This window comes from Haemophilus sp. HMSC068C11, assembly GCF_001815355.1.
Taxonomy (GTDB): Bacteria; Pseudomonadota; Gammaproteobacteria; order Enterobacterales; family Pasteurellaceae; genus Haemophilus_D.
In genome coordinates this window covers 57,672-100,277 of the sequence record NZ_KV820373.1, presented here as the reverse complement: position 1 = coordinate 100,277, position 42,606 = coordinate 57,672, and the positions used below count along the sequence as shown (strand labels likewise).

Sequence of the window (42,606 nt, the reverse complement as noted above, 5' to 3'; positions counted from 1 at the left end):
TCTTTTTGTAAAAAAATGTAAATTTTTTATTGATTGAAGATCTTTTCGCCTATTCGCACAAAAAATAGATCATTTTTGTTACTTAATTAATCGTTTTGCTATTCTTGGCAAATCTGCAATGGAATCCAAAACATAATCAGCGAGATTCTCACCCTCTTCTGTAATAGGTTTGCCTGTTCGCACTAAAATATTCGTTTTCACTTTTGCGCCAATGCCTGCTTTAAGATCTTCAATCTTATCGCCAACCATAATAGATTGTGCCGGATCGATTTTCAGCGCTTTAATTGCCTCTAGTAACATACCTGATTTTGGTTTTCTACATTCACACTCTTCTTTATATTCGCCCTTCCCTTCTGGGTGATGAGGGCAATAATAAATACCATCTAAATCCACACCACGATCAGCTAACGACCAATCCATCCATTCTGTAAGTTGTAAAAACTGATCTTCTGAAAAATATCCACGTGCAATGCCTGATTGATTAGTCACTAAAACTAAAAGATATCCCATTTCCTTTAATGCTTTTAATGCATCAATACTGCCTTCAATAAATTGGAAATCATCAATTTTATGAACATAACCATGGTCGATATTTAAAGTGCCATCACGATCTAAAAAAACAGCTTTCTTCATATATTTTCTCATTTATCTTTTTCTTAAGACAAAATTATCCCTTTTATCCTTAATATAAGCAATAATAAGTCATAACCGATCCGTCTAAAAAAGATCCCCTAAGATATTGACACAGCATTCTAGACGTCTAGAATACAAATGAAATTCAAATATTAACTGAGAACAAGGGCTTATATGATTAAGCTAAATAACATTACGAAGATTTTTACACTTCCAGATAAAAAACTGACCGCACTTGATAATGTTTCATTACATGTGCCTAAGGGACAGATTTGCGGTGTCATTGGCGCCTCTGGTGCTGGTAAAAGTACACTTATCCGTTGTGTAAACTTATTAGAAAGACCGACTCACGGTGCTGTGCTCATCGATGATGTGGATCTGACTCAACTTTCTGACGCTGAATTAGTGAAAACACGCCGCCAAATCGGTATGATTTTCCAACATTTTAATTTGTTAACCTCTCGAACCGTTTTTGAAAACGTGGCATTGCCACTTGAATTAGAAAATAAATCAAAAGCAGAAATTCAAGAAAAAACGACCGCACTTTTAGCGCTTGTTGGATTAAGTGATAAACATAATGTGTATCCTGCTAATCTCTCTGGTGGTCAAAAACAACGTGTAGCTATTGCGCGTGCACTTGCAAGTGATCCAAAAGTCTTACTTTGTGATGAGGCAACTAGCGCATTAGATCCGGCCACAACCCAATCTATTCTAAAATTATTAAAAGAAATCAACCGCACTTTAGGTATCACCATTCTTCTTATCACTCATGAAATGGAAGTGGTTAAACGTATCTGCGATCAAGTTGCCGTAATTGATAAAGGCCGTCTGATTGAACAAGGCACAGTTAGTGAAATTTTCTCTAATCCGAAAACAGAATTGGCCCAAGAATTTATTAGTTCGACTTTCCACATTACTTTGCCGGAAGAATATTTAGAAAATTTATCTGATACACCAAAACATGCCAAATCGTATCCGATCATCAAATTTGAATTTACTGGTCGTTCCGTCGATGCGCCATTACTTTCTCAAGCATCGAAAAAATTTGGCGTGGAACTCAGTATCTTAACATCACAAATTGATTATGCCGGAGGGGTAAAATTTGGCTTTACCATTGCGGAGGTTGAAGGTGATGAAGATGCGATTACGCAAGCCAAAGTTTATTTAATGGAAAATAACGTTCGAGTAGAGGTGCTAGGCTATGTTCAATGATTTATGGGCAACATTTAGCCAACAATTCCCCGATAATTTTGCGAGTTTATTAACGGTATCGACCGTTGAAACAATTTATATGTCAGTATTATCGACATTAATTGCCGCTTTATTAGGCTTACCACTGGGTTTTTTAACCTTTTTAACCAATAAAGGGGCGATTTTAGAAAACAAAAAGCTCAATGCGTTTTTAAACGTCATTATTAATATCGGACGTTCAATCCCTTACATTATTTTGTTACTTGCTTTAATTCCGCTAACGAGCTGGTTGCTTCCTGGCGGCAGTATTGGTTCTAATGCAGCGATTGTCTCATTAAGTGCAGCTGCAACGCCATTTTTTGCACGTCTTACGAGCAATGCACTTTTTGAGATACCAACCGGTTTGACTGAAACAGCAAAAGCCATGGGCGCAACCAATTGGCAAATTATTCGTAAATTCTATTTGCCTGAATCCCTACCTACGCTCATTAATGCTATTACGCTCACTTTCGTGACATTAATTGGCTATACCGCAATGGCGGGAACGCAAGGCGGTGGCGGCTTAGGAAGCCTCGCCATTAACTATGGCGTCTATCGTAATATGCCATCGGTAACTTGGGCTGCAACTATTGTTATCGTGATTATCGTGATGCTCAGTCAAAATTTGGGCGACACGCTCGCAAAACAAGTGGATCACCGTTAATTATTTTCTATACCATTTTATTCACAACAAGGAAAAAACATGAAATTAAAAAACTTATTTGCTATCACCGCTATCGCGTCAGCATTAGTATTAACAGGTTGTAAAGAAGAGAAAAAAGCAGATGCAGCATCAACTGCACCTGCAGCAACATCAATCAAAGTTGGTGTAATGGCGGGTCCTGAACACCAAGTAGCCGAAACCGCAGCAAAAGTAGCAAAAGACAAATACAACTTAAATGTTGAATTTGTTTTATTCAATGACTACGCATTACCAAATACTGCTGTATCTAAAGGCGATTTAGATGCTAACGCAATGCAACACAAACCTTACTTAGATGAAGATGTAAAAGCGAAGAACTTGAACAACTTAGTGATCGTTGGTAACACCTTTGTTTACCCGCTTGCTGGCTATTCTAAAACCATCAAAAATGTAAATGAATTAAAAGATGGCGCGAAAATTGTGGTGCCAAATGACCCATCAAACCGTGGTCGTGCATTAATCCTTCTTGAGAAACAAGGTTTAATCAAACTTAAAAATTCTAACGATCTTCTTTCAACTGTCGCAGATATCGTTGAAAATCCGAAAAACTTAAAAATTTCTGAAGTAGATACCTCTGTTGCAGCTCGTGCATTAGATGATGTTGATCTTGCTGTTGTAAATAACACTTATGCGGGTCAAGTTGGCTTAAATGCACAAGATAACGGCGTATTCGTAGAAGACAAAGATTCTCCATACGTAAACATCATCGTTGCACGTACTGATAACAAAGACAGCAAAGCGATCCAAGATTTCGTGAAAGCATACCAAACTGAAGAAGTTTACCAAGAAGCGAAAAAACACTTTAAAGATGGTGTTGTAAAAGGCTGGTAATCTTAGCTTAAGCACAATATTTCAAAGCCACCGATAAGGTGGTTTTTTATTGATGAAAAGAAAGTGCGGTCATTTTTACGATACTTTTCCAAACGAAAAACGCATCAAAAACTGACCGCTCTTTCTGTATTAAGATAATAAAAAACCCGAGCCTAAACTCGGGTTTTCTTTTTTAGCAATTAGCGATTACTCTGCATCATCTGCCATATTAAGCATTTCTGCTAAGTTAGTTGTTGCATCATCTGCTGTCATCACGAATTCATCAGCAATTGCTGCTTCATCGTCTTCAGACAATTTAATTACAACATCGTCTACAATACGTTTTTTGTGACGACCTTGGTGATACGCAAAACCAGTACCAGCAGGGATTAAACGACCTACGATTACGTTCTCTTTCAAGCCACGTAATTCATCACGTTTACCCGCCACTGCCGCTTCAGTAAGCACACGAGTGGTTTCTTGGAACGATGCCGCAGAAATGAAGGATTCTGTCGCCAATGATGCTTTGGTAATACCTAGTAATTCACGTTCGAATTCAACTGGTGGTTTACCTTCCGCTTCACGTTTACGGTTCACAATTTTCACGCGAGCTACTTCAACTTGTTCTCCTTCGAGGAATTCGCTGTCATAAGCTTTCGTGATAACTGCTTTACGTAACATTTGACGTACGATAACTTCGATGTGCTTATCGTTAATTTTTACCCCTTGTAAGCGGTAAACTTCTTGCACTTCGTTTACGATATATTCAGTTACAGCACGAACACCGCGTAAACGTAAGATATCGTGTGGAGTCTCTGCGCCATCAGAAATCACGTCACCACGTTCTACCATCTCACCTTCAAATACGTTGAGCTGACGCCATTTTGGAATCATTTCTTCGTAGATTTCACCTTCAGTTGGGGTGATTAGCAAGCGACGTTTACCTTTGGTTTCTTTACCGAAGGACACGATACCTGAAATTTCTGCCAAGATAGCAGGCTCTTTCGGTTTACGAGCTTCGAATAGATCAGCAACGCGTGGAAGACCACCGGTAATATCTTTAGTACCTACAGATTCTTGTGGAATACGTGCAAGTGGTTCACCCACTTTCACTTCCGCACCGTCATCTAAACTTACGATTGCTTTACCTGGTAAGAAGTATTGTGCAATAACGTCAGTTTCAGGTAAGAAGATATCGTTACCTTTTGCATCAACTAATTTGATGGTTGGACGTAAATCTTTACCTGCAGTTGCACGTTCACCCACGTCTTGTACCACGATAGAAGAAAGACCAGTTAATTCATCCGTTTGACGAGTTACAGTTAAACCGTCCACGATATCGATGAATTTCACAAAACCTGATACTTCAGATACAACTGGCATGGTATGTGGATCCCAGTTTGCCACTGTTTCACCCGCTGATACTTCTTGACCGTCTGCTTTATTCAATACTGTACCGTAAGGCACTTTATAGTGTTCTTTCGTACGACCAAATTCATCAGTCACCGTTAATTCAGTATTACGAGAAGTTAAAACTAATTTACCTTCGTCATTAACAACGAATTTCGCGTTAGCAAGGTGTAAAGTACCGTTGTTTTTGATTTGTACGCTAGATTCTTTCGCTGCTGCAGAAGCTGCACCACCGATGTGGAACGTACGCATGGTTAACTGTGTACCTGGCTCACCGATAGATTGAGCAGCGATAACACCAACTGCTTCACCTTGGTTGATGAGGTGACCACGCGCTAAGTCACGACCGTAACATTTCGCACATACACCAAAGTCAGTATCACAAGTTACAACAGAACGTACTTTTACGCTGTCCACTGAGTTTGCATCTAACACATCACAAAGTTTTTCATCTAATAAAGTGTTACGTGCAATTAAGACTTCTTCTGTACCTGGTTTATACACATCTTCAGCTACAACACGACCTAACACTAATTCGCGAAGTGGAACTTTCTCATCGCCACCTTCGATTAATGGAGTCATGACTAAGCCTTCGTGTGTACCACAGTCATCTTCAACGATCACTAAGTCTTGTGCCACGTCAACTAAACGACGAGTTAAGTAACCAGAGTTTGCTGTTTTTAATGCGGTATCCGCCAAACCTTTACGCGCACCGTGGGTTGAAATAAAGTACTGAAGTACGTTTAAACCTTCACGGAAGTTCGCTGTAATTGGGGTTTCAATAATTGAACCATCTGGACGCGCCATCAAACCACGCATACCAGCTAACTGACGAATCTGAGCTGCAGAACCACGCGCACCAGAATCAGCCATCATAAAGATACTGTTGAAAGAAGCTTGTTTCTCAGGGTTACCTTCACGGTTGATTACTTCTTCCTGAGATAAGTTTTCCATCATCGCTTTCGCTACGCGCTCATTCGCCGCAGCCCAAATATCGATTACCTTGTTATAACGTTCGCCAGCTGTTACAAGACCAGATTGGAACTGTTCTTGAATTTCTGCCACTTCTTCTTCCGCTGCAGAAATAATTTCGTATTTTTTCTCTGGGATAACCATATCGTCGATACCCACAGAAGAACCAGAACGTGCAGCATAAGCAAAACCGGTATACATAATATGGTCAGCAAACATTACCGCTTCTTTCAAACCTAAACGACGATACGCTTCGTTGATGAGTTTAGAAATTGCTTTTTTACCTAATGTTTGGTTGAACAATGAATAAGGCATGCCTTTCGGCGCGATCATCCATAAGATTGCACGACCGATAGTAGTATCGGTTAATGTGGTTTTCTCTTCTAATTCGCCAGCTTCATTTTTCACATATTCAGTAATACGTACTTTAACGCGAGAATGTAACTCTGCTTCACCTGTGCGATATGCTTTTTCAGCTTCGCGCGGATCTTGCAATAACATGCCTTCGCCTTTACCGTTTACTTTTTCACGGGTCATATAGTAAAGACCCAACACCACGTCTTGTGATGGAACGATAATCGGATCACCGTTTGCTGGTGAAAGTACGTTGTTGGTTGACATCATTAACGCACGAGCTTCTAACTGAGCTTCAAGTGTTAATGGGACGTGAACCGCCATTTGGTCACCATCGAAGTCCGCGTTGAACGCTGCACAAACAAGTGGGTGTAACTGGATTGCTTTACCTTCGATTAGAAGTGGTTCAAACGCTTGGATACCTAAACGGTGAAGTGTTGGCGCACGGTTCAATAGGATTGGGTGCTCACGAATAACTTCTGCCAAGATATCCCAAACGATCGCATCTTCACGCTCAACCATTTTCTTAGCCGCTTTAATTGTGGTTGCATAACCACGGCTTTCTAATTTTGCATAGATAAACGGACGGAATAATTCCAATGCCATTTTCTTCGGTAAACCACATTGGTGTAAGTGCAAGTATGGACCTACGGTGATTACAGAACGGCCTGAATAGTCAACACGTTTACCTAATAAGTTTTGACGGAAACGACCTTGTTTACCTTTGATCATATCCGCAAGTGATTTTAATGGACGACGGTTAGAACCCGTAATCGCACGACCACGACGACCATTATCTAATAACGCATCAACAGATTCTTGTAACATACGTTTTTCGTTGCGCACGATAATATCTGGTGCGATTAAATCCAATAAACGTTTTAAACGGTTGTTACGGTTGATCACGCGACGATATAGATCGTTTAAGTCAGAAGTTGCAAAACGACCACCATCTAATGGTACTAACGGACGTAAATCTGGTGGAAGTACTGGTAATACAGTCATCACCATCCATTCTGGTTTGTTACCAGATTGTTGGAAAGCTTCTAATAATTTTAAGCGTTTAGTGATTTTCTTACGTTTTGTTTCAGAGTTAGTTTCTTGTAACTCTTCACGTAATTTTTCACATTCCACTTCAAGATCAATACCTTTAAGTAAATCTTGAATTGCTTCAGCACCCATTTTGGCTTCGAATTCATCTTGCCAGCGGTCTTCTGCATCAAGGAATTGTTCTTCAGTTAATAACTGTCCACGTTCCAAATCGGTCATACCCGGTTCGGTTACGATGTACATTTCAAAGTAAAGCACACGCTCAATATCACGTAACGGCATATCAAGTAATAAACCGATACGGGACGGAAGTGATTTTAAGAACCAAATGTGTGCAACTGGACAAGCCAATTCAATGTGGCCCATACGTTCACGACGCACTTTAGTTTGTGTTACTTCAACACCACATTTTTCACAAATCACACCACGGTGTTTTAAGCGTTTATATTTTCCGCATAAACATTCGTAATCTTTTACTGGCCCGAAAATACGTGCACAGAAAAGACCGTCACGCTCAGGTTTGAACGTACGATAGTTGATTGTTTCAGGTTTTTTAACTTCACCAAATGACCAAGAACGGATCATGTCTGGAGAAGCTAACCCAATTTTAATCACATCAAAATCTTCACTGGTTTTTGATTGTGCTTTTAAAAACTTAACTAAGTCTTTCACAAATAGTCTCCTGTCGGAGTTAAGGGTTTCAAAGTGCGGTCAAAAATATTTTGTTTTTTAACCGCACTTCGGCGATTTCTTCCTTTTGCTTCCCCTGCCGAACAGGGGAAGACCGGTTTGTCGATTACTCTTCGTCTAGCTCGATATTCAAACCAAGTGAACGGATTTCTTTCATAATTACGTTGAAAGATTCCGGTGTACCCGGATCCATTTGTTGGTTGCCGCTGACGATGTTTTTATACATCTTCGTACGACCGTTCACGTCATCGGATTTCACAGTTAACATTTCTTGTAAGGTGTAAGCCGCACCGTATGCTTCAAGTGCCCATACCTCCATCTCACCGAAACGTTGACCACCGAATTGTGCTTTACCACCAAGTGGTTGTTGAGTAACAAGACTATAAGAACCTGTTGAACGAGCATGCATTTTGTCATCAACTAAGTGGTTCAATTTGAGCATGTACATATAACCTACGGTTACTGGACGCTCGAATTTCTCACCAGTACGGCCATCGTATAACGTGATCTGACCTGAAGTTGGTAAGCCACCAAGTTTCAACATTTCTTTGATTTCTTGCTCATCAGCACCATCAAACACTGGTGTTGCTACCGGTAAACCTTTACGTAGGTTTTCTGCTAAACGCATGATTTCGTCATCACTAAAGGTGCTTAAATCCACTTTTTGTGCGCCATGACCTAAATCGTATGCTTTTTGCATATAGCCACGAAGCTTCTCAACATCTTGTTTTTGTTTGATCATCGCATTGATTTGATCACCGATACCTTTAGCAGCTAAGCCTAAGTGGGTCTCTAAGATCTGACCGATGTTCATACGAGATGGTACACCCAGTGGGTTCAATACGATTTCAACCGGTTGACCGTTTTCATCGTATGGCATATCTTCCACAGGGTTGATTTTTGAGATAACACCTTTGTTACCGTGACGCCCCGCCATTTTATCACCCGGTTGGATGTGACGTTTCACCGCTAGGTAAACTTTAACCACTTTTAACACGCCTGGTGCGAGGTCATCACCTTTAATGATTTTCTTACGTTTTACTTCAAGTTTGTGTTCAAACTCTTTACGTAATTCTTCATATTGCTCAGCAAGCTGTTCTAATTGGTTTTGTTTTTCTTCATCTGAAATGGTTTGTTCTAACCATTTTGTGCGATCCATTTTATCTAATTGAGCCGCATCAATACCGCCAGCGATAAGTAGATTACGCACACGAGCAAACAAGCCAGCTTCTAAGATTTCTAATTCATCAGAAAGGTCTTTCTTAGCTTGTTTTAACTGCATTTCTTCAATTTCTAATGCACGTTTGTCTTTTTCTACGCCATCACGGGTGAAGACTTGAACGTCAATTACAGTACCGCTTACGCTATTTGGTACACGTAATGACGAGTCTTTCACATCAGATGCTTTTTCACCGAAGATTGCACGTAACAATTTTTCTTCTGGTGTTAATTGCGTTTCGCCTTTAGGGGTAACTTTACCAACTAAGATGTCGCCACCTTTCACTTCAGCACCCACATAAACGATACCTGATTCATCCAATTTGCTTAATGCAGATTCACCCACGTTTGGAATATCCGCAGTGATTTCTTCAGAACCTAATTTAGTATCACGCGCCACACAAGATAATTCTTGAATGTGAATTGTCGTGAAGCGATCTTGTTGTACAACACGCTCAGAAACTAACATTGAGTCTTCGAAGTTATAACCATTCCAAGGCATGAAGGCCACACGGATATTTTGACCTAATGCTAATTCACCTAAGTCTGTTGAAGGACCATCTGCTAACACTTCACCACGGTTAATTGGATCACCTAAATTCACACAAGGAATTTGGTTGATACACGTATTTTGGTTAGAACGGGTGTATTTAATTAAGTTATAAATATCGATACCCGCTTCGCCTGCTACGGTTTCGTCTTCATTTACTTTGATAACGATACGAGAAGCATCAACATATTGAACTGTACCACCACGTTTCGCGACAACCGCCACACCTGAGTCAAGTGCGATTGGTTTTTCCATACCTGTACCCACTAACGGCTTATCAGCACGTAAAGTAGGAACCGCTTGACGTTGCATGTTCGCACCCATTAAGGCACGGTTCGCATCATCATGCTCTAAGAATGGAATTAACGCAGCTGCCACAGATACCACTTGTTGGGTTGAAACGTCCATATAATGAATTTCTTCTGGTTTATAAAGACCAGATTCACCACGTTCACCACGCGCAGTAACGAATGCATCTGTAAAACGGTTGTTCTCATCAAGGTTTGAGTTCGCCTGTGCAATGATGTAGTTTGCTTCATCAATTGCAGATAAATATTCGATTTCTTCAGTTACTTGACCATCAACCACTTTACGATATGGGGTTTCTAAGAAACCGTAATCGTTCGTACGAGCAAACGCAGAAAGTGAGTTGATCAAACCGATGTTTGGACCTTCAGGGGTTTCAATTGGACATAGACGACCATAGTGAGTGTTATGTACGTCACGCACCTCAAAGCCAGCACGCTCACGTGTTAAACCGCCTGGACCTAATGCAGAAATACGACGTTTGTGTGTTACTTCTGATAATGGGTTGTTTTGATCCATAAATTGCGAAAGTTGTGAAGAACCAAAGAATTCTTTCACTGCCGCAGAAATTGGTTTTGGATTAATTAAGTCTTGTGGTGTGATCGCATCTAAATCGCCTAAAGATAAACGCTCTTTAACTGCTCTTTCTACACGAACTAAACCAATACGGAATTGGTTTTCTGCCATTTCACCCACAGAACGAATACGACGGTTACCCAAGTGGTCGATATCATCCACTTCACCACGACCATTACGGATATCGATGAGTTTTTTCATCACACGAATAATATCGTCGTTACTTAAAATACCTGTGCCCTCGCCTTCAGGAATACCTAATGAGCGATTAAACTTCATACGACCTACTGCAGATAAATCATAACGTTCTGCAGAGAAGAATAAATTATGGAATAACGCTTCTGAAGATTCTGGTGTAGGTGGTTCACCTGGACGCATCATACGATAGATTTCATATAATGCACTTACACGATCGTAAGTTGGATCAACACGTAATGTTTCAGAAATATACGGACCGTAATCTAAGTCATTAGTGAATAATGTTTCGATCACTTTATAGCCTGCTTGCGATAATTTCGCTAACAATTCTAAAGAAATCTCGCCATTTGCTGGGCAAATAATTTCACCTGATTCAAGATCAACGTAATCTTTCGCTGCCACTTTGCCTGCGATATATTCAGTTGGCACTTCAACTTGTGTCACATTATCTTTTTCTAATGCTTTGATGTGACGAGCAGTGATACGACGACCGCGTTCTACATAGACTTTACCATTTACTTCGATATCAAACGTCGCCGTTTCACCACGTAAACGTTCTGGCACTAATGTCATGAGCAATTTATTGCCAGCGATCTCGAAAGTTACTTTGTCGAAGAATAAGTTTAAGATTTCTTCAACGGTGTAACCTAACGCACGTAAAATAATGGTTGCCGGTAATTTACGACGACGGTCAATACGCGCATATAAGTTATCTTTTGGATCAAATTCGAAATCTAACCAAGAACCACGGTAAGGAATAATACGTGCGTTATAAAGCACTTTACCTGAAGAGTGTGTTTTACCTTTGTCAGAATCAAAGAATACGCCCGGGCTACGGTGTAATTGTGAAACGATAACACGCTCAGTACCATTGATAACAAAAGTACCGTTGTCAGTCATTAATGGGATTTCACCCATATATACTTCGCTTTCTTTAATGTCTTTGACTGCGCGTGATGAAGATTCTTTATCGTAGCTAACTAAACGTAATTTTACGCGTAAGCCTGCTGCATAAGTTGAACCACGAATTTGACATTCACGTACATCAAATTCTGGTTCTTCTAAACGGTAATCAACATATTGTAATTCTGTATAACCGTTATTGCTTACGATAGGGAAAACAGAACGGAATGCAGCTTCTAAGCCTTGTTGACCTTCAGGATCTTTTTGAATGAATTTATCAAAAGAATCTAATTGGATAGTTAATAAATAAGGTACATTTAAAACTTGCGGACGTTTGCCGAAGTCTTTACGAATTCGTTTTTTCTCAGTATAGGAGTAACCCATTATTGGTTTTCCTCTGTAAATTTTAGTGAGACCGAGTTGATATAAAAAAAGTGCGGTCAAATTAATTGACGTTTTTATTTATATCGGAGATTGACGCCGTTTCGGATACCGCACTCTGAACCTTACTTCTGTAGTGGGCTACTTAAATTAAAACGTCTGATTAATTTAAGTGGAAACAGATACCATTAAACGGAAAATGCCTATCTGTTTTTTGTGCTGTTTTTGATAGCACAAAATGGCTGATGGTAAACCACCAGCCATTAAGCCTGAGAAACAGGACATAAGTGAATCAAAAATTATTTGATTTCTACTTTTGCACCAGCTTCTTCTAATTCTTTCTTAAGTGCTTCAGCTTCTTCTTTAGAAACGCCTTCTTTTAAGTTAGCTGGAGCAGATTCAACTAAGTCTTTAGCTTCTTTTAAGCCTAAACCAGTTGCACCACGTACTGCTTTGATAACTGCTACTTTGTTAGCACCAGCTTCAGCAAGAACTACGTCGAATTCAGTTTTTTCTTCTGCCGCTGCTGCTGCGCCGCCAGCTGCTGGAGCTGCTGCTACTGCTGCTGCAGAAACGCCGAATTTTTCTTCCATCGCTGCGATTAATTCAACGATTTCAGTTACAGATTTAGAAGCGATCGCTTCAATGATTTGTTCGTTAGTTAATGACATAACAATCAATTCCTAAAATTAATAAAGTTAAATGAAGTAAGAAACGCTTAATGATTAAGCTGCTTCTTGTAATTTGTCGCGTAATGCCGCAAAAGTGCGAACAAGTTTGCCTGCCGCAGCTTCTTTCATTGTGCCCATTAAACGTGCAATTGCTTCTTCGTAAGTTGGTAATGTTGCTAAGAATTCAACATCTTGGATCTTACCTTCAAAGGCTGCACCTTTAATTTCAAACTTATCGTTGGCTTTAGCAAAATCTTTGAACAAACGTGCTGCTGCACCTGGGTGTTCATTAGAGAATGCGATAAGTGTTGGACCTACAAACGTATCTTGTAAGCATTCGAAATCAGTGCCTTCAACCGCACGACGTAATAAAGTATTACGAACAACGCGCATTGTTACACCAGCTTCACGAGCTGCTTTACGTAATTCAGTCATTTTATCAACAGTTACACCACGAGAGTCCGCGATTACTGCTGAAAGTGCACCTTTGGCTGCTTCATTTACTTCGGCAACAATTGCTTGTTTGTCTTGAAGATTTAATGCCATTGGCTTTTAGCTCCTGAATACACTCCGATTTCTCGGAATTAATTTACCTCATCGAAAGAGTTATCTTTCAGACTAGGACGACTTCGGTGCCCAGAAGCAAGAAATATTCTTATTCTGTTCACCATCTACGTAGGATTATTAAGACGATTATTGCTAACCATTCCCTACGGTCTTGGACGGGGCTTGAATAGGTCAAGCACCAACCAGAAATTTTACGCTAAGCGTAATTTAGGAGCGAGATTATAGTGATTAATCTCGCTCTTGTAAAGTCTATTGTAGAAAAAATCTGCAGATTTTAACCGCACTTTTCGATTATTTTCTTACAGCAATTGCTTCGATTTCCACACCTACATCTTTTGGTAATCGAGCTACTTCTACACAAGAACGCGCAGGGAAATTCGGATGATTATTTTCTTTGAAGAATTTCTCGTACTCTGCATTTACTGCTGCAAAATCATTAAGATCTTTCACAAACACCGTGGTTTTCACAATATCACCCACGGTCAAACCCGCTTGTTCAATAATCGCTTTCACATTCTCTAAAGATTGACGCGCTTGAGCCACAATATCTTTCGGCACTTCACCATTCGCCGGATTAACGGGAATTTGTCCAGATGTTAAAACTAAATTACCTAAATCTACCGCTTGAACATAAGGGCCGATTGCGGCAGGGGCTTTTTCTGTATGAATGATTTTAGTCATGATATTCTCCTTTAATCTTGACGTATAAACACGCTTACTATCCTAACATATAAGCGTCTTAATCACTTATATGAGTATTCTTAATCAATCTCTTTTAATACATCATCAGAGAGCTCTTTCTGTGAACCTTCTTTCACTTTACCATCATTTACTTTAAATTCTAAATTCTGATAATAAGCTTCGCGGAAGGTGACATAAGGATCTTGTGCTTGATTTAGCAACTCGGTTTGGTACAATGTTTTCGAGCGTTTATCTACCGCTTGCACACCGTATTTCACAAGTGACCACGGGCCACCTACCCAATTCCAGAACGGATAGGTATAAGCTGCATCAACTACTGCCCCCGTTAATTGACGAGGTGTCGTCGCATTATAGATAGGCAATACAATATAGGCTCCCGCATCTACACCGTAGGTGCCCAATGTTTCACCAAAGCTACGTTGATCATAAACCTGTAATTCTTTACTTGCACTTGCAAAGTCAAATAAGCCACCAATACCAAAGGTTGAGTTAATCCAAAAACGGTTGAAGTGAACAAAGGCTTTTTTCGGCTCACCTTCTAATAAACGGTTTACAAAGCTCACTGGCTCATCCAAGTTGTTTGCTACATTGGATAAACCTTTTGTGACCGGTGTCGGCACGTAATCACGCCAGCCTTTTGCTGCAGGTTCCAACACATAACGATCCATGACTTTATAGTTAAAATCAAACATCGTACGGTTAAAACCTTCTAATTTATCATTGCGTTCACCATCAGCTTTAGTTGCACAACCTGTTAAAACAGCCGTTGCCATTAAGCCTACCGCAAGTAAAGGTGCTTTTTTCATTCCACTTTCCTATTACAAAAAATTGTCTTTATTCTAACCAACTTGAAAGATAACTACAAAAAATTTATTAAAACCTAGAGATAACTTTTCTGTTAGCTATTTTTAATCATAGTGCTTTTTAGTTTTCCAAAAATGACTTTTGTTCCCGACATAAACAAAAATGCCACCTTTCGGTGGCATTCTTTGCAATATAGATTAATTATTCAGTTGCATTTTTTAATGGAATTTCTGCATCTGGCTCGCGAGTAATACGGTTACGTAAATCACGACGAATAATCTCAATTGTCCAGAACCAGAAAATGTGTCCCACTAATTCAGAAATATGTTCATATAACGGCCATTCTGCAACAGGTGGTGTTAAACCTAATGCTGGAAAAGTGATGTAGTGAACACAAATATCTGCGATTAAACCTGCACCAATACCTTGCCAGAATTTGATTTTAGGGAAACGTTCTGCCACTAAACAGTAAGCAATAGCAAATACTAATGAGAAAGTAATGTGAGTCACGCCAATCCAGTCAAAACCATGATCTGCAAAAGTGAATGCTGCTTGAGTTGGGTCAATACCTAAATAATCACGTAAGAATACGTGTGGTGGGTTTAAAAACGCACGTGAACAGACTTGAAGAATTTGATCTTGACTTAAACCTGTGATGTCTACTTTACATGCTGCTGCGAAGAAATCGATTGGACTACGCGGTGGGAATGGATGCTCAGCACCCCATTTTACGAATGCAGAAATTAAACCTGCAATAATACCAACAAAAATCGCTACGCCATAACGACGACGATTAGCAGGAGTTTGTTCAAAAATACCTGACATATATTTGCTCCGAAAAAAGAAAAAATGACCGCACTTTGTATCAAAAGTCGCGGTTCCCATTTTGCTTTAGCAAAACTTGTCTTGAATTCTCAATGACTTTGGTGAGTTAGTCAAGAACTAATTATTAAGAGTTAGAACATTTTATGGTAAGAATAAAAAATGCGGTTATTTCTAACCGCACTTTCATGTTTTTTTAAATTAAAGTTTTGCTGAAAGCATTGCTTCTAATTTCTCTTGGTCAACTGCAAATTTGCGAATCCCCTCTGCTAATTTCTCAACAGCCATCGCATCGCTGTTATGTTGCCAGTAGAATTCTGCTTCAGTTAATGGTTGATGTTTCGCTTTTACTTCACCTTTGTAATCTAGTTTACGTACAAGTGCGGTTGAATTTTCTTGTAATTCTTTAAGTAAAGCGGGAGCGATAGTTAAACGATCACAACCTGCTAATTCAATAATTTCACCGACATTACGGAAACTTGCACCCATTACCACGGTTTTATAACCGTATTCTTTGTAATAGTTATAAATTTTGGTTACAGAAATGACACCTGGGTCTTCTGCTGGTGCATATTCTTTTTTATCAGTATTTGCTTTGTACCAGTCTAAGATACGACCGACGAATGGCGAAATTAAGTAAACACCAGCTTCAGCACACGCACGTGCTTGGGCTTCGGAGAATAATAAGGTTAAGTTACAGTTAATACCTTCTTTTTCAAGAATTTCTGCTGCACGAATACCTTGCCATGTTGACGCAATTTTGATCAATATACGATCATTTGAAATGCCTGCCGCATTATAAAGTGCGATAAGTTTACGTGCTTTTTCAACGGTTGCTTGAGTATCGTAAGAAAGGCGAGCATCTACTTCTGTTGAAATACGTCCTGGAACAATTTTTAAAATTTCTAAACCGATGTTTACCGCTAATTTATCTTCAGCATCAATTAATTGTTGCGCTTTATCTGCACTTTGCGCTTTGGCATAAGCAATCGCTTCATCAATTAATGGTGCATATTGTGGTAATGCTGAAGCACTTAAAATTAAAGATGGGTTTGTTGTTGCATCTTGCGGTTGGTATTTTTTAATAGCATCAATATCGCCCGTATCAGCCACGACGACGGTCATACTACGAAGTGAATCTAACTGAGTTGTCATTATATTCTCCTTGAATGGATTTGTTTGAATTCGACTGTCTTACGATAGCATAATTAGCTTTAAAAAGGTAATTCGTCCAGGAAAATATTTACGATAGGGAAAACCAATGCATTCTAAATTTATCCTCTCATACCATCACTTTTAGCAATTTTTTCGCGATTTATTAGATACAAATCACAAAACGTTATTTTTCTTTAAATAATTACCTTACAAATCTTTACAAACATGAATTTTTGAGCTAATAAGAGAAGGACTCTTTATAAAAATATCGCCTAATGACAAGGAGGCTCAAATGCAACACAAACTACTTTTCTCTGCAATTGCTCTTACTCTTTCCTATTCTGCTCAAGCCGTTATAGTACCTGAGGGAACGCAATTAGATGAAAAACAACATATCGTGATCAATAACGGGGCTGAACCACAAAGTTTTGACCCACAAAAAACTGAAGGTGTACCTGAATCTAACGTTGCTTATCAATTACTTGAAGGTCTCGTCACCTCAGACTCTGAAGGTAAACTTCAACCGGGTGTAGCTGAAAGCTGGGAAAACACGCCGGACTTCAAAACGTGGACATTCCATTTACGTAAAGATGCCAAATGGTCAAATGGTGATCCTGTTACCGCGCACGATTTCGTGTTTGCTTGGCGTCGTTTAGTGGATCCTGCAACTGCAGCGCCTTATGCAAGTTACTTAAGTTATTTACAAGTAGAAAATGCACAAGACATCATTGACGGTAAGAAAAAACCGGCTGAATTAGGTGTTGAAGCAAAAGATGATTACACCTTTGTGGTTCATGCAACCAATCCTGTGCCTTATGCAGTCAGTTTAACAACTCACCAATCCTTATTGCCATTACCACAAAAAGTGGTCGAAAAATTGGGTGACGCATGGGTGAAAAAAGAAAACTACGTGGGTAATGGTGCCTATAAACTGGCTAACCACATTATTAATGAAAAAATCGAATTTGAACGTAACCCACTCTATTGGAACGATAAAGAGACTGTCATTAACAGTGCAACATTCCTTGCGATTGAAAACCCAAGTACTGATGTAGCGCGTTATCGAGCAGGTGATTTAGATATGACAAGCTACGCCTTACCACCAGAACAATTTGCGAAATTACAAAAAGAATTGCCTGGTGAAGTATTCACGACACGTACGCTTGCGACCTATTCTTACGAGTTAAACAATAAGAAAGCGCCTTTTGATAACGTGAATGTTCGTAAAGCCTTGAACTTATCCCTTGACCGTAATGTGATCACCGATAAAGTTTTAGGTCAAGGTCAAACACCAACCTATGTATTTACGCCGACTTACATCGAAGAAGGTCAGCTCATTCAACAACCTGCTTATTCAAAAGAACCAATGGCGCAGCGTAATGAAGAAGCCATTAAACTCTTAGAAGAAGCTGGCTACAGCAAAGCAAATCCGTTGAAATTCAGCATTCTTTACAACACCAATGAAAACCACAAAAAGGTGGCCATTGCCGCAGCATCTATGTGGAAAGCCAACACCAAAGGTTTAATTGATGTGAAATTAGAAAACCAAGAGTGGAAAACCTACATTGATAGCCGTCGTGCAGGCCGTTACGATGCAGCACGTGCAGGATGGAATGCGGATTACAACCAAGCCACAACATTCGGCAACTATTTCTTATCTAATTCGAGTAACAACACCGCAAAATATGCGAACCCAGAATATGATAAAGCCATTGCTGAATCTTATGTCGCAACGGATGCGGAAGGTCGTGCAAAAGCCTACGCGAAAGCCGAAGAAATTCTTGCAAAAGATTTCGGTATCGTGCCAATCTTTAACTATGTGAATCCACGCTTAGTGAAACCTTATGTAAAAGGCTATTCAGGCAAAGATCCACAAGATCACATTTACTTACGCAACCTTTATATTATTAAACATTAATTCGTTGCTCGTATTTAAGTGCGGTTAAAAATTATCGTGTTTTTTGACCGCACTTTTCGCCCATTTTGGTTGGAGTTATTATGCTCAAATTTATTTTTAAACGGCTGTTGGAAGCCTTACCAACGCTGTTTATTTTGATTACTTTTTCCTTCTTTCTGATGCGTCTCGCCCCTGGTAGCCCGTTCACATCAGAACGTGCTTATCCACCAGAAGTCATGGCAAATATCGAAGCGAAGTATCATTTAAATGAACCATTACATAAACAATACTTTCTTTATTTGGAAAATCTTTCCAAAGGCGATTTTGGTCCCTCTTTTAAATATAAAGATCAATCGGTCAATGATTTAATCGCATCAGCCTTCCCTGTTTCCTTAAAATTAGGGATGGTCGCTTTCGCCTTTGCAGTGGTATTAGGTGTCACAGCGGGTACGCTTGCCGCGCTCAATCAAAATAGCCGTTGGGATTATATTTTGATGAGTTTCTCAATGCTTGGCGTCATTATGCCAAGCTTCGTCTTCGCACCAGTCTTAGTGCTGATTTTCGCCATTTATTTAGGTTGGTTACCTGCTGGCGGTTGGAATGGCGGTTCAGCAATGTACATTATTTTACCCGTTGCCTCATTAACTATCGCTTATGTTGCAGGGATTGCACGTATCATGCGCGGATCCATGATTGAAGTACTGCATTCCAACTTTATTCGTACCGCTAAAGCAAAAGGACTTTCAACCTCAAGAATCATTTTAAAACATGCTTTACGTCCTGCTCTTTTACCCGTGATTACCTATTTAGGCCCGGCTTTCGTAGGGATTATTACTGGCTCAATGGTTATCGAAAGTGTATTTGGTTTGCCTGGCATGGGCTTATTATTTGTAAACGGTGCATTAAACCGCGATTATTCTTTAGTTTTAAGTCTTACTATTTTAGTGGGCACATTAACCATTTTATTTAATGCGATTGTGGATATTTTATACGCCATCATCGATCCAAAAATTCGTTATTAAGGATAAATTATGACAGATTATCGTACTCAGCCGATTAATCAGAAAAATGCGGATTTTGTGGAACAAGTAGCTGACCGTATTGAAGAAATGCAACTGGAAGGCCGCAGTCTCTGGCAAGATGCGAAACGCCGTTTTTTCCGCAACAAAGCGGCCGTTGCCAGTCTGATTATTTTAGCGTTTATTATTGTATTTATTACCGTAGCACCTTGGTTCTTCCCCTTTACCTATGAAGATACCGATTGGAATATGATGAGCTCTCCACCAACAATGGAAGGCTATCACTTCTTCGGTACGGATGCTTCTGGTCGAGACTTACTGGTGCGTACCGCTATCGGTGGACGGATTTCATTATTGGTCGGTATCGCGGGTGCTTTCATTTCCGTCACTATCGGCACAATTTATGGTGCGATTTCCGGCTATGTAGGTGGTAAAACGGATATGTTGATGATGCGCTTTTTGGAAATTCTTAGCTCATTTCCATTTATGTTCTTCGTCATTTTATTAGTGACCCTTTTTGGCCAAAACATTTTCTTAATTTTTATCGCAATTGGTGCCATTGCTTGGCTTGGTCTTGCACGTATCGTACGTGGTCAAACCCTTAGTTTGAAAAATAAAGAATTCGTCGAAGCCGCCATCGTTTGTGGCGTGTCACGTCGCCAAATCATTTTCAAACATATTATTCCAAATGTATTGGGCTTAGTAGCAGTATATGCCTCACTTGAAGTACCTGGACTTATTCTTTTCGAATCATTCTTAAGTTTCTTAGGCTTAGGAACACAAGAGCCGATGAGTAGCTGGGGTGCACTATTAAGTGATGGAGCAGCACAAATGGAAGTCTCGCCTTGGCTATTAATTTTCCCGGCATTTTTCCTTTGTCTCACACTGTTTTGTTTTAACTTTATCGGTGACGGGTTGCGTGATGCGCTCGATCCAAAAGATAGATAGGAGCGAATCATGAATCCTTTATTAGATGTAAAAAATCTCTACGTTCGCTTCAAAACACCCGATGGTACCGTCACTGCAGTGAATGATTTAAACTTCACGCTTAATGCGGGAAGCACGCTAGGCATCGTGGGTGAAAGTGGTTCAGGCAAATCACAAACTGCCTTTGCTTTAATGGGCTTATTGGCGGCCAATGGTACAGTGGAAGGTTCCGCCATCTTTGAAGGTAAAGAATTGGTTAATTTACCGAAGGCTGAATTGAATAAAATCCGTGCCGAGCAAATTTCCATGATTTTCCAAGATCCGATGACGTCTCTCAACCCTTACATGAAAATCGGTGAACAGCTCATGGAAGTCCTGCAGTTGCACAAAGGCTATGATAAACAAACCGCCTTTGCTGAATCCGTGAAAATGCTGGATGCGGTAAAAATGCCAGAAGCTAAAAAACGCATGGGCATGTATCCACACGAGTTTTCAGGTGGTATGCGTCAACGGGTGATGATTGCGATGGCTTTATTATGCCGTCCAAAACTACTTATTGCCGATGAACCAACAACCGCTTTGGATGTGACTGTTCAAGCGCAAATCATGACTTTGTTAAATGAGTTAAAACGTGAGTTTAATACCGCGATTATTATGATTACCCATGATCTTGGTGTCGTGGCGGGTATTTGCGATCAAGTGATGGTGATGTATGCCGGACGAACCATGGAATACGGCACAGCAGAGCAAATTTTCTATCATCCAACTCATCCTTATTCTATTGGCTTAATGGATGCGATTCCTCGCTTAGATGGCAATGAAGAACACTTGGTCACCATTCCAGGCAATCCGCCGAATCTATTACATTTGCCAAAAGGTTGCCCATTCTCGCCCCGTTGCCAATTTGCAACAGAACAATGCCAAACTGCGCCAAAACTGGCCGCATTTAATGAAGGTCAATTACGCAATTGTTGGTTACCCGTGGAGAAATTTACCCTATGACAGTTTCAAATAACAAAGAATTACTCCTTGAAGTCAATCACTTAGGCGTTAGTTTTAAAATTAAAAATGATAAATCCCTTTTCTTCGCCAAACCGCAAACCTTAAAAGCGGTGAAGGATGTGTCTTTTAAACTTTACGCAGGTGAAACTCTCGGTGTAGTGGGTGAATCAGGTTGCGGTAAATCAACTCTTGCACGCGCTATTATCGGTTTAGTCGAAGCGAGTGAAGGGGAAATCTTGTGGCTTGGCAAAAATTTGCGAAAACAATCAGCGAAACAATGGAAAGAAACGCGTAAAGATATTCAAATGATTTTCCAAGACCCTCTCGCCTCTCTCAATCCACGAATGAATATTGGTGAAATCATTGCTGAACCATTAAAGATCTACCAACCGCACTTAAGCACCGCTGAAGTGAAAGAAAAAGTGCAAGCTATGATGTTGAAAGTTGGGCTTTTACCCAACTTGATTAACCGCTATCCGCATGAGTTTTCTGGTGGCCAATGTCAGCGTATCGGTATCGCTCGCGCGTTAATCATTGAGCCGAAAATGATCATTTGTGATGAGCCTGTTTCTGCTCTGGATGTGTCAATTCAGGCTCAAGTGGTGAATTTATTGAAATCCCTGCAAAAAGAAATGGGGCTTTCCTTAATTTTCATCGCTCATGATTTGGCGGTGGTAAAACACATTTCTGACCGCGTGTTAGTGATGTATTTAGGCAATGCCATGGAATTAGGCAGTGATGAGGAGGTATATAACAATACCAAACATCCTTATACCAAAGCCTTAATGTCTGCAGTTCCAATTCCCGATCCAAAATTGGAACGCAATAAGTCCATCGAATTACTTGAAGGTGAGCTGCCTTCGCCAATTAATCCACCGTCTGGTTGCGTGTTCCGAACTCGCTGCCTGAAAGCTGATGAAAATTGTGCGAAACAAAAACCACCTTTCACCAGCCAAAACAACAGCCATTTTGTGGCTTGTTTGAAAGTCTTATAAAACAAAAAGTGCGGTCAAAATTCACCGCACTTTTTACTTTTACAATCCTAACGTTTCTTCGATTACTTTAGCTAAATCATCTAACATCGCATAACGCTTGCGATACATGGATCGCTTTTTACTCGGCACATCATCAAGGTTTCTATCTATTTCTAAAGACAATTCCCAATAATCTTTCAACTGTCCACCTGATTCAGCAAAAATCGCATCATAATCTACAACATAATGAGAACTTTGAATAAAACGCGATTTATTTTGATATTTTTGTGGAATGCCCAATAACGTCTTAAAACCCAACGCTTTCGTCAATACTTTCATCGTTTCCACCATCAAATAAGCAGGACGTAAACCATGACAAGTTTTTGTGAGTTGCTTCACCATCTCTTTAGAACCCTCAAAATTGGGCCCCTGCACCACAGAAATAAGCAATGACTCGTCAAGTTTGGCAAAAGTAAGCAAATACACTAATTCATTACGTGGTTTATGCCATAACTCCAATACCCAATAGCCTTCCATTGGTTGGTGTGTGGTCATCGACAATATCATTTCAAAATCAGGAATCACTTCACCAAAACTTAATGACGTTTTATAAATAGGTGCTGAAAGTGCGCTCAATTTTTTAGGTAAAAAAAGTAGATTATCGCAGATAGCTTGGAAACGCTGTTTACTGTTAAAACGTTTATCTAAAAAACGATAAACTAACGGATAGCTATAATCTGCATGTTCATTTAATAACGTCACAAGAAAAGGATGCTGGTTAATAAATTGCTCAAATTGAGCAATTAATCCACGGTGTAAAAAAGCACGAAGACGATAACGTAGGCGCTTAAGCGTATAAGAACGCCCAGGTCTATCGGGATAAACGGCTTCCGCTTTTGGCCAGCGATATTGATTCTCTTGAGATTCCATAGTTATTAATATAATTAAAGAGGCTTTAAATCACACAAAGCGCGCATTCTCTCATAATTTCAGCAATTTTTCTATTTGTGATATGCTAGGATCAATTGATGAAAGGAACCATTATGTCTGAAATTAAACTGAATTATCATAAAACGCATTTTCTTACGAGCGCCCCAAATATTCGTTCCATCCCAGAAGATACTGGAATTGAAATTGCTTTTGCAGGACGCTCAAATGCAGGAAAATCAACCGCACTTAATGCGTTAACCAATCAAAAAAGCTTAGCCAGAACGTCCAAAACACCTGGTCGTACACAGCTCATCAACCTTTTTGAAGTAGAGCCGAATTGTAAACTGGTAGACTTACCTGGCTATGGTTATGCTGCCGTTCCTGAGAAAATGAAAATTGAATGGCAAAAATCCCTCGGAGAATATTTGCAAAAACGCGAATGTTTAGGCGGACTTGTTGTTTTAATGGATATTCGTCATCCATTAAAAGATCTCGACCAACAAATGATCGAATGGGCAGTTTCTGCTGATTTACCAGTTATGCTGCTTTTAACTAAAGCGGATAAACTTAGTCAAAGTGCGCGTAGCAAACAGGTCAAAATGGTACGTGAAGCCATTTTACCCTTCCAAGGTGATATTCAAGTCGAAGCCTTTTCTGCACAAAATAAAATTGGCATTGATAATTTGGCTGCCAAGTTAGATAGTTGGTTTTCGCCACTTTTTTCGTAGTTTTTTATCAAGAAAAAGTCATTTCTGCGATCAAGATCGCAAAAAAAGCATAGGATGCATGATTTCATTCTGTGCTTTTTTTATAGTGCGAAAATCTGATTATTTTTGACCGCACTTTAAGGAATCTGAATGTCTCTTGCCATTGTTTATAGCCGTGCCTCAATGGGCGTACAAGCCCCTCTTGTTACCATTGAGGTACACTTAAGTAACGGAAAGCCTGGATTTACCTTAGTTGGTCTACCCGAAAAAACCGTAAAAGAAGCGCAAGATCGTGTCAGAAGTGCATTAATGAATGCCCAGTTCAAATATCCTGCTAAACGCATCACCGTCAACCTTGCACCGGCCGATTTACCCAAAGAAGGGGGACGATTTGATTTACCTATTGCAATCGGTATTTTAGCTGCATCAGATCAACTCGACGGTAGCCGTTTAAAACAGTTTGAATTCGTTGGCGAGCTCGCATTAACGGGTGAATTACGTGGCGTACACGGCGTGATTCCCGCCATTTTAGCTGCACAAAAAGCGAAACGCGCCCCCATTATCGCTTATCAAAATGCCAATGAGGCCTCGCTTGTTTCAGAACAAGAGACTTATTTTGCTAAAAACCTTTTGGAAGTCGTACAATTCTTAAATAATCAAGAAAAATTACCTTTGGCCTCATTACTCGCACAAGAAAGTGCGGTCGGATTTTCAGCTAAAAATCATTTAGATTTGACCGATATTATTGGTCAGCAACACGCTAAACGAGCACTAATGATAGCTGCCGCAGGCCAACACAACCTGCTCTTTTTAGGGCCACCTGGGACAGGTAAAACCATGTTAGCAAGTCGTCTCACTGCATTGCTCCCTGAAATGACGGATTTAGAAGCGATTGAAACCGCTTCGGTTACGAGTTTAGTACAAAATGAATTAAATTTTCATAACTGGAAACAACGTCCGTTTCGAGCGCCACATCATAGTGCCTCATTACCTGCCTTAGTAGGAGGAGGAACCATTCCAAAACCAGGCGAAATATCGCTCGCACATAACGGCGTACTTTTTCTTGATGAATTGCCTGAGTTTGAGCGTAAAGTGCTTGATGCGCTTCGCCAGCCATTAGAAAGTGGAGAAATTATTATTTCGCGTGCCAATGCGAAAATCCAGTTCCCCGCTCGCTTTCAACTCGTTGCCGCGATGAATCCAAGTCCAACGGGTCATTATACTGGAACACATAACCGAACCTCACCACAACAAGTGATGCGTTATTTAAACCGACTTTCGGGGCCATTTTTAGATCGTTTTGATTTATCTATTGAAGTCCCTCTTCTGCCACAAGGTAGCTTACAGAATACAGGAGATAGAGGCGAGACAAGCCAGCAAGTACGAGAAAAAGTGTTGAAAGTGAGGGAAATTCAACTTGCTCGAGCCGGTAAAATCAATGCGTATCTTTCAAGCAAAGAAATTGAACGGGACTGTAAATTACAAGATAAAGATGCATTATTCCTTGAGAATGCACTCAATAAGCTAGGACTTTCAGTAAGAGCCTATCATCGGATTTTAAAAGTCTCACGCACGATTGCTGATTTAAATGGCGAAAAAGAGATACAACAAACTCATTTAGCAGAAGCGCTAGGATATCGAGCGATGGATCGGTTGTTACAGAAATTGTCTGCGGCTTAAAAAATAAAAGGGCGAATGATTCGCCCTTTTTTATCTTCGATTCTTAGTAATAAGAATGTTCACCACGTTGGTGTTCTGTTACATCTCGTGCGCCTTTTAGTTCATTTGGGAAAAGTGCGACCAATTGTTTCTCTACCCCGTCTTTTAAGGTGACATCAACCATTGAGCAACCATTACAGCCACCACCGAATTGTAGAACTGCATAACCGTCATCGGTAATTTCAATTAACGTGATTTTACCGCCATGGCTGGCTAATTGTGGGTTGATTTGTGTTTGAATCACATACTCTACGCGCTCAATTAAAGGCGCATCATCTGCAACTTTACGCATTTTTGCGTTAGGTGCTTTTAAAGTGAGTTGAGCACCAAGCTCTTCGGTTACGTAATCAATTTCTGCATCTTCTAAAAACGGTAAGCTGATTTCATCTACAAATGCAGAGAACGTATCATACTTCATTTCAGTATCAGTCGCTTCAACTGAATTTGGCGGACAATAAGACACGCCACATTCTGCTCCAGGCGTACCCGGATTCACGACAAAAATACGAATATTTGTACCTTCTTCTTGTGTATCTAAAAGTTTCCGAAAATGTGCTTGTGCAGCATCTGAAATAAAAATTTGTTCCATAAATAAAGTCCTAATACTTGATGCAATATATCAAGAATGATACTCCTATACGGCAATTTTTTCTACATTTATTCCTATTTTTATAGATATAGGTAAATCCTATCCTTAACAGATTTTAGGCTCGAGCTAAGCCCCATACTTGAATTTCTTTTACACCTAATTTTCGAAGCTGTTTAGCTATTTCTGCTAATGTTGAACCGGTTGTAATCACATCATCCACCAACGCAACACGTTCATAAGGAAAAGGCTTTTGGGTATTCACTGTAAAAGCATTTTTAAGGTTTTGTCGTCGATCTTTCGCCGTTAAACCTCGCTGAGTATGGGTATGTTTAATCCGTTTCACCACATGATGACAGTTAGGCACATCACACCAGCGACTTAACCAATTAGCCAATAAATCAGCTTGGTTATAGCCCCGTTGCCATTGTCGAAAATGATATAACGGTACGGGAATAATCGCCTGTGGCAGCGAGAGCCCATGTGTTCGTCTCGCCTGTCGCACCGCAAGATAAAGCAAACGCGATAAACTGCGATCTAACCAAAACTGTTTTTGGAATTTAAAACGATGAATAAGTGAAGAAAGTGGTTCAAGGTAATGCCCAATGATCACAATGCGATCCCAAGCAGGTTCATTTTTCAAACAATGTCCACAGCCCATTGCATAATGCTGCAAGGGTGAACCACATCGACCACAATAAGGGAAAGTTTTAATTTGCTTCTGACATCGACTACACAACCCGTTTCGACCAAGATGAATAGATCGCTTGCAATACACACAGCTAAACTGAAAAAAATGGGAAAACATAAAAGAAATTGACCGCACTTTATTTTTTCGCTTTTTCAACTTGCTTAAAATGCTTTTCTTTCTTAGCCATTTCCATTCTTTCACCCTGTTTCAAAATATGAGGTGTCACAAAAATGACGAGTTCGCGTTTTTGATGACGTTCACTTTCCTTACTAAATAAGCGCTTAATACCTGGAATATCGCCCAATAATGGTACTTTATCGACACCTTTCGTGATCGTATCGTGAAATACACCACCTAATACAATTGTTTCGCCATCTTTGGCAAACACTTGCGTATTAATTTCTTGTTTATCAATGGATACCACTTCATTTTGCCCATAAGCCACTCGATTCCCTGGAGAATTTTGACTCACTAATAAATCCAATAAAATATTATTATCCTTCGAAATATGTGGTGTCACTTCTAATCCCAACACCGCTTCTCGAAATTCCACTGATTGAGTGTCATTTTTCCCATTTGTCACCACATAAGGAATTTCTGTCCCTTGTTTGATGCTTGCGCTTTTCTTGTTGGTAGTAAGTAAGCGAGGGCTTGCAATAATTTCTACGTTATTTTCACGTTCAAGTGCGGTCAATTCTAGGTCTAATAATCGACCATTAATTTTAGCTACTTGAAGAGCTAATGAGCCAGCTGGCGTGACCGTTGTCGCAAAATTCACATTTAAATTATTACTGATATTGCTAAACCCATTCGCATCTAAACTGCCACCCACTCGATGGGCTGCCTCAGTAGGATTAAAAATGCCCCAACGCACACCTAATTCTTTTAGGCTTTCATCAGTAATCGTCACAATACGTGCCTCAATCACGATTTGCTCAATGGGTTTATCCAACTCTGCGATTAACTTTTTGATATTTTTGACAGAACGTGCATCATCCTGAATCAGTAATACATTGCTTCGGTCATCAAATGTAATCGTGCCGCTAGGTGAAAGCAAAGAACCACTACCAGTTGTTAAAGATTTCATCACATCAGAGGCCTTGGCAAAATGCAGTTTAACCGTTGTACTCACAAGTGGTGTTTCACTAGGCAAACTTTCTCCGCTAATCGCCATCGGTTCTGTCATTTTCTCTGCATATTGTTCATGTTGAGAAGGTTTACCCAAATAATAAATACCATTTTCTTGATAAAAAGAGAGACCTTTGATTTTTGCGACAGAACGCAATAATCGATCAAAATCTACGTTATCTAATTGTAATGAAAGTGTTCCTTCTAGCTCATCATCAATCATTAAATTAGCGTTTTGCTCAATAGCCAGTTGTTGGAGTGTCGCCACCATTGGCGCCTGTTTTAAGCGAAGTGAAAATACGCGATTTTCAGCCGCAGAGTAAGTTGTCCATAGGATCAAAAAACACATTAAAAACTGACTGCACTTTGTTTTTATTTTCTGCTTTATCATTTTAAAATCTCATGATGATTGATGTCGTTTGTTCACATTGTCCTGCTTTATAACCTTGAAGCGTCAAGCTGTTTTTACTCACTTTTTCGATTAAATAGCCTTCCTTTCCAATTCTCTGCCCGACTTGAACCAACAAAATATGCCCATCATCATTAAATAACACTTCTGCCTGTTTACCGTATTGCAAGACACCTACAATATGTAGCTGAGCCAATGGGCGTTCCTCCGCCAGTCTCGGCTCCGAATATACGCAAGCCGACACTGGCGGTAGGGTGAGCCCCTCTTTTGGATATTCGGTTTGTTCTCTTTGTTTACGATCAAAAGGATCTTGCGAAAATGACGATACAGAAAAAAACGCTATCAAGATTAAGAAGAGCTTTTTCATTATTTATCCTTATTTAATTGGAAAATTAACTCACATGTAATAGAAGCATTTTCCTCTTCATCTAATTTTTCAATGTTTAATTGCGTTAACGAAAGTGTAGGAACATCGCTTAAAAGTGCGATCAAAAATTGCTGTAAATCGACAAAATAGCCTTGTAACGACAAATGGAACAAAGTATGTTGAGAAAAATCCCAACGCAAATCCAACGCTCGAAGTCGCCCATTTAACAACGCCTGCACATGCTGATTTATCGGCAACACAGAATTAGCCAATTCTGGAGAAAGTTGTCGGCTGTCTGACTTTTGTCTTAAGGTTTGTAAAATCTTTTCCTGTTTCTCCCACTCTTGTTGTTGCAAACTCAATTCTGCGTCAAGTCGATGTCGTTCATTACTGTTTTCAACGTAACGAAAAACAGGTAAAAAGATGACCGCACTTAATGCACTCAACCAAAAGGCAGCATGGACCATTTGAGGTAATCGAAGCCATCGCCCAAACCAACTTTGCGCACTTTTTTGAACGATCTCGTTGATAAGGTTTCTCATTGCACAAGCTCCGATAAATGAATATCAAATTGAAAGAACAACTGCTGTTGCACTGGTTGAAACTTAGTTAAGTTAACCTCTGTAAAATGGCGTTTGAGAAATTGATGTATCTCTTCAAACTCTTGTTGGCTTTCTGTCATGCCTGAAAGGACAACTTGCTTAGCATTGAGCGTAAATTCATCTAACTCACCTTGTTGTAAGGGCAACTCAGTTAATAAATTAAGCATTCGATACACATATTCCGTCTCCATTTCTGTCAGCTCATTCAGTTCTTTTAAGTTACTTTGTAGTTGCTGAACTTGAATGCGTTTCTGATGGACTTGATGAGTAATTTGTGTCAGTTTTTCTTTTGTCTGGCTTAGGGCTTGCCCTTGTTGTTCATTGAGTTGGTTCAATCCAACAACAATCAAAACTAAACAAGCTAGCCAAATTAAACCTTGCCACATAAAACGACGAAAGGCCTTTTGATGTTGTTCTAAGCGCCAAGGCAATAGATTAAGGCTTAACATCACCACTCTCCCGATTACTTGGAGTCAAAAGTGCGGTCGTTTTTGAGGATAAATCCACGAGCTTTAAATCGGTTTGCCAGAGTGCATTGCCTAAAGCGATGAAAGGTAAATCTGTTTCGATTCGTGGCCAATCCTGAGGCAGTAATTCGATTGTGCGTGAATTTAATATATCGGGCGTTTGATACACATAAATCTGTTCTATTGTTTCAGGAAAACGCTGGATAAATTGTTGATAAAGCTCAGATAAATCACTTTGAGATTGTAAGACTTGTCGTTGTTGTAAGCGTTCACAAACGGCGAGACAACCTTGTTGATCTTGATATAAAAACAAGGCGTTCGTCGGCTCTTGCCCTAAAATGGCATAAAATGCACGCAAAATGCTGTGATTCAGTAAATCAAGTGCGGTCAATTTTAGCGGCAAATATTTTGCTAATTCTGCATTGGCACTTTCTTTTCGAATAGCCGTGATATCCAAACGAAAACCTTGTTTTAATGGCGTGGTCAGATAATCAAACCATAATTCATCCAACGGAATCGGTAATTCTTTTTGCAAAATGAAACGACATTGTTGTTCACACTCCTGAGCATTGAGTGTTTGCGGTAAAATAAGCGTTTTAGACCAAGTTAAATGGGGGGAAATGGCGCCGATAAAACAACATTGGTTCGTTTTTTGTGGTAAATGAGGCAATAACTGGGAAAAAATGTCCTTTTGTTGTCCATTCAAGCAAATAGATTGAACTTTGTGGAATTCATCTAGCCAAACAAAATAGAGGTTATCTTGTTGTTTACTCACACCAATTTGTTGTTTTCGCTGCTTTCTATGAGCAATTCCCATATTCTTTCCTATTCTTTAAGGGATTAATCTTTTATACTTAGCAGCCAAGATCATAATTTTGATTTTTTGAATATTCATTAAACCAGAGAGAATTTTACGATGCGGATCGCAAAATTAATATTAAGTACCCTATTTACGATATGTATACTGGGGTTAGTCGCCGGTGGTGTACTGTATTTTCACTTAAAATCCTCCTTGCCATCGGTAGAAAGCCTAAAAACTGTTGAATTGCAACAGCCGATGCAAATCTATACGGCTGATGGCAAATTAATCGGTGAAGTCGGTGAACAACGCCGTATTCCTGTGAAATTAGAAAATGTGCCTCAGCGTCTGCAAGATGCCTTCTTAGCAACAGAAGATAGCCGTTTTTATGAACATCATGGCTTAGATCCTGTTGGTATTGCTCGTGCGATTTTTGTTGCCGTCAACAATGGTGGTGCATCTCAAGGGGCAAGTACCATTACGCAACAGCTTGCGCGTAACTTCTTCTTAACGCCAGAAAAAACCATTATTCGTAAAGCTCGCGAAGCAGTCTTAGCCATTGAAATTGAAAATGCCTTAAGTAAACAAGAAATTTTAGAACTCTATTTAAATAAAATTTTCTTAGGGTATCGTTCTTATGGCGTCGCAGCTGCCGCACAAACCTACTTTGGTAAAAACTTAGATGAATTAACGCTGTCTGAAATGGCCGTCATTGCTGGCTTGCCAAAAGCGCCTTCTACCATGAATCCACTCTATTCGCCAAAACGTGCGGAAGAACGTCGAAATGTGGTTTTAAGTCGAATGCTTGATGAGAATAAAATCACCAAAGCAGAATATGATGCAGCCATTAAAGAGCCAATCGTCGCAAGCTATCATGGTGCTAAATTTGAATTCCGTGCAGACTATGTGACTGAAATGGTTCGTCAAGAAATGGTGAAACGTTTTGGTGAAGAAGATGCTTATACCAAAGGTTATAAAGTCTTCACGACTGTACTTTCAAAAGATCAAGCGGAAGCACAAAAAGCAGTCCGTAATAACCTGATCGATTATGATATGCGTCATGGCTGGCGTGGCGGTGCACCACTTTGGAAAAAAGGTGAAGCCCCATGGGATAATGAACGTATTGTCGCTTTCTTGAAAAAATTACCTGATTCAGAACCGTTTATTCCTGCAGCAGTAACCGCATTAGGTAAGAATGGTGCAGAATTACTTTTAGCCAATAATGAAACAATGACGCTTTCTTCTAATGCAATGCGTTGGGCGGGAAGATCACCGGTTAAAGTGGGCGAACAAATTTGGATTCGTAAACGTGATAACGGTGAATGGATTTTAGGCCAAATCCCTGCAGCTAACTCCGCATTAGTTTCATTAAACTCAGATAATGGTGCCATTGAAGCGATGGTGGGTGGTTTTAGTTACGAACAAAGTAAATTTAACCGTGCAACTCAATCTTTAGTGCAAGTTGGTTCTTCGATTAAACCATTTATCTATGCGGCTGCATTAGAAAAAGGTTTAACCCTTTCAAGCGTATTGCAAGATAGTCCTATCTCTATTCAAAAACCAGGACAACCTTTGTGGCAACCGAAAAACTCACCTGATCGTTATGACGGTCCAATGCGTTTACGTGTAGGTTTAGGTCAATCTAAAAACATGATTGCCATCCGTGCACTACAAACTGCAGGTGTTGGCTTTACCGCGGACTTCTTGCAACGTTTTGGATTCAAACGCGACCAATATTTTGCCAGTGAAGCGCTTGCATTAGGTGCGGCATCCTTCACGCCATTGGAAATGGCGCGTGCTTACGCGGTATTTGATAACGGTGGTTTCTTAATTGATCCTTATCTTATCGAAAAAATTCAAGATAATACCGGTAAAGATTTATTTATTGCAAACCCGAAAATTGCTTGTATCACCTGTAACGACATTCCTGTAATTTATGGTGAAACTAAAGATAAAATTGATGGCTTTAAAGATGTCGCAGAAGTGGCTAATCCAGATAAGCTAAAATCAGCCAAAGGTAATAGCAATACCGATACAGATGAAGGTGAGGGCGATCAGCAACCTGAGAATGTACCTGACTTACCAGAACTTCAAACATCAGCATTAAATGACGGTTCTGTTGATTTAATGGCGGATGCGAAAGATGGTGCAGCAAAACAAGAATACGCGCCTCGTGTAATTAGTGGTGAATTAGCCTTCTTAATTCGTAGTGCATTAAATACGGCGATTTATGGTGAGCAAGGACTTAGTTGGAAAGGTACCAGCTGGCGTATTGCTCAAAGTATTAAACGTAGTGACATCGGTGGTAAAACCGGTACCACCAATAGTGCGAAAGTGGCTTGGTATGCAGGTTTTGGTGCAAACTTAGTCACCACAACCTATGTTGGTTTCGATGATAACAAACGCGTATTAGGTAAAGGTGAAGCGGGTGCAAAAACCGCAATGCCTGCGTGGGTCGCTTATATGAAAACTGCACTTTCTGATATACCAGAACGTCAACTTGAACTTCCACCAAATATCATGGAAAAAACTATTGATAGTAACTCGGGTTTACTTTCTGAAGGTGGTGGTCGTAAAGAATACTTTATCGTTGGTACCGAGCCTAAACGTACTTATGTTGCAGAAATGCAAGAGCGCGGTTATTATGTCCCACCAGAATTGCAACAACGCTTAAATGGTGGAACAGGCAAAACCAAAGACGCGATTCCAGCAACGCAACCAGAAGAATTATTCTAACGATTTAAATACTAAAAGTGCGGTTAATTTTGACCGCACTTTTTTACGTCAAAAGGACAAACCATGTTAAGTTATCGCCACAGTTTCCACGCTGGCAACCATGCTGATGTGTTAAAGCATATTGTATTAATGTTGATATTGGAAAATCTTTCGCTTAAAGAAAAAGGTTTCTACTATCTCGACACCCATTCAGGTGTCGGTCGTTATCGCTTAAGTTCTAACGAATCAGAAAAAACTGGCGAATATAAAGAGGGAATTGGGAGACTTTGGGAAAAAAAGGATTTACCCGAAGAAGTTGCACGCTACGTAGATCTTATTAAAAAGCTCAATTATGGTGGTAAAGAATTACGTTATTACTCAGGCTCTCCAATGATTGCCGCCCAACTATTACGTCCTCAAGATCGTGCATTACTGACAGAATTACATCCTAGCGATTTTCCATTATTACGCAATAACTTTAAAGAGTTTAAGAATATCACCACAAAATCAGAAAATGGTTTCCAACAACTCAAAGCGACACTTCCACCAAAAGAACGCCGCGGTTTAGTGCTTATTGATCCACCTTATGAATTAAAAGAGGATTATGATTTGGTGGTGAAAGCGATCGAAGAAGGTTATAAACGCTTTGCAACAGGCACTTATGCGATTTGGTATCCAGTGGTTCTACGCCAACAAACAAAACGCATTTTTAAAGGATTAGAGGCAACGGGAATTCGTAAAATTCTGAAAATTGAATTGGCTGTTCGCCCTGATAGCGATCAACGTGGTATGACCGCAAGTGGAATGGTAGTGATTAATCCACCTTGGCAATTAGAACAACAAATGAAGTCTATTTTGCCTTATTTGACCCAAACGCTCGTCCCTGAAGGTACGGGAAGTTGGACAGTGGAATGGATTATACCGGAATAATCCATTCCAAAACCGCGGTCAAAATGACCGCACTTTTAAATTTTAATTTTATTGGAATACAACACTAAACAAAGTGCAATAACCATAATTAAAATCGCGCCTGCGAATAAGATAGTATCAACTGAGCTCTCATGATTCACAATAATCAGGCGCAACATGGCGGTAATCCCCGCGTAAATAAAATAACGCAAAGGAAAGTGATAACCACTTTTAAAATATTGCACGATTAGGCCAATAAAACCGAAATATAAGAAAAACATCACGGCTTGTTCAGCAACATCATAAGGCACTACGCTTGATGTATTGAACACCATAATTGCTAAGGTATAGGTAATTTTAGCTAAAGCAATAATCAACACTAAAGCCAAAGCAATAAGTGAAAAACTTAATATCACTTTTAATACACTAGTTACTACTCTAGGCAGCTTTTCTAGTTCTTGAGATTCTTCCATAAAGTTCCTTGTTTTTTTAAATGATGAAAGCGCGTATTTTAAGGGAATGTGTTTTTTTGGTAAATAGTAAAATGTAATCAAATAAAAAGGGCAGATATTTCTGCCCTTTATTTTTTACATGAATGAATAATTACTCATCTAAGAAACTTCTTAAGGTTTCTGAACGACTTGGATGACGTAATTTACGCAATGCTTTCGCTTCAATCTGACGAATACGCTCACGGGTTACATCAAATTGTTTACCCACTTCTTCAAGCGTGTGGTCGGTGTTCATATCAATACCAAAACGCATACGTAATACTTTTGCTTCACGAGGGGTTAATCCTTCTAGCACTTCATGAGTTGCCACTTTCAAGCTTTGCGCAGTTGCAGAATCTAATGGCAATTCAAGAGTTGAATCCTCGATGAAGTCACCTAAATGTGAATCATCGTCATCACCGATTGGGGTTTCCATTGAAATTGGCTCTTTCGCAATTTTAAGCACTTTACGAATTTTATCTTCTGGCATTCCCATACGCTCAGCAAGCTCTTCCGGCGTCGCTTCACGTCCCATTTCTTGTAACATTTGACGAGAAATACGATTTAATTTGTTAATCGTTTCAATCATATGAACCGGAATACGAATTGTACGTGCTTGGTCTGCAATGGAACGCGTAATTGCCTGACGAATCCACCAGGTTGCATAGGTTGAGAATTTATAACCACGACGGTATTCAAATTTATCTACCGCTTTCATCAAACCAATATTCCCTTCTTGAATTAAATCCAAGAATTGTAAACCTCGGTTTGTATATTTTTTCGCAATAGAAATGACCAAACGTAAGTTGGCTTCAACCATTTCTTTTTTCGCACGGCGAGCTTTTTGTTCACCACGAGATACCGCATCACAAATCTCACGCATTTGTTGAATGGTTAGATTGGTATTTTGCTCAATATTCGCTAAGTTATCTAAAGATAAACGGATACGTTCTTCATATTTTGGTAAACGTTTTGCCCAAGCTTTCGTTGATTTTAATGCTTTTGCTACCCATGCATCACTGCTGCCATTAGCAACAATGAGTGCCTCAAATTCATCTTTCGGCATACCCGCGATATCAACTAATACTTTTTGTAGTTGACGCTCTTCTGCACGTACACGTTTCATCATATTCTTCATTGATAAAACAAGTACATCAAATTGTTTTGGCACTAAACGGAATTGTTTAAAAATATCTGCGAGTAGAGCAATTTGATCTTTTGCGCGTTTACCACTACGTCCGTGTTTTGCAATAGTTGCTAATGTTTTAGTGTGTTGCTCTCTTAATGCCGCAAATCTTTCACGCGCTACTTCAGGATCGATGCTGTTATCAGAATCGCTCTCATCAGAACTTGAGCTGCTATTGCTTTCATCTTCCTCATCGCTCTCATCATCAACTTCTGCAGCTGCAGCGGCTTCAACACTTTCCTCTTCGTCAGCAAAATTCTCATCAATATTTGCTGCTTCCTCTGCGGCAATATTTGGATCCACAAAGCCGGTAATTAAATCAGCTAAACGATAATTACCCGCTTCAACTTGATCATAATTATTTAATAGCTCTGTTAACGCTTCTGGATATGCTGCAATGGCGGTTTGAACTTCATCAATCCCTTCTTCAATACGTTTTGCAATGCTGATCTCATCTTCACGGGTAAGAAGATCAACCGTTCCCATTTCACGCATATACATACGCACAGGATCGGTTGTACGACCGATTTCAGATTCCACATTGGATAAAATCTGCGTTGCTTCTTCCACAGCATCTTCATCCGGAATCGTGTCATTCAACATCATTTCATCACTTTCCGGTGCTTCATCAAGAACCGGAATACCCGCATCATGCTGTAAAGTTTGCAACAACTTATCGTAATATTCTGGATCGATCAAATCTTCTGGAAGCAAGTCATTGATCTCCGCATAAGTTAAATAACCTTGCGTACGACCTAATTCCATAAGCTGTTCAATTTGTTCTGAATATTGATCGGCGGTAGATTGTTGATTTTGTTCCATTTTTATTCCCGTTTTGCGTTATTTTTGGAAGATAAAAGCCCTTGTTTTGAACAGGAGATTTTACCATTGTTATGACGGATTAACTAACTGTTTTTTCTGCTCTTCTTTTCCCTTGAGCAAATTCACTAAAATTGCTCGTTCTTGATCAGTTAAGCCTTCCGCCCTTTCTTTGGCGATAAGCATCTCAATATCACGTTCAATCGCTTGAATATTCAATCGACGATAGTTTTGAGAGAATGCATTAATGATGTCTAAGTCGTCTAATAGATGATCCCAAGACGCTAATATTTCAAGGGGCTTGTTGAATTCTGTATCACGAAAATATTCTAAGATTTGTCCTGTTGTAATGCCCTCTCGTTCACGGCAAAGTGCGGTCAATTTTGCTAGTAATTCGTAACCCGCTTCATGCTTTAAGGCTTGCAACCCCACATCCGAAATACGATTCACTAATTGTGAATTCTGTAATAACAGCGAAATCACCACACGCATTGGCGTTTTCTTAATGGTTTTTTGTGGCGTTTTAGGTTTTGGTTCAGCCTTATCTATTTGATTTGGAATTAAGCTTTCAAGCTGTGATTGATCAAAAATCCCAAGCTTTTGCGCCAACATATTTCGCAATGAAAGTCGCAGCATATCACCAGGAATTTGACGAATTAAAGGCGCCGCGAGTGCAACTAATTTACCTCGTCCTTCTTGCGTTGAAAAATCCACCTGTGGACTTAAATGCGCAAATAAGAATTCTGTGAGAGACTGGGCTTGCTCAATATATTCTTCAAACTTTTCTTTACCGTATTGACGAATATAAGTATCTGGATCTTCTCCATCAGGCAGGAAAATAAACTTAATTTGTCGTCCATCTTCCAGATAAGGTAAGGCGTTTTCAAGTGCGCGCCAAGCGGCATCACGCCCTGCTCTATCACCATCATAGCAGCAAATGACTTGTTCTGTTGAACGGAACAACAATTGAATTTGTTCCGAGGTTGTCGATGTACCAAGGGAAGCTACCGCATAATTGACACCAAATTGCGCCAATGCCACCACATCCATGTAGCCTTCAACTACCAGTAATTTTTCTGGCTCATCATTGATTTGCAAGGCTTCATATAAGCCATAAAGTTCATTACCTTTGTGATATGTAATGGTTTCGGGTGAGTTCAAATATTTGGGTTTTTCATCCGTTAAAACACGTCCACCAAAAGCGACCGTACGACCACGTTTATCTCGAATCGGAAACATAATACGATTACGGAATTTATCGTACACATTGCCACGATCGTTTCGAGAAAGCATACCTAAATCAAACAATTTTTTCTGTTCTTCTCGATTTTTGCCAAATTGACGCAACACCGTATCCATCGCATTGGGTACATAACCAATTTGAAAACGAGCAATAATTTCTGGCGATAAACCACGTTGCTGAAGATAGCTTTGAGCAGGAATATTTAGCGGGAGTTGAACTTGATAAAACGACGCAATCTCTTGCATTAAATCGTATAAATTACGTTTTGTTTGGTAGCTCACATCCGGTTTATTGCTGAATTGATTTGGGCGTTTTTCATAAGGCACTTCAAGCCCTGCCGAAGCGGCAAGTTCTTCAACGGCTTCAACAAATTCTAATTTGTCATAATCCATTAAAAATGAAATGGCATTACCTTTCGCGCCACAGCCGAAGCAATAATAGAATTGTTTTTTTTCACTTACCGTGAAGGATGGTGTTTTTTCGTGATGAAACGGACAACAAGCTTGATAATCTCGTCCTGCTTTTTTGAGTTTCACGCGCGCATTAATCACATCGACAATATTCGATTTTGTGAGCAGATCATCAATAAATTGGCGTGGAATTGAGCCTTTCATTGCCTTGCCTCCTTGAATACGATGCGAAAGTGCGGTTGATTTTGCGTGACTTTTTTTCGATGAATTTAAAGCAACAAAACCGTGATACCCAAAAGGTTTCACGGTTTGTCTTAACTCGAGTTAGAAAATACTACAAATTAGTATAAACGGGTATTGCGCGCGTTTTCGCGAGCGTTACGTTTAGCGTGACGTTTAGCAAGCGTTGCTTTTTCACGTTTACGGATTGTAGTTGGTTTTTCATAGAATTCACGAGCGCGAACTTCTGCTAAAATACCAGCTTTTTCGCAAGAGCGTTTGAAACGACGTAAAGCTACGTCGAATGATTCGTTTTCACGTACTTTAATTACAGGCATAAGCCAATCACCTCAATGAGTTTAATTTAATTGCAATTTTAAATTTTTATTACTGCCGAATGAACGGCAAATTCAATAAAGGACGCAATTCTAATCGATCTTCCCCGCAAAAGCAAAGGAAAGATCGCCTATTTGCTGAAAATTTGGCGTTTGAACTGGTTTAAGCGGGCTAAACAAGGTAAAATCTTTGCCAATTTTTTTAATAAAATGAGAAGAAAATGCGTATTTTAGGGATCGAAACCTCCTGTGATGAAACAGGTGTCGCGATTTATGATGAAGATAAAGGTTTAATTGCTAATCAACTCTACACGCAAATTGCCTTGCATGCGGATTACGGCGGTGTAGTGCCAGAACTGGCTTCCCGCGATCACATTCGCAAAACGGCACCATTAATTAAGGCCGCATTAGAAGAAGCCAATTTAACCGCTGATCAAATTGATGGTATCGCCTATACAAGTGGCCCAGGTTTAGTGGGCGCATTATTAGTGGGCGCAACGATCGCACGTTCACTGGCTTATGCCTGGAATGTGCCCGCTATTGGTGTACACCACATGGAAGGTCATCTACTTGCGCCAATGCTTGATGAAAATCGACCGCACTTTCCATTCATTGCTCTCTTAGTTTCAGGTGGACATACGCAATTAGTGCGCGTTGATGGTGTGGGTAAATATGAAGTCATTGGCGAATCTATTGATGATGCGGCAGGTGAAGCCTTTGATAAAACCGCAAAATTATTAGGGTTAGATTACCCTGGCGGTGCAGCACTTTCACGTTTAGCCGAAAAAGGATCGCCGGATCGTTTTGTATTTCCACGTCCAATGACAGATCGACCAGGCCTTGATTTTAGCTTTTCAGGTTTAAAAACCTCGGCGGCTAACACCATTAATCAAGCGCTCAAACAAGAAGGTGAATTAACCGAACAAACCAAAGCTGATATTGCCTTTGCCTTCCAAGATTCTGTCGTGGATACACTTGCAATTAAATGTAAACGCGCCTTAAAAGAAACCGGTTATAAGCGTTTGGTCATTGCTGGCGGCGTAAGCGCGAACAAAAAATTACGTGAAACCCTTGGCGCTATGATGAAAAATCTTGGTGGTGAAGTATTTTATCCACAACCTCAATTTTGTACCGATAATGGTGCCATGATTGCCTATACGGGCTTTTTACGCTTAAAACAAGGTCAGCATAGTGAGCTCGCCATTGATGTTAAACCTCGTTGGGCAATGACTGAACTCCCTGCAATTTAAGGAAAAAATATGGAAAATATGATTAAAGTGAGAGCTATGCGTGCAGCTGGTATCGCTTGTTTTTTAGTGCTCGCGATTATTGGCACATGGATTTTTACCACACCAAGTGGTGATATCGTGAGCGCGCTTTCAGCTGCCGGAAAAATGGTTGGCGGTGGCGCCACTTACGGTACCTTTATGCTAGCAGCCTGTCCACCTGTTGCAGGATTTATTGCCTATTATTTCTGGAAATGGGTGATTAAATAATGGCAAAACTCTATTTTTACTACTCTACGATGAATGCGGGCAAATCAACCACGTTGCTGCAGTCTTCCTATAACTACCGTGAACGCAATATGAACACCATGGTTTATACGGCAGCCATTGATGACCGCTTTGGATTAGGCAAAGTCACGTCGCGTATTGGTATTCATGAAGACGCCAATTTATTTACGTCAACGAGTGACCTTTTTGCCGAAGTAAGCCAACGTTTACAACAAGAAAAAATTCATTGTGTTTTGGTTGATGAAGCCCAGTTTTTAACGAAACAGCAAGTGTATCAATTAAGCGATGTCGTGGATAAACTGAAGATTCCTGTGCTTTGTTATGGCTTGCGTACCGACTTTCAAGCAGAGCTATTTGAAGGCAGTAAGTATTTACTTGCTTGGGCAGATCAACTAGAAGAATTAAAAACAATCTGTTATTGTGGACGTAAAGCCAATTTCGTTTTACGTTTAAATGAACAAGGTGAAGTCATTAAGGAAGGGGAACAAATCCAAATTGGTGGAAACGACTCTTATCTTTCGGTTTGCCGCTATCATTACAAAGAAAAGTGCGGTCAGCTTTAACCTCGTTTTTTCAATTTTATACTCGGAGAACAATTTTATGCTAAAAAACAAAACATTCGGCAGTGCCTTAATCATTGCCGGCACGACCATCGGGGCGGGAATGCTAGCGATGCCATTAACCTCTGCCGGTATTGGTTTTGGTTACACCGTTTTCTTATTAGTCGGCTTATGGGCGCTTTTGGTTTACAGCGGTTTACTTTTTGTTGAAGTCTATCAAACGGCCGATCGATTAAATGATGGCGTGGCGACTCTCGCTGAAAAATACTTCGGCATCACTGGACGTGTCTTAGCCACCTTTAGTTTGCTCATTTTACTTTATGCTCTTTCTGCGGCCTACATCACCGGGGGCGGTTCATTATTATCGGGTTTACCAACCGCTTTTGGCTTTGAAAGTCTTTCCTCCGAACTTTCAATCATTTTATTTACCGTCGTACTCGGTGCCTTTGTAGTTGTCGGTACAAGAGGTGTTGATGGTGCCACTCGTATTCTGTTCATCGGTAAATTAATTGCCTTTGCTTTTGTGTTATTCATGATGTTACCAAAAGTGTCTGTCGATAACCTAATGGCCTTACCTTTAAATTATGCTTTCGTGATCTCTGCGGCGCCAATTTTCTTTACCTCCTTTGGCTTCCACATCATCATGGGCAGCGTAAACAGCTATTTAGATGGTAGTGTTACTCAATTCCGTAAAGCGATTTTAATTGGTACAGCGATTCCACTTGTAGCTTATTTAGTGTGGCAATTAGCGACTCACGGTGTATTAAGCCAAAATGAATTCGTGCAAGTACTCCAAGCGGATCCAACCCTTAACGGCTTAGTTAATGCAACACGTCAAATCACGAACTCCCACATCATGGGCGAAATCGTTCGTGTGTTCTCAGCACTTGCATTAATCACCTCTTTCCTTGGTGTCATGCTCGGGGTATTTGAAGGTTTAGGCGATTTATTTAAACGTTACAAATTGCCACACAATCGCTTGACACTGACGGTTGCAGCCTTCACACCACCACTTGCGTTTGCCTTGTATTATCCTGAAGGCTTTATCGCAGCATTAAGCTATGCAGGTTTACTCTGTGCGTTCTACTGCTTAATTTTGCCTATCGGACTAGCATGGAAAACACGTCAAGCAAATCCGAATCTGCCTTATCGCGTAATCGGTGGAAACGTAACCTTAGTGATAGCCTTAGTAATTGGCGTAATCATTATGATCGTGCCATTCTTAATTCAATCGGGTTATTTACCTGCAGTAGCAGGCTAAAGTGCTGTAGATTTT

At 40.0% G+C, this 42,606-nt stretch carries 36 protein-coding genes and 2 pseudogenes; 17 read left to right on the top strand and 21 right to left on the bottom strand.

Annotation, left to right across the window (positions count from 1 at the left end; genetic code table 11):
- Positions 1 to 78: 78 nt before the first annotated feature.
- Positions 79 to 633: a D-glycero-beta-D-manno-heptose 1,7-bisphosphate 7-phosphatase gene (gene gmhB, locus HMPREF3020_RS07030; RefSeq protein ID WP_049385054.1), complete on the bottom strand. Its 555-nt coding sequence runs from the start codon at positions 631 to 633 to the stop codon at positions 79 to 81.
- A gap of 174 nt (positions 634 to 807) precedes the next feature.
- Between gmhB and metN the strand changes: the two genes are divergently transcribed.
- Genes metN through HMPREF3020_RS07015 form a run of 3 tightly spaced genes read left to right on the top strand, consistent with a single transcriptional unit; the run spans position 808 to position 3,397 of the window.
- Positions 808 to 1,845, top strand: coding sequence for a methionine ABC transporter ATP-binding protein MetN (gene metN / locus HMPREF3020_RS07025; RefSeq protein WP_049367550.1), 1,038 nt, complete (start codon positions 808 to 810; stop codon positions 1,843 to 1,845).
- On the top strand, positions 1,835 to 2,527 hold the full coding sequence (locus HMPREF3020_RS07020) for a methionine ABC transporter permease (RefSeq protein WP_070776031.1): 693 nt from the start codon (positions 1,835 to 1,837) through the stop codon (positions 2,525 to 2,527). Before metN ends, HMPREF3020_RS07020 begins: the two co-directional genes overlap by 11 nt.
- A gap of 39 nt (positions 2,528 to 2,566) precedes the next feature.
- On the top strand, positions 2,567 to 3,397 hold the full coding sequence (locus tag HMPREF3020_RS07015; RefSeq protein ID WP_049367552.1) for a MetQ/NlpA family lipoprotein: 831 nt from the start codon (positions 2,567 to 2,569) through the stop codon (positions 3,395 to 3,397).
- 186 nt (positions 3,398 to 3,583) lie between these two features.
- On the opposite strand, the gene rpoC is transcribed toward HMPREF3020_RS07015, so the two are convergent.
- The 8 genes from rpoC to tal form a co-directional block, all read right to left on the bottom strand.
- Positions 3,584 to 7,834 carry a DNA-directed RNA polymerase subunit beta' gene (gene rpoC / locus HMPREF3020_RS07010; RefSeq protein ID WP_070776030.1) on the bottom strand — a complete coding sequence of 1,417 codons (4,251 nt, stop codon included), beginning with the start codon at positions 7,832 to 7,834 and terminating at the stop codon, positions 3,584 to 3,586.
- A gap of 124 nt (positions 7,835 to 7,958) precedes the next feature.
- Positions 7,959 to 11,987: a DNA-directed RNA polymerase subunit beta gene (rpoB, locus tag HMPREF3020_RS07005; RefSeq protein ID WP_049367554.1), complete on the bottom strand. Its 4,029-nt coding sequence runs from the start codon at positions 11,985 to 11,987 to the stop codon at positions 7,959 to 7,961.
- A gap of 296 nt (positions 11,988 to 12,283) precedes the next feature.
- Entirely contained in the window at positions 12,284 to 12,655 is a 372-nt protein-coding gene (gene rplL, locus HMPREF3020_RS07000; protein WP_005697375.1) for a 50S ribosomal protein L7/L12, read from the bottom strand.
- Between the two features lie 54 nt (positions 12,656 to 12,709).
- Positions 12,710 to 13,201: a 50S ribosomal protein L10 gene (gene rplJ, locus HMPREF3020_RS06995; protein ID WP_005694693.1), complete on the bottom strand. Its 492-nt coding sequence runs from the start codon at positions 13,199 to 13,201 to the stop codon at positions 12,710 to 12,712.
- A 312-nt stretch (positions 13,202 to 13,513) separates the two neighbouring features.
- Positions 13,514 to 13,903, bottom strand: coding sequence for a RidA family protein (locus HMPREF3020_RS06990; protein ID WP_054420364.1), 390 nt, complete (start codon positions 13,901 to 13,903; stop codon positions 13,514 to 13,516).
- 80 nt (positions 13,904 to 13,983) lie between these two features.
- Entirely contained in the window at positions 13,984 to 14,730 is a 747-nt protein-coding gene (locus tag HMPREF3020_RS06985; protein ID WP_070776029.1) for an MlaA family lipoprotein, read from the bottom strand.
- A 199-nt stretch (positions 14,731 to 14,929) separates the two neighbouring features.
- The gene (locus tag HMPREF3020_RS06980; RefSeq protein ID WP_005700166.1) at positions 14,930 to 15,553 is read right to left on the bottom strand and encodes a YagU family protein; all 624 of its coding nucleotides are present in this window, start codon (positions 15,551 to 15,553) and stop codon (positions 14,930 to 14,932) included.
- A 198-nt stretch (positions 15,554 to 15,751) separates the two neighbouring features.
- A complete protein-coding gene (gene tal / locus HMPREF3020_RS06975; protein WP_049385060.1) occupies positions 15,752 to 16,705 on the bottom strand; it encodes a transaldolase in 954 nt (317 codons plus the stop codon).
- 292 nt (positions 16,706 to 16,997) lie between these two features.
- Between tal and HMPREF3020_RS06970 the strand changes: the two genes are divergently transcribed.
- From HMPREF3020_RS06970 to oppF, 5 genes are all read left to right on the top strand, one after another.
- Positions 16,998 to 18,623 carry an ABC transporter substrate-binding protein gene (locus tag HMPREF3020_RS06970; RefSeq protein WP_070776028.1) on the top strand — a complete coding sequence of 542 codons (1,626 nt, stop codon included), beginning with the start codon at positions 16,998 to 17,000 and terminating at the stop codon, positions 18,621 to 18,623.
- Positions 18,624 to 18,703: 80 nt separating this feature from the next.
- Complete coding sequence (oppB, locus tag HMPREF3020_RS06965; protein WP_005700169.1) at positions 18,704 to 19,624, top strand: oligopeptide ABC transporter permease OppB; 921 nt, start codon at positions 18,704 to 18,706, stop codon at positions 19,622 to 19,624.
- 9 nt (positions 19,625 to 19,633) lie between these two features.
- Positions 19,634 to 20,569, top strand: coding sequence for an oligopeptide ABC transporter permease OppC (oppC, locus tag HMPREF3020_RS06960; protein WP_049385064.1), 936 nt, complete (start codon positions 19,634 to 19,636; stop codon positions 20,567 to 20,569).
- A gap of 9 nt (positions 20,570 to 20,578) precedes the next feature.
- Positions 20,579 to 21,550 (top strand): ABC transporter ATP-binding protein, encoded by a 972-nt coding sequence (locus tag HMPREF3020_RS06955; RefSeq protein ID WP_070776027.1) that lies wholly within the window; start codon positions 20,579 to 20,581, stop codon positions 21,548 to 21,550.
- Positions 21,547 to 22,545, top strand: coding sequence for a murein tripeptide/oligopeptide ABC transporter ATP binding protein OppF (gene oppF, locus HMPREF3020_RS06950; RefSeq protein ID WP_070776026.1), 999 nt, complete (start codon positions 21,547 to 21,549; stop codon positions 22,543 to 22,545). Before HMPREF3020_RS06955 ends, oppF begins: the two co-directional genes overlap by 4 nt.
- A 39-nt stretch (positions 22,546 to 22,584) precedes the next feature.
- Here the strand turns inward: oppF and HMPREF3020_RS06945 are convergent, their stop codons facing one another.
- A complete protein-coding gene (locus HMPREF3020_RS06945) occupies positions 22,585 to 23,454 on the bottom strand; it encodes a VirK/YbjX family protein (RefSeq protein ID WP_070776025.1) in 870 nt (289 codons plus the stop codon).
- Positions 23,455 to 23,567: 113 nt separating this feature from the next.
- Between HMPREF3020_RS06945 and yihA the strand changes: the two genes are divergently transcribed.
- Positions 23,568 to 24,182: a ribosome biogenesis GTP-binding protein YihA/YsxC gene (yihA, locus tag HMPREF3020_RS06940; RefSeq protein ID WP_070776024.1), complete on the top strand. Its 615-nt coding sequence runs from the start codon at positions 23,568 to 23,570 to the stop codon at positions 24,180 to 24,182.
- A gap of 129 nt (positions 24,183 to 24,311) precedes the next feature.
- The gene (locus HMPREF3020_RS06935; RefSeq protein ID WP_070776023.1) at positions 24,312 to 25,841 is read left to right on the top strand and encodes a YifB family Mg chelatase-like AAA ATPase; all 1,530 of its coding nucleotides are present in this window, start codon (positions 24,312 to 24,314) and stop codon (positions 25,839 to 25,841) included.
- A gap of 43 nt (positions 25,842 to 25,884) precedes the next feature.
- On the opposite strand, the gene nfuA is transcribed toward HMPREF3020_RS06935, so the two are convergent.
- The 7 genes from nfuA to HMPREF3020_RS06900 form a co-directional block, all read right to left on the bottom strand.
- Positions 25,885 to 26,469: a Fe-S biogenesis protein NfuA gene (nfuA, locus tag HMPREF3020_RS06930; RefSeq protein ID WP_014064659.1), complete on the bottom strand. Its 585-nt coding sequence runs from the start codon at positions 26,467 to 26,469 to the stop codon at positions 25,885 to 25,887.
- Positions 26,470 to 26,584: 115 nt separating this feature from the next.
- Positions 26,585 to 27,274, bottom strand: coding sequence for a ComF family protein (locus HMPREF3020_RS06925; RefSeq protein WP_070592520.1), 690 nt, complete (start codon positions 27,272 to 27,274; stop codon positions 26,585 to 26,587).
- Positions 27,275 to 27,293: 19 nt separating this feature from the next.
- Positions 27,294 to 28,676: a type IV pilus secretin PilQ gene (locus HMPREF3020_RS06920; RefSeq protein WP_049385074.1), complete on the bottom strand. Its 1,383-nt coding sequence runs from the start codon at positions 28,674 to 28,676 to the stop codon at positions 27,294 to 27,296.
- Position 28,677: 1 nt separating this feature from the next.
- Complete coding sequence (locus HMPREF3020_RS06915; RefSeq protein ID WP_049385075.1) at positions 28,678 to 29,061, bottom strand: pilus assembly protein PilP; 384 nt, start codon at positions 29,059 to 29,061, stop codon at positions 28,678 to 28,680.
- Positions 29,061 to 29,603 carry a competence protein ComC gene (locus HMPREF3020_RS06910; protein WP_070592526.1) on the bottom strand — a complete coding sequence of 181 codons (543 nt, stop codon included), beginning with the start codon at positions 29,601 to 29,603 and terminating at the stop codon, positions 29,061 to 29,063. Before HMPREF3020_RS06910 ends, HMPREF3020_RS06915 begins: the two co-directional genes overlap by 1 nt.
- Complete coding sequence (locus HMPREF3020_RS06905; protein ID WP_070592528.1) at positions 29,600 to 30,112, bottom strand: PilN domain-containing protein; 513 nt, start codon at positions 30,110 to 30,112, stop codon at positions 29,600 to 29,602. The genes HMPREF3020_RS06910 and HMPREF3020_RS06905 overlap by 4 nt, the downstream gene beginning before the upstream one ends.
- On the bottom strand, positions 30,099 to 30,947 hold the full coding sequence (locus tag HMPREF3020_RS06900) for a pilus assembly protein PilM (protein ID WP_070776022.1): 849 nt from the start codon (positions 30,945 to 30,947) through the stop codon (positions 30,099 to 30,101). The genes HMPREF3020_RS06905 and HMPREF3020_RS06900 overlap by 14 nt, the downstream gene beginning before the upstream one ends.
- A gap of 99 nt (positions 30,948 to 31,046) precedes the next feature.
- On the opposite strand from HMPREF3020_RS06900, the pseudogene HMPREF3020_RS06895 reads away from it, so the two are divergent.
- From HMPREF3020_RS06895 to HMPREF3020_RS06890, 3 genes and pseudogenes are all read left to right on the top strand, one after another.
- Positions 31,047 to 32,897, top strand: a pseudogene (locus tag HMPREF3020_RS06895) (penicillin-binding protein 1A); the annotation flags it as partial.
- Between the two features lie 75 nt (positions 32,898 to 32,972).
- Positions 32,973 to 33,665 (top strand): annotated as a pseudogene (locus HMPREF3020_RS09575) (penicillin-binding protein 1A); the annotation flags it as partial.
- Between the two features lie 63 nt (positions 33,666 to 33,728).
- Positions 33,729 to 34,574, top strand: a complete 846-nt coding sequence (locus tag HMPREF3020_RS06890; protein WP_049385083.1) for a 23S rRNA (adenine(2030)-N(6))-methyltransferase RlmJ — start codon at positions 33,729 to 33,731, stop codon at positions 34,572 to 34,574.
- Between the two features lie 35 nt (positions 34,575 to 34,609).
- Here the strand turns inward: HMPREF3020_RS06890 and psiE are convergent, their stop codons facing one another.
- The 4 genes from psiE to rpsU form a co-directional block, all read right to left on the bottom strand.
- Complete coding sequence (gene psiE / locus HMPREF3020_RS06885; protein WP_049365746.1) at positions 34,610 to 35,026, bottom strand: phosphate-starvation-inducible protein PsiE; 417 nt, start codon at positions 35,024 to 35,026, stop codon at positions 34,610 to 34,612.
- 130 nt (positions 35,027 to 35,156) lie between these two features.
- The gene (gene rpoD, locus HMPREF3020_RS06880) at positions 35,157 to 37,052 is read right to left on the bottom strand and encodes an RNA polymerase sigma factor RpoD (RefSeq protein WP_049385084.1); all 1,896 of its coding nucleotides are present in this window, start codon (positions 37,050 to 37,052) and stop codon (positions 35,157 to 35,159) included.
- Between the two features lie 69 nt (positions 37,053 to 37,121).
- Positions 37,122 to 38,906, bottom strand: coding sequence for a DNA primase (gene dnaG, locus HMPREF3020_RS06875; RefSeq protein WP_070776020.1), 1,785 nt, complete (start codon positions 38,904 to 38,906; stop codon positions 37,122 to 37,124).
- Between the two features lie 137 nt (positions 38,907 to 39,043).
- Positions 39,044 to 39,259 (bottom strand): 30S ribosomal protein S21, encoded by a 216-nt coding sequence (gene rpsU / locus HMPREF3020_RS06870; RefSeq protein WP_005694732.1) that lies wholly within the window; start codon positions 39,257 to 39,259, stop codon positions 39,044 to 39,046.
- Between the two features lie 218 nt (positions 39,260 to 39,477).
- Here rpsU and tsaD point away from each other — a divergent pair, with 218 nt between their 5' ends.
- From tsaD to HMPREF3020_RS06850, 4 genes are read left to right on the top strand one after another with little or no spacing between them, the layout of a single operon-like run.
- Positions 39,478 to 40,506 (top strand): tRNA (adenosine(37)-N6)-threonylcarbamoyltransferase complex transferase subunit TsaD, encoded by a 1,029-nt coding sequence (tsaD, locus tag HMPREF3020_RS06865; protein WP_070776019.1) that lies wholly within the window; start codon positions 39,478 to 39,480, stop codon positions 40,504 to 40,506.
- Between the two features lie 9 nt (positions 40,507 to 40,515).
- Positions 40,516 to 40,752, top strand: coding sequence for a hypothetical protein (locus tag HMPREF3020_RS06860; protein ID WP_070776018.1), 237 nt, complete (start codon positions 40,516 to 40,518; stop codon positions 40,750 to 40,752).
- On the top strand, positions 40,752 to 41,333 hold the full coding sequence (locus tag HMPREF3020_RS06855) for a thymidine kinase (protein WP_065243624.1): 582 nt from the start codon (positions 40,752 to 40,754) through the stop codon (positions 41,331 to 41,333). The genes HMPREF3020_RS06860 and HMPREF3020_RS06855 overlap by 1 nt, the downstream gene beginning before the upstream one ends.
- 37 nt (positions 41,334 to 41,370) lie before the next feature.
- Positions 41,371 to 42,591, top strand: a complete 1,221-nt coding sequence (locus HMPREF3020_RS06850) for an aromatic amino acid transporter (RefSeq protein ID WP_070582944.1) — start codon at positions 41,371 to 41,373, stop codon at positions 42,589 to 42,591.
- Positions 42,592 to 42,606: the final 15 nt, after the last annotated feature.

Coding starts and splice junctions, on each gene's coding strand:
- gmhB (WP_049385054.1), bottom strand. CDS start 633: ATGAAGAAAGCTGTTTTTTTAGATCGTGATGGCACTTTAAATATCGAC.
- metN (WP_049367550.1), top strand. CDS start 808: ATGATTAAGCTAAATAACATTACGAAGATTTTTACACTTCCAGATAAA.
- HMPREF3020_RS07020 (WP_070776031.1), top strand. CDS start 1,835: ATGTTCAATGATTTATGGGCAACATTTAGCCAACAATTCCCCGATAAT.
- HMPREF3020_RS07015 (WP_049367552.1), top strand. CDS start 2,567: ATGAAATTAAAAAACTTATTTGCTATCACCGCTATCGCGTCAGCATTA.
- rpoB (WP_049367554.1), bottom strand. CDS start 11,987: ATGGGTTACTCCTATACTGAGAAAAAACGAATTCGTAAAGACTTCGGC.
- rplL (WP_005697375.1), bottom strand. CDS start 12,655: ATGTCATTAACTAACGAACAAATCATTGAAGCGATCGCTTCTAAATCT.
- rplJ (WP_005694693.1), bottom strand. CDS start 13,201: ATGGCATTAAATCTTCAAGACAAACAAGCAATTGTTGCCGAAGTAAAT.
- HMPREF3020_RS06990 (WP_054420364.1), bottom strand. CDS start 13,903: ATGACTAAAATCATTCATACAGAAAAAGCCCCTGCCGCAATCGGCCCT.
- HMPREF3020_RS06985 (WP_070776029.1), bottom strand. CDS start 14,730: ATGAAAAAAGCACCTTTACTTGCGGTAGGCTTAATGGCAACGGCTGTT.
- HMPREF3020_RS06980 (WP_005700166.1), bottom strand. CDS start 15,553: ATGTCAGGTATTTTTGAACAAACTCCTGCTAATCGTCGTCGTTATGGC.
- tal (WP_049385060.1), bottom strand. CDS start 16,705: ATGACAACTCAGTTAGATTCACTTCGTAGTATGACCGTCGTCGTGGCT.
- HMPREF3020_RS06970 (WP_070776028.1), top strand. CDS start 16,998: ATGCAACACAAACTACTTTTCTCTGCAATTGCTCTTACTCTTTCCTAT.
- oppB (WP_005700169.1), top strand. CDS start 18,704: ATGCTCAAATTTATTTTTAAACGGCTGTTGGAAGCCTTACCAACGCTG.
- oppC (WP_049385064.1), top strand. CDS start 19,634: ATGACAGATTATCGTACTCAGCCGATTAATCAGAAAAATGCGGATTTT.
- HMPREF3020_RS06955 (WP_070776027.1), top strand. CDS start 20,579: ATGAATCCTTTATTAGATGTAAAAAATCTCTACGTTCGCTTCAAAACA.
- oppF (WP_070776026.1), top strand. CDS start 21,547: ATGACAGTTTCAAATAACAAAGAATTACTCCTTGAAGTCAATCACTTA.
- HMPREF3020_RS06945 (WP_070776025.1), bottom strand. CDS start 23,454: ATGGAATCTCAAGAGAATCAATATCGCTGGCCAAAAGCGGAAGCCGTT.
- yihA (WP_070776024.1), top strand. CDS start 23,568: ATGTCTGAAATTAAACTGAATTATCATAAAACGCATTTTCTTACGAGC.
- HMPREF3020_RS06935 (WP_070776023.1), top strand. CDS start 24,312: ATGTCTCTTGCCATTGTTTATAGCCGTGCCTCAATGGGCGTACAAGCC.
- nfuA (WP_014064659.1), bottom strand. CDS start 26,469: ATGGAACAAATTTTTATTTCAGATGCTGCACAAGCACATTTTCGGAAA.
- HMPREF3020_RS06925 (WP_070592520.1), bottom strand. CDS start 27,274: ATGTTTTCCCATTTTTTTCAGTTTAGCTGTGTGTATTGCAAGCGATCT.
- HMPREF3020_RS06920 (WP_049385074.1), bottom strand. CDS start 28,676: ATGATAAAGCAGAAAATAAAAACAAAGTGCAGTCAGTTTTTAATGTGT.
- HMPREF3020_RS06915 (WP_049385075.1), bottom strand. CDS start 29,061: ATGAAAAAGCTCTTCTTAATCTTGATAGCGTTTTTTTCTGTATCGTCA.
- HMPREF3020_RS06910 (WP_070592526.1), bottom strand. CDS start 29,603: ATGAGAAACCTTATCAACGAGATCGTTCAAAAAAGTGCGCAAAGTTGG.
- HMPREF3020_RS06905 (WP_070592528.1), bottom strand. CDS start 30,112: ATGTTAAGCCTTAATCTATTGCCTTGGCGCTTAGAACAACATCAAAAG.
- HMPREF3020_RS06900 (WP_070776022.1), bottom strand. CDS start 30,947: ATGGGAATTGCTCATAGAAAGCAGCGAAAACAACAAATTGGTGTGAGT.
- HMPREF3020_RS06890 (WP_049385083.1), top strand. CDS start 33,729: ATGTTAAGTTATCGCCACAGTTTCCACGCTGGCAACCATGCTGATGTG.
- psiE (WP_049365746.1), bottom strand. CDS start 35,026: ATGGAAGAATCTCAAGAACTAGAAAAGCTGCCTAGAGTAGTAACTAGT.
- rpoD (WP_049385084.1), bottom strand. CDS start 37,052: ATGGAACAAAATCAACAATCTACCGCCGATCAATATTCAGAACAAATT.
- dnaG (WP_070776020.1), bottom strand. CDS start 38,906: ATGAAAGGCTCAATTCCACGCCAATTTATTGATGATCTGCTCACAAAA.
- rpsU (WP_005694732.1), bottom strand. CDS start 39,259: ATGCCTGTAATTAAAGTACGTGAAAACGAATCATTCGACGTAGCTTTA.
- tsaD (WP_070776019.1), top strand. CDS start 39,478: ATGCGTATTTTAGGGATCGAAACCTCCTGTGATGAAACAGGTGTCGCG.
- HMPREF3020_RS06860 (WP_070776018.1), top strand. CDS start 40,516: ATGGAAAATATGATTAAAGTGAGAGCTATGCGTGCAGCTGGTATCGCT.
- HMPREF3020_RS06855 (WP_065243624.1), top strand. CDS start 40,752: ATGGCAAAACTCTATTTTTACTACTCTACGATGAATGCGGGCAAATCA.
- HMPREF3020_RS06850 (WP_070582944.1), top strand. CDS start 41,371: ATGCTAAAAAACAAAACATTCGGCAGTGCCTTAATCATTGCCGGCACG.